This window comes from Clostridium sp. YIM B02555 (genome assembly GCF_022320955.1).
GTDB classification, from domain to species: Bacteria; Bacillota; Clostridia; order Clostridiales; family Clostridiaceae; genus Clostridium; species Clostridium saccharoperbutylacetonicum.
On the sequence record NZ_JAKJJY010000031.1, the window covers coordinates 1 to 57,671 of the forward strand.

Consider the following 57,671-nt stretch of genomic DNA (forward strand, 5'->3'; position numbering starts at 1 on the left):
TAAAAATTGCTGGTTTACTTAAATGTATTTATCTTATTCTGTTCAATTTTCAAAGACCATTTTCTTTCTTACAACTTTCGTTGTAATATCTTGTTTCTTTTTGTCACTCACAAGCGACTCGTTTATCTTATCACTTACTTTCAAGCTTGTCAACAACTTTTTCAAAATCTTTTTTAGCTCTTTATTTGTGAGCTATTTGTTCATTTGCTTTAGTTGTTTACCGCTCTCAGCGACGTGTTTTATCTTAACATATCCACTTAGCCAAATTGCAATTAAATCACTCATAATTTTAATTTAGATTTATAATTCACTAATATTCTTCACTTTTCTTAATTATCCTCATATTGATACACCCCGCAGAGTTAATTGCTTACTATAAGAGTTTACATCCATAATATCAGCTTAAAATCTATTCTATCATCTTTTCTCATTAATCTTCCTTTCCTCGACTCCTTATACCAATTTCTTTAGTTTATAAATCTTTTAATACTCCTATAATTCTAATAAAACAAAAAAAACTACTGAAATATATTTTAGAACTGCTTAATCGCTGTGCAAAATATATATTTCAATAGTTTATTTTTCTATAATTATATTGCTATAAATATATATTATAAAAATAGCCTCTTGCTATTATTAACGTTATATTAACAGTACCACCATATATAAAACATTTATTATAGCCTATATTACAAATCCTTATCCATAATTCATGCAGCTGGTTGTCAAAAAGTAATCCAAAAATCTTAAATCATCTGTTACTTCAGGATGAAAAGAAGTGACTACAATATTTCCTTCTCTTGCAGCTACTATATTATTATCTATCTTACATAATACTTCTACAGTTTCTTTTACATCTACTATATATGGTGCTCTAATAAAAACAAGTTCTATTTTTTCTTCAGATACTGTACTAATTGATTCATAAACTCTAAAACTATCTATTTGAGTTCCAAATGCATTTCTTCTTACTTTAATATTCATTACTTTAAGATATTCTTCTTGCCCTTCTATCTCATCTGCCAATAATATCATTCCTGCACATGTTCCCCAAGTTGGAAGTCCATTTCTTATTTTATTCCTTAATGGTTCCATTAATCCTGTTATTTTCAATAGTTTTCCAATAGTTGTACTTTCTCCTCCTGGCAATATTATTGCATCAATATCATTTAAATCTTTTTCCTTCTTAACTTCAACTCCTATATGTCCTAAATGCTTTATCTGATTTAAATGCTCTAAAACATCCCCCTGCAGAGACAAAACCCCAACCTTCATTTTACCATCCTCTTTCAGCATATTGAGTCTTTACCTCTTCTGCTGAGATTCCACTCATTGCATTTCCTAAATCTGCAGAAACTTCTGCTAATTTTTCAGAATCATTATAATAAGTAGTAGCCAATACAATAGCTCTTGCTCTTTTTTCTGGATTATCAGATTTAAATATTCCTGAACCCACAAATACACCATCACTGCCTAACTGCATCATAAGAGCTGCATCTGCTGGCGTTGCAATTCCTCCGGCTGCGAAGTTAACAACAGGTAATTTACCATTTTCCCAAACGTATTTAATTAACTCATATGGTGCTCCAAAATTTTTAGCTAAAGTCATTAACTCTTCTTTTGATGAACTTTGTATTTTCTTTATTTCCTCAGTCATCGTTCTCATATGCTTAACTGCTTGTACTATATCTCCTGTACCTGCTTCACCTTTAGTTCTTATCATTGATGAACCTTCACCAATTCTTCTTAGTGCTTCGCCAATATTCGTTGCACCACAAACAAACGGAACTTTAAAAGTTTCTTTATTTATATGGTATTTATCATCTGCAGGCGTAAGTACTTCGCTTTCATCTATGAAGTCAATATTCAGAGCTTCTAATATTTGAGCTTCCACAAAATGCCCTATTCTGACTTTAGCCATAACTGGAATAGATACTGCCTCCTGAATCTCCTTAATCATTTTAGGATCTGACATCCTGGCAACTCCACCTTCTTTTCTTATATCTGAAGGAACTCTTTCAAGAGCCATTACTGCACATGCCCCAGCTTTTTCTGCAATTATAGCCTCTTCTTTGTTTGTGACATCCATAATAACGCCACCCTTTAACATTTGAGCAAGATTTTTATTTATTGATTCTCTTTCCATAATACATAAATCCCCCCTTTTTGAATTACCCTTATAATAAAATATGTATGGATACAATGCAAATGTACCCATACATTAAAATGATACCAATCAACTTTTACTCACAAACATTTATATATCTCTTAAATTTTCCTTTACAGACATATGATTTATCAACAATTTTAAATCCTGCATCCATAATATAATTATCCATATCCTCAAAAGTAACTAAGACTAATCTATCACTAATTTTACGTGCACTTCTGATAAGAGCTGTTTGCTCCTCTATTGTCGTTGGTGTAAATAAACCATATGGCAAATCTATAATTGCAACATCGTACCTCTCTTCTATTTCATTCATATCCCCATTAGTTATTACATCTTCATAACCATAGAATTTTAAGTTTTTCTTAGCATTTTCTGCAATACTCATATTGAGTTCACATCCAACAACATTAATCTCCATTGAAAGAGCTTCAAGAATAACTGTCCCTACTCCGCAACATGGATCTATTAACTTTAACTCCAAGTTGTTTCTAACTGCTATATTTACTAGTGCTCTAGCCACTCTCACGCTCAAAGAATTCGAATATGAGTAGGGTTTCTTATCATGAATATGCCACTCATAATCATTTTTCTCATACTTACCAAATATCCACTTTCCATTAATCCTTGTAATCCCAAGAATAATCTTAGGATTGTGAATTTCTGGTTCCCCTGTTATTACAAATCCAATTTGACTCAAGCTTTTAAGTCTTTCCTCATAATCTATATCCCCATATTCTGTTCTTAAGTAACAAACCTTAAAATTATCATATGCTAATTTATCCCCTATGATATTTTTCATTATTTGCTCTAATGAATCCTCTTCATATACAACTGATATCATTTCTTTTATAAAAGGACTCCTTGACGGGCAAATGTAAAAATCTGAAAACAAGTATTTTTCACTTAGAGTTTCTCTGAAAAGACACTTAATCTCCAGCTTGCATAAAGCTTCTTCAAACACAGGATACTTAATGTAGTAGAAGTACTTTTTATAATTATTATCATCTAATTTATCTTTATCCAATTAATTTCACCATCTTCGCTTTAAATATAATTTAAGTATTGATATTAGTTTAATAATACCATAACAGATGCACGAAATAATTCATATTCTATAATCTAAATAAGTGCTTCAACCCTTTTTATTCTTCAACTCTATTTAACATAACATTATTTTTCACTGTTTTGTTATATATGATAACGTTTTTATCTCCGTTTTATTATTTTTTATATAAAATATTAAATATCAATCTTGTAATAATCACTTGCATATGTTATTATATCAACAATATATATGATAACTTTATAATATTTTATCAACATATTTCGAAATTAATTATCATTTTAATATTATTGTTTAAATTAAAGGGGGATAAATATATGAAAAAAAATTTATTATCGGGAATATTAATTTCCGCTATGGCTGTTACTCTTTTAGCTGGTTGTAGTGGAAATACAGCTGGAGGCGGAAGCAATGGAGATACTATAAAAATCGGTGCCATTGGTCCATTATCTGGGGCAGCATCTACTTATGGGGTTTCAGTTAAAGAAGGTGCTCAATTATTAGAAAAAGAAGTTAATGATGCTGGCGGAATTAACGGTAAGAAAATCAAATTTGTTTTTGAAGATGACCAAGCTGATCCAAACTCATCGATGCAAGCTTTCAATAAACTTGTTGATGATGAAAAAGTATGTGCGATTTTAGGACCTGTTACATCAGGTGCAACACTTGCAGTTGCTCCAAATGCAACATCAAAGCAAATTCCTATGATAACTCCAACAGCTACAGAACCAACAATAACTAAAGTTGGTGGAGATTATATGTTTAGAGGTTGTTTTGTAGACTCTTTCCAAGGTGATGTTCTTGCTAAATATGCAACTGAAAAATTAGGAAAGAAAACTGCTGCAGTTTTATATAATTCTGGTTCAGATTACTCAAAAGGAATAGCTGACAGCTTTAAAGCAAAATTTGAAGGTGCTGGTGGACAAGTTGGTGAATTCTTAACTTACAATGATAAAGATACTGACTTTAAAGCTCAATTAACTAAAATTAAAAGCTTAAATCCAGATGTAATAGTATTACCTGATTACTACAATGTTGTTGGTCTTATTGCTAAACAAGCTAGAGATATGGGAATAACTTCTCAATTCCTAGGCGGAGATGGATGGGAATCAGAAGAATTAACTAAAATCGGTGGAAAAGCTGTGGATGGTGCATTATATATCAATCACTACTACTCTGGAGACTCAGATGAAAATGTAAAGAAATTCGTTGAATCATACAAGAAAGAATATAACAAAGAACCAGATGCTTTCGCTGCTCTTTCATATGACACTTCTAAAATATTAGTAAAAGCAATCGAAAAAGCTGGCAAAACAGATGGTGCCGCTATTAAAGATGCTTTAGCTGGAATGGAAATGAACAGTGTTACTGGTAACATCAAATTTGGTAGTGACAGAAGTGCTATAAAGAGTGCTGCAATTATTAAAGTTGATGGAGATAAGAAAGTTTTAGCTGGTAAAGTTAATCCTTAATCATTAAAAAAAGGAGGAATATACAATGGAATTTATACAACAAATCATTAATGGTTTAGCTTTAGGTAGCGTATATGCCCTCCTAGCATTAGGATATACAATGGTATATGGAATCATACAGTTAATAAACTTTGCTCATGGTGAAATTTATATGATAGGAGCCTTTTCAGGCTTCTATTGTGCTTCAACATTAAAATTGCCATTAATCCCAACATTATTAGTTGCTATGGCAGTTTCAGCATTAGCAGGAATAATCATAGAGAAGGTTGCTTATAAACCACTTAGAAATTCTCCAAGAATTGCATTACTTATTACAGCAATTGGTGTTTCTTTATTCTTACAAAATGCTATGAGATTATTAGTTGGATCTAATCCAAAACCATTCCCTGATTTAATTAATGCTGGGAGTATTAATATAGGTGCTATTCAAATTGATATGAAGACAATATTAATGTTTGGAGTTTCTGCACTTCTTGTTGTTTTACTACAATTTATTGTTTACAAAACTAAAGTTGGAAAAGCTATGAGAGCCTCTTCTCAAGATATGGAAGCTGCTTCTCTTATGGGTATAAATGTTGATAACACTATTTCACTTACCTTCGCTATTGGCTCTGCCTTAGCTGGTATAGCTGGAGTTTTAGTTGCAATATCTTACCCTAGCATTACTCCTTATATGGGAGCTATGCCTGGGCTTAAAGCTTTCGTTGCTGCAGTACTTGGTGGAATTGGAAGTATACCAGGAGCCCTTGTTGGTGGACTTGCTATAGGCTTACTTGAAACTTTTTCTAAAGCTTATATCTCAACCAACTTCTCTGATGCAATAGTTTTTGCAATTTTAATTATAATACTTTTAATTAAGCCTTCTGGTCTATTGGGTAAAAAGACCAATGTGAAAGTGTAGGTGTTAATTATGAAGAATTTGTTTAATAAAAAGAATATATGTATTGCTGCCGGAGTTTTAATAACTTATGGAGTATTGTTTGGTTTAATAAGTGCTGGTGCCATTAACTCATATTACAAAGGAATTATTACTTTTGCTTTAATTAATGTTATCTTAGCAGTATCACTAAATTTAATTGTTGGATTTACAGGACAATTATGTTTAGGACATGCTGGTTTTATGTCAATAGGCGCATATGTATCTGCTATGGTTACACAAAAAGCACACATGCCCTTTGTTGTTTCAATTATTATTGGTGCAGTAATTGCATGTATATTAGCAGCATTAGTTGGATATCCTACACTAAAGCTTACAGGTGACTATTTTGCAATAACTACCTTAGCCTTTTGTCAAATTATCCAAATAGTAATTATGAATATTGATACAGTTGGTGGGGCGCGTGGACTTACTGGTATACCAACAAAAACTACTTTTACAGTTGCTTTTGTCTTTATGGTGGCCAGCATAGTTATAATAAAGAATATAATTAATTCATCGCAAGGGAGAGCAATGCTTTCAATTCGTGAAAATGAAATAGCTGCTGAATCTATGGGAATCAACGCATTAAAATATAAAATGATGGCATTTATTATAGCTGCATTTTTTGCTGGACTTGCTGGAGGACTATATGCTCATTATTCAGGTTATATAAAACCAGATCTTTTCGACTTTAACAAATCAATTGATTATTTAACTTTCGTTGTATTTGGTGGTATGGGATCTTTATCTGGTTCAATTATTTCAGCTATAATGTTAACTTTCTTACCAGAACTTTTAAGAAGCATGGGTGATTTCAGAATGGTTATTTATCCATTAGCTTTAATACTTCTTATGATATTCAGACCTGAAGGATTGCTTGGAGATAAGGAAATTTCTCTTAAAATCTTCGGCAAAATAATACCAAGTAAAAAGTCAAAGGACAGAGAGGAGGCATAATTCAATGTTAGAAGTTCAAAATTTATCAATTGTATTCGGTGGATTAAAGGCAGTTTCAGATTTTAATCTTACTATAAATGAAAAAGAAATTGTTGGACTTATTGGACCTAATGGTGCTGGTAAAACTACTGTATTTAACATGTTAACTGGCGTTTATACTCCAACTGAGGGTACTATATCCTATCTTGGGGAAAAGATTCAAGGTCTTAAACCATACAATATCACTCAAAAGAAAATAGCTAGAACCTTTCAAAATATACGTCTATTTTCTCATCTTTCTGTTCTTGATAATGTAAAAGTAAGTTTTAACTATAGAATAAATTATTCTCTATTTGATTCTATCTTTAGAACTCCTAAATTTAGAAAAACTGAAGCTGAAATTATAGATAAGAGCATTGAATTATTAAAAGTCTTTTCTCTTGATGGAAAAAAAGATGAATTAGCTAGCAATCTTCCTTATGGAGAGCAAAGAAAACTTGAAATTGTAAGAGCCTTAGCAGCTGAGCCATCTCTTTTATTATTAGATGAACCTGCTGCTGGTATGAATCCTCAAGAAACAGTAGAGCTTACTGAACTTATAGACTGGATTAAAGAAAAATTTAATATTTCAATTCTTTTAATTGAACATGATATGAAACTAGTTATGGGAATTTGTGATAAAATTGCTGTTCTTGATTACGGAAAGAAAATAGCTGAAGGTACCCCTGAGGAAATTAAAAACAACCCTAAGGTAATTGAAGCTTATCTTGGAGAGGGGGCTTAAAAAATGCTTAAAGTAGAAAATATTAATCTATATTATGGTGTAATTCATGCCCTAAGGGATATTTCCCTTGAAGTAAAACAAGGTGAAATAGTAACATTAATAGGCGCCAATGGTGCTGGCAAGACTTCTACCCTTAGAGCTATATCAGGACTTCAACCTATAAAGTCAGGTAAGGTTACTTTTAAAAATTCAGAATTAAGTAGAACTCCAGCTAATAAAATAGTTTCTTTAGGTCTTTCACATATACCTGAAGGAAGAAGAGTTTTCCCTCAGTTAACGGTTTTAGAAAATCTAGAGTTGGGTGCTTATTTAAGAAAAGATAAAGCTGGAATAAAGCAAGACTTGGAGATGGTCTTTGCTAAATTTCCAAGATTAAAAGAAAGAATAAAACAACAAGCAGGTACACTTTCTGGTGGTGAACAGCAAATGCTTGCAATAGGAAGAGCTCTTATGAATAGACCGGAAATGTTAATCTTAGATGAACCTTCAATGGGACTTGCGCCTCTTGTGGTTAAAGATATCTTTGATACAATTGTTGAAATCAATAAATCAGGGACTACTATACTTTTGGTTGAGCAAAATGCAAATATGGCATTAGCTATTGCAGATAGAGCTTATGTTCTTGAAACAGGAAGAATAGTTAAGTCTGGAGATGCACAAGTACTTCTTAATGATGAAAGTATTAAGAGTGCTTATCTTGGAGAATAAAAAATTTAATTAAATTTTTAATAAAAGGCTGATAAAATTTATCGGTCTTTTATTATTGTGTTTTTGTATAACATTGAAACTTTGATTTAAACTGAATATCTTCTTAACCTATAAGAAACACTATTAGCATATAGATTATTTATTTAGGAGGTCAAATTTATGAATAAAGAAGAAAATAGTTCACTACATGACAAAGCTAAGAAAATGATGATTGATGGTGAGTCTTGGGATTCCATAATGGAAAAAACTCATTTAAGATTAAAAGATTTAAGAAGAATTCAAATTAATGAAATAGATCCTAAATTTTAATAAATTATTTATAAAATTTAAATTTATAGTACCTTAACCCCTTTAGAAATAGCTATTTATGGATTACCTAAAATTTTCTATATATATCTATTTCTTTTTTTATATGCTTTTTGTAGAAAAAAGTGAAAACTTTTGTAATTTTCTGAATATTTTATTGTATAATATAAGTGTACAATATATTTTTATCATAAAAATAAAGGGGATGTTTTCAATGGTACCATATTTTATACTCATTTATAGTGTTATTATTATCTCACTTATGGTAATCGTCTACTTGGTAAAGTACACATTTGCACAAGATAAAGGCACAACTGAAATGCAGGAAATATCAACCTACATTAAAGAAGGTGCAATGGCGTTCATTAAAAGACAGTATAAAACTATATTCATGTTATCAATTCTAGCTTTATTTTTAATAATATTATCTAATTACTTTGGTAATACAAGTAAAGGCTCTAGCACAGCTATATCTATTTCATTTCATACTGGAATAGCATTTATAACAGGTGCATTCTGTTCTGCCTTATCAGGATATATTGGTATGTATATGGCAGTTAATTCAAACATAAGAGCTGCTGCTGGTGCAAAAAAAGGATTAAACAATGCTCTTCAAATAGCTTTAAAAGGAGGCGCAGTTACTGGACTAGCTGTTACAGCACTATCTCTTTTAGGTGTTGCAACTTTATTTCTCTTATATGGAGGAGGTTCAGGTAACGATACTCTTATAAAAGAAGCTCCATCTCTTTTAGTTGGATTTGGTTTTGGTGCATCCTTCGTTGCACTATTTGCACAACTTGGTGGAGGTATATATACAAAAGCTGCTGATGTTGGCGCTGACCTTGTTGGAAAAGTTGAAGCTGGTATTCCTGAGGATGATCCAAGAAATCCTGCAGTTATCGCTGACCTTGTTGGTGATAATGTTGGTGACTGTGCAGGAAGAGGTGCTGACCTTTTTGAATCAACAGCCGCTGAAAATGTCGGTGCTATGGTCCTTGGTGTTGCACTATATCCTATCTTTGGTTGGAAAGGCATACTATTCCCTCTTGTAGCACGTGCTCTTGGTATTTTAGCTTCAATAGTAGGTATTTTTACCGTAAAGGTTAAAGATAATAACGACGATCCAATGAAAGCTTTAAAGAGTGGCTTTGTTGTAACTTCTATAATAAATTTAATTATTCTATATTTTGTAGTTAATAACATGCTAACAGGTGCACTTCCAAATGGTGGCAGCGTTAATTCAATTTATTTATATGGCTGTGCAGTTGCTGGTATACTACTTAGCTATGTATTTGTAATTATAACTGATTACTACACTTCAATAACTCGCAAACCAGTAAAAGAAATAGCTAATGCATCTGAAACTGGAGCTGGTACAAATATAATAACTGGATTATCAGTTGGTATGGAATCAACTGCATTACCTGTTGTATGTATTTCAATTTGTATATTTGCAGCTTATAAGTTAAGTGAATTAGCCTTACCTAATATTGCAAATGCAGGTTTATATGGTACAGCAATAGCAACTATGGGAATGCTATCAACCTGTACTTATATTCTTGCTATGGATACCTTTGGACCTATAACTGACAATGCAGGTGGAATCACTGAAATGTCTGGAGCTCCTGAAGAAATCAGAAATGTTACAGATAGATTAGATGCTTGTGGAAACACTACTAAAGCATTAACAAAAGGTTATGCAGTAGGATCAGCTGCTTTGGCAACCTTCTTACTATTCTCAGCATACCTAGATGAAGTTAAACGAATTTTAGGAAAGCCTTTAGACTCATGGTTTTCAGTTGATATAGGAAAACCAGAAGTATTTATTGGAGGCTTTATAGGAGCCATGATAGTATTTCTATTTAGCTCAACAGCAATTAGTGCTGTTGGAAGAGCTGCTAAATATGTAATCCTTGAAGTTAGGCAACAATTTAAAGAAATTCCAGGCATAATGGAAGGCACAGCAAAACCTGATTATGCTCGGTGCGTAGACATTGTTACTAAAGGAGCCTTAAAGGAAATGATTCTTCCTGGAATAATAGTAATATGTGCTCCAGTTGTTGTTGGAATGCTCTTAGGAAAAGAATCAGCTGCTGGCTTTTTAATGATAACTACAATAACAGGTGTAATTATGGCTCTATTCCTAAACAATGGCGGTGGTGCATGGGACAATGCAAAAAAGCTTATAGAATTGGGCGAACACGGTGGAAAGAATTCTGAAGCCCACAAAGCTAGTGTTGTTGGAGATACAGTTGGAGACCCATTTAAGGATACTGCTGGTCCATCCCTTCATGTATTAATAAAACTTGTAAGTACTTTGACCTTGGTATTTGTAGCATTATTTAGCTAAAATATTTTTAGCCAAATAAAAAAGAGAATTCACCCAAAATGAATTCTCTTTCTTCATAATATATTAACTTACAAAATTCCAGAATCCTTCATATTTTTCAAATCCCTTACTATGGCTGCCTTCCCTATTATTTCTTCATAAATATACGGTGCTTCCTCTTTTATAAAATGCATTTTATCTTCAATATCATCATACATTTTTGTAATATCATTATACCTATCGCACAATAACTTATTTTTCTTCTGTATCAATTTATCAGCTTTTTCTATTCTTGTTATTGGCTGTGGCGTATGAGGTTTATCAAAGATTATTTCTACTGAATTTTCATTTCTGCTTATTTCCTCCTGTGAATATCCTGCATTTAATAATCCTTGTATAAATGAATTGCACATAGTGTTGTCTTTAAAAAAAATCTTAATACTCATTTCTAATTCTGAAGGCTCTGAATATTCTCCAAGCTTAAATCCAGCCAACCACCAATGTTCCTCATCCCTTGAAAATAGAAGTTCACCATTCTTTTTTAAAGTAAAAGACATAGGTAATCGTTCCTCATCATTTGCACAATTATAAAACATATATTTATACGCAGCTGGGATATTTAAAGCAGGTTTAGCAGCCGTATATATTCCAACTTCGCATCCAGTATTTAAATCATATTGCCCTTTCCATAGTTCAATTAGCCATATTTTATTATCATATTCAAAATAAATTGGTTCACAATCTACAATCATACCAAATGGAGCCATTGTTTCATCATATAAACGACTATATCCCATATTTCTCTGCCAAGGGTTCATATTGCAATAAAAAATATCTTGTTCAGCATCATAAGCATAACCTGCAATAGCTATTCCCTTTTCAAAAATATTATCTCCATCTGCATTTTCTAACTTCTCTTTATTTATATTCTTCATTATTCGGATTCCAGTAAGCATTGTTATCAAAGGTTCAAACATAACTACTCACCCCAAATAAATTATTTTTATTTATATAATATTCTTTATTCAATCATTATGTTAAAAAAATATAACAATATTGACAAAACTATAAAACTGTATTATTATAATTTATACCAAATAGGTATAGTTAATGACTAATACATTTTAAAATTTTATATTAAGAAATAACATAAGGCGAAAGCCTTTTAAAATCACTTAAAACTATACCAAATAAGTATAGTTAATATTTTAATTTATAATTTTCAAATTTAAGGAGACGATTAAACTATGTCAATGTGTACATCAGCAGATTGTAAATTATGCGAATTTTTATCATCAAAAGAAGATCTTGAAACATCTTTTAATAGAGTTGAAACTCAAAAGGCTAAATGTAAGTTTGGGAAAAGTGGAGTTTGTTGTAAGCTTTGTTCAAATGGGCCATGTAAAATAACTCCAAAATCACCAAGAGGTGTTTGTGGGGCAGATGCCGATACTATAGTTGCAAGGAACTTTTTAAGAGCGATTGCAGCGGGTTCAGCATGTTATCTTCATGTTGTTGAAACAACAGCAACAAATTTAAAAAATATTGGAGAAGGCAAAGGTAATCTAAAAATAAAAAGTCCAGAAACTTTAGATAATCTTGCAAATATATTTGAGATTGTTGAATCAGATATAAATCAAAAAGCTATTAAGGTAGCAGATGCAGTTCTAAAGGATCTATACAAGCCAAGACATGAAAAAATGGACTTAGTTAAAAAACTAGCTTATACTCCAAGATTTAAAAAGTGGGAAGAACTAAATATCTTACCTGGTGGTGCTAAATCAGAAGTTTTTGATGCTATAGTAAAGACTTCAACTAACTTAAGTAGTGATCCTGTAGACATGTTATTTAATGCATTAAATCTTGGAATATCAACTGGTATTTATGGTCTTGTATTAACTAATCTTTTAAATGACGTTATCCTTGGTGCACCAAAGATTAGACAAGCTAAAGTAGGTTTTAGAGTAATAGATGAAGATTATATAAATATAATGACAACAGGACACCAACACTCAAATATTGCACATCTTCAAGATAGATTAATAGATGAAGATGTTAAAAAACGTGCAATTGAAGCAGGTGCAAAAGGCTTTAGATTAGTAGGTTGTACATGTGTTGGCCAAGACCTGCAATTAAGAGGTGAGCATTACACTGAAGTTTTCTCTGGACATGCAGGAAATAATTATACAAGTGAAGCAGTGCTTGCAACAGGTGGTATAGACTTAATTGTTTCAGAATTTAACTGTACAATTCCTGGACTTGAACCTGTAGCAGAAAAGTTCAAAGTTAAAATGCTTTGTACAGATGATGTTGCTAAAAAGAAAAATGCTGACTATATAAGATTTGATATGGAAAAAGCTGAAGACTTAAGTGAAACAATCATATCTGAAGCATTAGAAAGTTATACAAACAGAAGAAAGACCGTTAAAATAGATATTCCTAAAGATCATGGTCATGATGATGTAGTAACTGGTGTTAGTGAAGGTTCATTAAAAGAATTCTTAGGTGGAAATTGGAATGGACTTATTGATCTAATTGCAAAAGGAAAAATTAAAGGTATAGCTGGAGTTGTAGGATGTTCGAACTTAACTGCAAAAGGACACGATGTATTTACTGTTGAGCTTACTAAAGAATTGATAAAGAGAGATATCTTAGTGCTTTCTGCTGGCTGTTCTTCAGGAGGACTTGAAAATGTTGGACTTATGTCACCTGGTGCTGCTGAACTTGCTGGAGATAATTTAAAAGAAGTATGTAAATCTCTTGGCATACCTCCAGTTCTAAACTTTGGTCCATGTCTTGCTATTGGAAGACTTGAAATGGTAGCAACTGAGCTAGCAGAAACTCTAGGTGTAGATATTCCTCAACTTCCATTAGTATTATCAGCACCTCAATGGCTTGAAGAGCAGGCATTAGCTGATGCTGCCTTTGGATTAACTTTAGGATTACCTCTTCATGTTGCAATATCACCATTTATAGATGGTAGCCCTGTTGTAACTAAAGTTTTAGAAGAAGATCTTGTTAATATAACAGGTGGTAGACTTATAGTTGAAGAAGATGTAGTTAAAGCAGCTGATGAATTAGAAAAAATAATTGAAACTAGACGAACTCAAATGAATATTTAAAAGCTTATGATAATAAATTCATAAGAAAGGAAGATACCTCGAAGATTTACTTTTGAGGTATCTTTTTTACTAACTTTAAGTTGCTTTACTTTATAACTTTCCACACCATAATTTACCATGTTTCAGTCACATATAATTATTTTACATTATAATGAATTGAAAGAATATTATGGTGCAAAATCACTATATTTTGATGTATAATAAATAAGGTATTATTATAATTTTATTTACATAATTTATTACTAAAATTAATAACAAAGGGGGAATTTTAATGGCAATTGTAGAAGTCGTTAAGTATAATGGTGGTCCAGATACTTTTGCTTGGAAATATCCAAGTGAAGAATTAGGAACATGGACTCAACTTATTGTTAACGAATCTCAAGAAGCTATTTTATTTAAGGGAGGACAAGCACTTGACTTATTTCCAAGTGGAAGACATACCCTTGAAACTGCCAACATTCCATTTTTAAATAAAATCGTTAATCTTCCATTTGGAGGCAGATCGCCATTTACTGCAGAAGTTTGGTATATAAATAAAGTCTATTCATTAGATGTTAAATGGGGAACTGCTACACCTATCCAATTGCAAGATCCTAAATATAAAATTTTTGTACCAGTACGCTCTTTTGGACAATTTGGTATTCAAATTGAAGATTCAAGAAAATTTTTAATAAAATTAGTGGGTACCCTTTCTGTATTTGATAAAGACAGTATTATAAAGTATTTTAGAGGATTGTACTTAACAAAAGTAAAGGATGCTATTTCTTCCTATTTAGTTCATAAGCAAATCAGTGTTTTAGAAATTAATGCTTATCTTGATGAGCTTTCTGAACAATTAAAAGAAAAGATGGTACCAATTTTATCTGAATATGGTATCAAACTAGTTAACTTTTATGTTAATGACATTAATATACCTGAAGATGATAATGCTGTTATTAAATTAAAGGATGCACTTGCCAAACGTGCTGAAATGGATATAGTTGGCTATAATTATACTCAAGAACGTTCCTTCGATACAATGGAAGGAGCTGCTACTAACCCAAGTTCTGGACAAGCAGGATTTATGGGAGCTGGCCTTGGATTAGGAATGGGAATGGGACTTGGTAATAGCTTTGCTAATCAAATGGGTATAATAACTCAAAATATGACTACTACTATTACAATAACAAAGACTTGCCCAAATTGTGGCACTGAAATGGAACAAGAAAAGCGTTTTTGCAGTGATTGTGGTTTTGATACACAAAAAAATGACTCTAATAAAAAACGTGAAAACGTTAATTGCAGTAATTGTGGTGCTTCATACTCTATTAATGCTAAATTCTGTCCTGAATGCGGTGATAAATATAACCCTTGCCACAAATGCGGAGCTGATTTAAAAGAAGATGCAACTGTGTGCCCTGAATGTGGCAGTGAGAAACCAAAGCTTTGTAACAACTGTGGATATAAGATAGAAAATGAAAATACTAAATTCTGCCCTGAATGTGGAACTTCATTAATTCAAAAGTGTTCAAGTTGTGGAACAGAAATAAACGGTTCTCCAAAATTTTGTCCTGAATGCGGAAATAAATTTTAATTTATTAAGTTAGAATCTGTTAAGCTGTTATGAAAAAATAGCTTGATTATTCATAGAATTGAAAAGGGGGATAAATATGGGTAGTAAAGCAAGAACTCTTGCAAGTATAGGAATTGGCTTCATTGTTTTTATAGTTACCTTAGTAGTATTTTTCTTGGGATATACAAATCATCCAATGGAAAACATAGATTGGATTGCCTTTATATTTGTATTAATTTCAGAAATCCTCTTATTTGGAGGTACTACTATTATCTTAATGAAAAAATATCCAAGCAATCAAATGTTATTGGTATCTGGAATTATTTCCACTCTATCAATTTACTGGATAGTTACTTGCATACTTTCTATTTTTAACAAAAATATATTTAACGGTAATACTCAAGGTTTTATTACTACTCAAATTATTATTCTTGCAGCTGCTTTAATTATCTCAATAGCATTATATGTAGCTGGGATTAATGTAAATGAAAATGATGATGAACTTGCTTATTCAGGGATAATAATAAAAGATTGTGAAAGTCTTGCATTTTCATTAAAATCTAATTCTAATTTTAGTGCATATTCATCGCTACTAAATAAAATTTATGAAGAAATAAAATATAGTGATAAAACCAAAACAGTTGAAAATGAACAAATCATATATAATAGAATTCAGACACTTAAAGAATTATTATCAACTAATGAAAATAATTCAAAAATTGAAGATGTTTCAAAACTAGTTGATGAAATAGTATTACTTATTAAAGAGCGTAATCAGTCTGTACTAAAATTACATCAAGGAGGTTTCTAAATATGAGCATGCAACAAACTTCACGTCCAAGAATTGTAGCTTACAGAATTGCAGGTATCATAGCAAGTATATTAGGTTATTTGATTGATTTTATATTTGGTATTACACTTATATTTGGTAATCCCCTGGGTGGTGTAGGTACAATAATAGTACTACTTATATTCATTGCTATAGGAACTTGGCTAATTATATATGGTATTAAAACAAAAAGAAAAATTATAAGATTCAAGAAATATGTAAACATAATTTCTTTAGAAAATGAAACTTCTTTAGAAAATATTGCAAATGCATGTTCACAATCAATAGATTTTGTAATTAAAGACCTAGAAGTAATGATTGCTCAAAAGTTTTTTACTAATGCATATATAGATAGAGATACTAATGAAATTGTTCTTGAAAGAAAAAATAACTCTGAAGTTTCAAATAATATAATTGCAAAAACTGAAGTTGTTGAGTCAAAGGTTGTGACTTGTAAGAACTGTGGGGCATCAAATAATATTACCATTGGCACTGTAGCAGAATGTGAATTCTGCGGATCAGTTTTAAATTCATAATGATACGTAAAGGAAGGGATCTTAATGAATTATAATTTTAATAATATTGAAGTTTCAGTGAAAAATCCTAACCCTAAGTGGTGGTTATCATTACCTTTTATTATATTTACTTTTTTAGCTTTTTTCCCAATTGGTATATTTCTAATGTGGAAGAGATATACTACTTATGAAAAAAACTCCTTACAGTCTGGAAAAGCTGTTACTATAATCGGATGTATACTTTTATTTGGTGCATTTGTGACATTTATTGTAAGTATTTCTGATGGATTTAAACAAGGTAAAGTTGCAATATTATTCTACCTTCTATCTGGTATAAGCCTGGTTTTAGTGGGAAAAAAGAGAAAAGAAAATGCAAAAAAATTCAAAAAATGTATTTCAATTATTCTTAATGATGAAATCATGGATATTGATAATATTTCTGCTCTCATTCCAGCATCATATGAAAATACAAAAGAGTACTTGCAAAATATGATTGATAATGGCTTTTTTCAAGATGCTTACATTGATGAAATTAAAAGACAAATAGTATTTCCTAAAAAGAAGGAAGCTAACTCATATAATCAATTTAATAATACCGAGAAGAATATTAGGATGAAGGTAGTAACTTGCAATGGCTGCGGAGCTCAAAACAGTATAGCTGCTGGAACTGTAGGAGAATGTGAATTCTGTGGATCTAAAATAGAAGCATAATGAGAAAAAATAATTGAGAATTTCAGATGAATGTCATGAAATTCTCAATTATTTTTATTTACAGGTAGTCTAATCTCAACTTAGTCTAGTTTTCTGAATATGAAAAATTTGATTTTTCCTGGGAAATAAATTGTATTCTTACTTATCAGCTAACCTACATCTCTCACTTCTCCATTAAAAATGGTTCTATTTTCTATTCACAAAATTTAGCTAAATAGCTTTTATTGAACTGCATATTAACTTGTATCCCCTATTGATAAACCGTATTCCATGTAATTTTTTAAATCATTTAAGAATTAAGTTTTTATAATTATCTTTAGTTATTATTTTATCTGTAACTAAGTACTTATCAGGTATATCTTTCCCATTCAAAAGATTCTCCATAAGTTCTTGTGCTGCAATTTGTCCCACTTCTGTAGCACTTATATATGCAGAAGCTATAAGTGGAGAATTTTCCTTTTGGAATTCATCTTTTGCTACGTAGCTACCTACACCTACAGCTACAGCATTTTTTGCAAGACCTGATTGTTGAAGTGCCTTTATAGCACCAATAGTTCCAGCTTCGTTTGCTGACATAACAAACCAATTTTTAATATTCTTATTATTTGCAATAGTAGAAGCTGCTGAATAGAAGCTTTTTTCTGACTGGCCATTATATTCTGCCTGAAAAATATTTTCCTTTGGAAAATTAGGAATTCTATTTTTAAAGGTGTCTAATTGACCCTCAGTTCTAGGTATACAGCTAGATACCGAATCCATTGACATAAGTAGAAGTCCAGACTCATTAGGATTAGTTAACCTATTATTTTTCTCTAAGTAATCCACCATAAGACTAGTCATATCTCGTCCAATTTGATTAGAATCTATTCCAACAAATGGAGCAATATAATTACTGCTTTCATCAGTTAAAGGGTCATCACAAGCAATAACCGCAATATTTGCTTTTTTACATCTTTCTATGGTTATTTTACTTAGTTTTTGGTCAGGAACACATATTAAAATTCCATCTACTTTTTGAGTAATCAAGTTATCCAAAGCGGATAAATATACGTCTGGATTCATTTTAGCATCTATAGTAATTACTTCTTTAGCACCCATTTTTAAAGCTTGATTTTTAGCTGCTTCGCTTTCTTCCTGGAACCAAGTTTCATCTAAAGTTTTATAAATAACAGCAATAACCAAATCAGATTTTTTAGAATTTTGATTATTACTTACAGTATCACAAGAAAAAGTAAAACTACATAAAATTATAATAACAACTAAAAGTATTCTCTTGTTCATGTAATATAAATTCCTTTCATCACATTTTTAGCAATCATATTCAAAGTGATAAGCACTCTATACATTTTTGAAATATGAGTCTCTAAATTGATTTGGGGTAATGCCTGTAACTTTTTTAAACAATATACTAAATTGTTGAGGACTATTAAATCCAAGTTTATCTGATATTTCATAAAGCTTGTAATTGGTAGATATAATTATTTCTTTGGATTTCTCTATTCTAGCTTTTAAAATATATTTTGTTACATTCTCACCTGTTTCCTCTTTGAATATTCTACAAAGATAAACTTTATGTACATTGATGTTTTCTGCTATATCTGCTAAATTTAATGATTGATTGAACAGATTTCTATTTATGTACTCAATGGAGTCAGATACTTTTTTGCTATACTTATTTTTAAAAGAATTATTACAATTAATATTTATTATTTTTGTAAATATCTCAAGGAACCATCCTCTCATTTCTTCAACAGTTTCCTTTGTTGATAGGATTTCTATAGGTATATATGAAATTGAAAAAATCTCCTCATAAGTTATAGAATATCTATTACAGGTTCGTACTACTAACTCCAAGAGAGAAGAATTTATATAATTTAAATAATTTAATTGCATAAATCCTCTTATATCCTTATCATATAAATGAGTTAATTCAAGCTTTAAGTTTTCTACATTATTTTGTTCAATAGCTATATTAATAGCATTAATTCTTTTAGCTAAAGTATCAGTATCTAAGCTTAAATTCTTAACAAAGGTATTATTTAAAATTATAGTATCATTGCCCAAAAACACTTTCATCTTAGAAAGGTTAAGTACTTCGTCAAAATATTTCTTTATTCTAAATGGTTTTTTAAAAGTTGAACTTACACTTATTGTTAAGCTTATATTATTCAAAATAGAAACCCTTCGTCTTATTTCCTGCGCTAGATAATAACATTCATTTATTATATCAGCTTCACTAGTTGTTGATGTTAATTTTACAATAGCTGTGAATTCTCCATTTTCACTATAAAAACATTCTCCAAGGTTAAGTTCTTCGATAACTTCAGAAACATTTTCTATTATACTATCTAAGGTTTTTGTATAAAAATCTTCATCTTCCATATATTTAAAAAAATTATCTATTTGGATTAAAAATAAAGTAAAAAGTTTTCCTTTTAAATTAAGGTTAAGGTTTTCAATGAGAACATAACTATCATCATCACTTATGTTATTAAATATAAGCTTTCTTAAAGCAATATCTTTATTCTTCTTAAAAAAATCTAAAAATTTGTTTTCATTTTTTGTTTCAATATTTTTAAACTTTATATTTTCAAGGTCTGTTTTGGTTTTAGCCAATATTCCATATAAATCATTGGGAGTTATTAAATCTTTAATTAAATAATCTGTTACTCCCATTTTCATAGCTCTTTGAGCATAAGTAAAATCTTCATAGCAGCTTAATATTAAAAATTTCTGTGCCTTATTTACTTTTTGTATTTCTTCTATTAAATCTAACCCATCCATAACAGGCATTTGTATATCTGTAATAATAAGATCTGGTTTTATATCTGAATAGTTATCAAATGCTTCCTTACCATTTGATGCACTATATACTATTTTAAACTCGGTTTCTTCCCAATTTATAATGTAAGATAAAATTTCTCGTGCAGGTATTTCATCATCTACAATCATTACCTTATACATGCTCTTACCTCCCCTTTTAAACTTATGACACCTAAACTCGTATTTTTAATCAATGTATGGAATATTGAATTCTATACAAGTTCCTATACCAATTTTGCTATATACCTTTAAGGCATATTCACTCCCAAAATATAATATAAGTCTTTCACTTATGTTATCTAGGCTTATCCCATTAAAGCCCTTATGCTCAGTTTTCTTATTACTAATTCCAACACCATCATCAATAATTCTTATGCTTATAAAATCTTTTTGAGGCAATATATCTATTCTTATAGTACCAGCATAGCCTTTAGGCACTATTCCATGATAAAGAGAATTTTCAACAAGTGGTTGAAGAATAAGTTTTGGTACTAAGTAGTCACACAATTCCTCTGGTATATTACATACTAATTTAACAATATCTCCATACCTATACTTTTGTATTTTTAAGTAGTTTTGTGTGCAGGTAAGTTCTTCTTTTAAAGTTATAAGCTTTTTATTTGTTGATATACTTTGCCTTAACAAACTATTAAAGGATTGAATAATTTCTCTTATTTCTCCTTGATTATTTTTTATAGCTAAATAATTTATTGTATTTAAAGTATTATGTATAAAGTGAGGGTTAATTTGGGATTGTAATAAATCCAGCTGAGTTTTCATAGATTCTACCTCAAGCTTTTTATTTTCTTCCTCTTCTTTGTAAATTTGTTCAACTAAATTTTTCATATTGTGAATCATATTATTAAAACTAATTATAAGATATTTAAGTTCATCTTCAGTTTTAGCTTCTAACTTATCTGGCCATTCTCCATTTTCAAATTTATTCATTGCCTTTGTAATATCATATATAGGGTCAGTAATTTTTCTTGAAGTAATATGACTTATAAAAATTACAACTGCAATGCTGAAAATACCAATACAATAAATTAGTACTTTAATAGCATTAAGGTTTTTATTTAAAGAATCTAACGATATTAGTCCAATAACTCTCCATTCTGGATATGCCTCAATAACATTATTAAATTCCATATATTTTTCATTCTTAATCTTTAGAGTATCATTATTAACTTTTTCTAACATTGCTTTATTATAATCAAGATTTCCTATTTTATAGATCAAATTACCGTTTTGATCAACAATAAAAGTGCTATCAAAAACTCCATTGCAATAGTCATCTATGTTTGTAAATAAATTCTTTTTCTTTATGTTAATCATAAGATACCCTAATAATGAGTAATTTTCCTTATCTAAATACCTAGAAAAGTAAGTTATATTTGTCTTTTTTTCATAATCAGGATTTTCATAATTAAACGGAAAAGTGTTAGGAGCTGAGAATTTGCTTGAATAACCACTTTCTATAAAGTTGTCCAATTCCTTATTTCCATAAATTAATTCACTATAAGGATCTTGTGAGTATAGTGGGTCCATTATTTTTTTATCTGTTGTTAATGGTATAACAGAACTTATATAATTACTCCATTTGGAATATTCCGAAAGGCTATTAAAAAATTCAGTATTAGCTTCTGAACCAACAAAATCATTTTTATTAACTTTATACATATAGTCATAAATATTTTTATCGTTTTCAACCATGTAAGCATCGTGTCTTATTGAATCTAAATTTTCATTAAGTATTTTAGAAATTACATTTATTTTCTCTGCAGCAACATTATTATACTGCTTGGTTATCTCCTTAGAGAAAATGTAACTTATAGATGCTGTAACAGCTAAAGTCAATCCAAATATTATAATTGAAAAATATATAGTTATTCTATTGCTTATTTTTGTGATTTTTTTTATCTTCATAATCATCACCTTAGGAAATTATAGCACTAGAAGTATAGTATTTCAAAAAATAAACTATATCATAAAATTTATTTTTAATTAAGTTAATATTTTATAAGAAAAGTTAATAATTTGAATTTTTATAATGGAACGATTTCAATATAATATGATTAACGATTACAGAAAACAATAACATCCTATAGATTACAATAATATGAATGTTTAATATCCATAAAAATATTTAGAACATATTATGGATGAAGTAAACGTTTGTGCTTTAAAAGGAGGAAAAAATATGTTAACTATTATTTCATTTTTATTTTGTATTGTACTGGTAGCAACAGTTACTTATCGTAAGTTAAAAGGACAGAAAAATAATTCAAAGGATTCTTACTTCTTAGGTGGCCGTAGCTTAACTGGTGGTGTTATCGGTGCATCTTTATTACTTACAAATTTAAGTGCCTCTAACTTTGTTGGAATGAGTGCTCAAGCTTACAGTAGTAATATGAGCGTTATGGGTTGGGAAGTTGGTTCTGGTATTACTCTTGTAATTGTAGCTTTATTTTTACTTCCAAGATACTTAAAACAAGGGGTTACTACTGTACCTGACTTTCTTGAAGAACGTTTTGATTCAGGTGTTAAGAAAATAGTTTCGATACTATTTTTATTAGGCTATGTTTCAAATTTACTTCCAATAACTCTTTATTCAGGTGCCATTGCGTTAGCTCAAATATTTAACGTTCAAGAAATGTTTGGTATAAGCTATACAGCTAGTATTTGGATAATGGTTTGGGTTATAGGTATAATCGGATTCATTTATGCTATACTTGGTGGATTAAAAGCAGTTGCTGTATCAGATACTTTAAACGGTATAGGATTAGCTATTGGTGGATTAATGGTTCCTATCTTTGGACTTATTTACTTTGGTCATGGCAGCTTTTCTACTGGATTATCTAGTATGCTAACTAATAATGCTGAAAAGCTTAATGCCATAGGAACATCACATGACCCAATACCTTTTGGAACAATATTCACAGGAATGATTTTAGTTAACCTTTATTATTGGGGAACAGATCAAGCCATTATTCAAAGGGCATTGGCAGCAAAAAACTTAGCAGAAGGACAAAAGGGAATAATTTTCGCAGGCCTTTTAAAAGTATTAACACCATTAGTAGTTATTGTACCTGGAATTATAGCTTTCCATATTTATGGAACAGGTGTTGAAAATCCAGATTTATTATATTCAAGACTAGTAAATGATGTATTACCAAAACCTTTAATTGGTTTCTTCGCAGCAGCCATGTTTGGTTCAGTATTAAGCGTATTTAATGGAGTTTTAAACAGTGCTTCAACTTTATTTGCATTAAATGTGTATAGTCCTGTATTTGGAAAGGGAAAATCTGATAAAGAAATTATATCAAAAGGTAAATTGTTTGGACTTGTTTTAGCTATAATTTCTATGACTATTGCACCATTTATAATGTATGCACCACAAGGATTATTTGAATACCTACAAACAGTTAATGGATTTTTCAATGTTCCTATATTTACAATAGTATTCATTGGTTATGTTACTAAGAAAGTTCCAGCTATAGCTGCTAAAATATCTATAGTATTCTTTGTACTAACTTATGGAACACTTCAATTAGTAATAAAACCAGATCTACATTATCTTTACCAATTAGCTATCTTATTTGTAGTAAGCTGCATAATCATGCTATTCATTGGTCAAATAAAGCCAAGAGCTTCAGAATTTATATTAAAAGATAATAACGTTGTAGATGTAAAACCATGGAAATATTGCTATGAAGCTTGTGGGTTTGTAATATTCTTTATGATATCAATGTATATAGTTTGCTCAAAATTAGGCTTTGCAAACGAAGGCGGAATAAGTATTAAAACCTTGATTCCTATAGCTTTAGTTGCTGTTATAATGTTTGTATTAGTAAAGATTATAAAGACAGGCTCTTTAGGACATAAAAAAAATAATTGTGAAGAGTTAAATTATAATAATGTAAATGAAGGGATATAAAAAAATATATATAATTCCTGAAAAATCTAGAGTCTAAATAAATTCAACTAATAGAATCTTTAAAAAAAATAGTGAATAACATATTAAAGTATGTTTTTCACTATTTTTTATTTATTATCATTTGAAAGATAATCTAAACATAATATCATTTGTATTAAATTGTATTTTATTGATATAGATGGTATAATATTCTTGTAATTTACATTATTACAAATTTTTATTTTAGGGGGATAATAAATTTGAAAAGAATAGCATTAAAATTATTAATTGCTGCAGTTAGCACATTTATATTAACAAGTGGATCAATCTGTGCATCAGCAGCTGAACTAGAAACAAATACAGATAATCAAAATGAACAAGTGGTTCTTATAGGTAATTCTGACCTAACTACTGAAAGCAACACTAAACAAATAACTTCTGAATCAACTGAAAATACAAACTTTGATAAAGATGTGCTTACTGATACTAAAAAGAAGTATAATCTAAAAATCAACGAAAATCTAGAAAAACAGATAGATCTACTCTGTACTGACAGTAATTTATCTAATAAGAAAAATGCAGTATTAGCTAAAAATCAACTAAAAGCTGAAAAATCGACAACTACTGATACAGCAGTAACCATTGACCAATCAACTACTACTGGAGCAGCAGTAACAACTGAATACTCAGGAATAACTGATTTGGGTAATACTAGTTTAGATAAGTCAGCATATGCAAGTCTAAATACTATGACATATGGTCAAATTAAAGCAGAAGGAGAACAACGCTGGTATTTAACCAAAGTTGATAAAGGTCAAAAATTAACAGCCTTTCTTGGATATAAGGCTGAATCTGCTATAGATTTAAATTTATACTTATTTAAATACAATGAAAGTGATGGAAGTATAAGCCAAGTTGCATACTCAGCTCTTAATGGCAAATCTACAACATCAAATGAACAGTTAAGTTACATAAGTGACGGTGGATATTATTTTATGTGTGTTAACTCCGCTGGTGGTTTTGATGTAAACAACAAATATCAATTAATTCTTATTTCTTCAAATAAGTATGATTCATCTGAACCTGATGACAGCATAACTCAAAGAAAAATTTTATCTGGTATTCCAACAACAATAAGTCAAACTATAGATAATGCCTTTGATGTAGATTGGATTCAATTTACAGTACCAGAAAATAAAAATATATTTGGTACATTTCAAAATGCAAGTAGCAATGGAACATATAAAATGACTCTTTATGATAACAACCTTAACTCCCTAGGTACTTTAACTCAAGGTCAAAATTTCAATGGGTTATTTGCAGCTGGAGCATACTTAATAAAAGTAGAAGCAATAAGTGGAGCTGACGCAAATACACCATATAATATTACATTTACACCATATGATAACTTTAATACTAGAAAAACTGTATCTGGATCTGCTACTATAACAGACTCTATAGACAATGCACTAGATGAGAACTGGATAGAATATTCAACAACTGAAAGTACAAAATTAGAATTAAGTTTAACTAATCCAAATTCTAATACTAAATATGCAGTGGATATTTGTAACAAAAATAGTGCTGGGAATTTAGTCATTGCTGCAACCATAAACCAAGGGGATTTAAAAAGCGTATTGCTCTCTAGTGGTACATGCTATCTTAGAGTGCGTTCATTAAACGGATATGATCCTAATACAAAATATACTCTTAGCCTTAAAGTTGATCCAAACTATTTATGCAGTAGTGGTGATTATGTAGTAACAACAAATTCAGATCGTAATGCACTTTATATTAATGGAGCTCCAGTATCTTTAGAGTATATTCCAAGTAGTGCATATTATCCAGGTGGTGATGCGTCGTCTCATGTAACAATGGGAGGCAACTCTAAAATAACTAATTATGGAATAGTAAATTATCAAGGGAAAACATGTGTTTGTATAGAGGTAAGTGATGTATTTATATATACTTGGGTATATGCTAATCATGGCTATAATTATGAACATTTAACAGTTCCTTTAGGACAATTTGTTATAGATCTTCAAACAGGACAATGTATAGATGGTGGAGTTTTAAAATGGGTGTAATTACAATATAAAAAATATGTAGCGCCTGTAAAAAAAGTCTGTAAATTTAATAGAAAAAATAGCTTTCTATAATAAAATTAAATATCATAGAAAGCTATTTTTATGCCATGAGAAAGAGTGTCTGAAGATAATCTCTGTAAATAATACAAAAATTATCTATCATATTTTATTGAATCCACGTTCCATTACTTCCTACTTTATATCCATCAACTGTTGTATCAGCAAGCATGACTCCAAACTCATTACAATAGTACCAAATTCCTTTATCATTAATCCAACCGGTTTGCATTGCTCCTGACGAATTTAGATAGTACCAATTCCCCTTAATATTTTGCCACCCTGTAGTCACGATACCATCCTCTTTTAAGTAATACCAAGTAGATCCATCTTGAAACCAACCTGTAGCTTTGGTTCCATCAGTTTTAACATATGTCCAAGCTCCATTAGCCTCCTTTGACCAACCTGAAACTACAGTTGAAGCTGTTTCACCCGCAGTAGTTTTTGTATTTGTAGTCGCTGTTTTATCTAAAGTTGAAGCCTTTGAAGTTATAATTGAATAAATTCCATCATCTTTATTCCACACAATCACTTCAGATGGCAAACTAACACTAATCTTGTTCATACCTCCATCTACTTTGTATAGTTTTTCAAATGAACTGTCTTTACCATTGAACATCTCAACATATCCATCACTTGACAAATCAAAAAGATCTCCAAATCCTATAACACTTTCATCAAGAGAATCAATCGATGCAGAATCAGAATCACTTACATCTATATAATAATAACCATTTTCTGATTTAAAATTTATAGTTTCTGCATATTGTTTTAATTTAGCACTACTGCAATATGAACTTAACATATATCCTTGTGGTCCACTTGATATTGTTCCATACCCACTTCCATCAACATTTGTATTAGAAGTATCAGAAAGTCCAAGTAAATGTACCGCTGTGCCATCTTCATCAGTAATAAAGTATGTACTTACATCTTTAGCATACTTTATTCCATCTATATCATCTGAAGATTGAGCCTTAGAAATCTTTTGTATTACTGTCACACTCTTATTATCACCAGAGCCATTAATAACAGTTTGTTTATGGTGATTACTTTTTGACCCAAAGTATACTTGATCTGTTATATTTTCATAATCATCACCTGAATTTTTTACTCTTCCCCAAATTGAAAGTTCTGCAGTTCTAGTTATAGACTCCAACTCTTCATCCTTAGGTGTATCATTGCTAATTGTTGCTTTTATTTCATAAGTTTGTCCATCAGTTCCTTTTAATTCATAAGTACTTTCTGTATTTTTTATAGTAATAGCAGCACCAGTTGAATATATACCAATCTTCCCCAAATTATAATCTGCATCAATATAGTTTCCTTTATCATCAGAGTAAACTGCTGAATACTGATCTCCATATAAATCAGCCATATTTAACTTATAATAAAATTTTCTCCACACACCTGTAGGACCAAACATAGTTTTGCAAGTACTATGATCATATTCTGCCTTAACAACCTCATCATAATATGTTTTATCAAATCTTCCATCATTATTAGCTTTAATTGCTTTTCTTACAGCTAATTCTGCATCATCATCGATGTCTCCAAGTATATCTTCATGTGTTATCTCTCCGGTCTTTAAATCTACATAATAATCTCCATCATCCATTTCTAGATACTTTTTATCATTATATGTTACTAGACCATTTATTTTATCACCAGCTTCAGCACCATCTACTTTAGCAAATTTTCCATTTGCATAAAGATAAATAGCTTCATCCTTATCATTCAGTTCTGCATCAAGATAAAATGTACCATCCCCAATTGATATTCCTTGATATACTATAGCTTCATCCGCTGAAATTTTTTTAACATCAACGGCCATGGCTGGAACCATTGATACAATAGAAGCTGCTACTACTAATAAACTTGTAACCTTTGTAATTCTTTTTAACATATTTATTCCCCCTGTAACATTTTACGATCTGTTAAGTTATATATACATTTCTCTTCTCTACTGAAGTTTATATGTTTTATACGTTTACATTAAAAACAACATATTTTCCTGTACAATAGAAAAATAACCAAATACATAATACACTCATAGTTGCTTTAATTTAGGCACATGAAAGAAAATAACAAGTCTGAATTCCATGATTATTTTTCATCAGGCAATTTGCTGTACTTGTTATTTTTTTGAATGTGCCTTAACTAATTATTTTTCAATATATTCTTACTACATATTTTATTATCAGCAATTATTTATGTCTTTCAGCTAAGTCTGCAAGCATCTTATCTTTCATATTATCAATTTTATAAAGTAACATTAATCCAATACTAATAACTAAAGTAATTATTGGTAGTCCTACATAACAAAAAGAAATTGCACTCAATGAACTTGCTGTTTGTTCAACATTAGGTATAAAACCTCCAATAGATAAAATTAATGACATTACTACTGCTGCAATTCCTGCACCACAATTAACTCCCATTGTTCCAAATGTTGTAAGTAATCCTTGTGCACGGACACCAGTCTTCCATTCACCATAATCAACTACATCCGCAAACATTACAAAAACAACACTTTGTCCTCCACCTAATCCTGCTGCTGCAACTGCAATACCTACAAATGTTAATACTAAAGATTGGTTTATAGTAGCTAAGTATAGAATTCCTTGGCCAATTATACTTATTACAAATCCTAATATAGCTATGTTTCTATTTTTCATCCTTTTTGCAAGCATAGGAATAAAAGCTATGGCAACTATCATCGATACAGAATATAATGCATTTGCTGCCGATGCGATATTTACATTTCCAATATTATATTTAAAGAAATAAACAGTTGCTTGCATTTTTACAACTATTCCAATAAATATAACTAGATTCATAATAGTTAATATCCAACATGGGAAATTACGCACTAATGATTTTAAGCTTTCTTTTAAATGTGGTTCCTGTGCCTTTTCTAACACTACTCTTTCTCTTGTATTTTTAAAGGTAGTCATTAATAGAGCAAAAGAAATTATTGCAAATACTACCATAGTCAACATAAATCCTCTTCTAGGATTTCCTTGTCCCAAAATACTTACTAGTGGTAATGTAAGTGCTCCTGCTATTATAACTGCTACTTGCCCTGCAATAGTTCTAAAAGAGTTAGCCTTAAATCTTTCTTCAGAATTAGTTGTTAAACTTGGCAACATTGCTGTTATAGGAGAACCAATAGCTAAAGCTAAAAAATTAAATACAATATAAGTAAAATACATATATGCTATCTTCCCCATATTATTTAACTCTGGTACAGCAACTGTCATTATAGCGATTACAGCATATGGTCCAGCAAACCATAAAAACCAAGGTCTACACTTTCCCCATTTTGTATTAGTTCTATCAATTAATATACCAATAACTGGACCTGAAATACCATCCAAAACACGAACAATTAAGAAGAGTGTTCCAACCGTTGCTACATCTATTCCAATTACATCTGTGTAATAAAACATTAAGAAAGAAGCAATAGCGGTAAAAATAATATTATATCCAGAATCAGATACACCATAACTTAGTTTTTCTTTTAAAGATAGTTTGACATTTGAATCTGACATTTATAAATTCCCCCTTATATAAATTTAGTGAAAATAATTTAATTAAAACGATTTCTTTGTGTATTATATCAACCGGTTACATATTTATATTGTATACTCTTTTTTTTAATATGTCAACCGGTTACACATAGCGTTTTCATTTTTTATATATCAATAAATATCTTGTATTTGTAATGTAAGGCACAATAAAAAACATGACTAAACAAAACTAATTTAAATTTATACCTTCAAATATATCCTGCTACTAGAAAAAAATCATCTCTTTTTGGAACATTTAAAATAGGGTTATAGGCATTTCTCAGCTAACAGAGTGAGTCTACTCTCATTTTGCCAAAGCTCTATTCTATAATCCCCTAAGTAACAGAATCCATTTTATTTTAGTCCGTTACGGCATAAAATTAAGATTCACTTGTTTTATCTATAGATATCCAAATTAATAATTCAACTTATAAATGTAATATATATGTATTATTGAGAAATTATAATCGTAACACTATACTAGAAATCAGATATATTTTTCTGGAAGCAGGCATGTGAAATTGAGCTGATGATGGTTCTTAATGGGGGCTTGTTTCATTTACAGCTTGTCCAAATTTTACATCTGGAACACGCTTAAATTACGACAAGCCGCCATTTAGAACCTTCCAGCAAAAATTTCACTAGTCCTGTGGAAGATAAATGTATCTGATTTCGGTAATTGTTGCATAAGTCTAATTCTCGCTTTGGATATCTTTATATATTTTCATTGCTTGTGCCTAATCATCTACTGGTAGTTTTTTTAATCCAATTTATTTACAAACTGAACTTAAAATAATATTTCTTAACTTTCTAGTAAGTGTAGTAGTTCCCGCATCAGTCTTTTGAATCATGAATAAAAATATTAAATCATCCTTCGGACAATTACAGAAATATGGGCCAAGCCAGCCATCCCATCCATATTCTCCAAGGCTCCCTATATCTCCAGCCATACTGCACTCTGTCATTATACGCATTAGATTTCCATAACTATGTCCACATAGTGTCCCCCAATTATCAAAGCCCTTCTGCTGTACGGCATTTAAAGTTCCTGATGTTAAATATTTAACTGTGTGAGGTCGTAAAATTTGAACACCATCTAAACTTCCATTGTTCATAAGCATCTTAGCAAATCTAGCATAATCATCTATAGTAGAAACTAAACCCGCTCCACCAGATTCAAATTCTGGATTCCTATCCATCTTATGAACTATTCCTAGATGATTTCCAGTGTAAAGTTCTAAATCTCCCTTACTATTGTCAGAATAAGTTTTTACAAGGCGATCTCTTTTTTCATCTAGCAACCAAAATCCAGTATCTTTCATGCCTAGTGGTTCAAATAACTCTTTTTTTAAAAATTCACCAAACCTTTTACCACTAACTATTTCAACAATAGCCCCTAATACATCAGCTGAGGTACCGTAAGTCCAAGAAGTTCCTGGTTGAAAGGCTAAAGCACATCTTCCTAACTTATTCATAGCTTCTATAGTATTCATTGGCTTATCACCTAGCAGCCTACTATCTATCTCCTTAAATAGAGCTTCAGTATCCTTTCCTGCTCTATGTTCTCCACCATAAACTAAGCCAGATGTCATAGAAAGTAAATCTTTAAGTGTTACTTCCCTTTCCACCGGAACCAAGCAATCACCTGCGTCAACCATCTGATCTTTAAATCCTGGAAGATACTTGCTTACCGGCTCATATAAATCGATTTCTCCACGTTCAAGCAGAATCATAACTGCAGTTGCTGTAATAGGTTTAGTCATGGAATATAATCTAAAAATAGAATCTCTTTTTATTTGAGCTCCACTTTTCCTATCTGCTAAACCGTCTTCGTGATATAAAATTTCTTCTCCATCTTTTATTATCATTAAATTTGCGCCAGCTATATAATTATTATCTATGTGATCTTTTAATACCTTTTTTATTTGATTGATTTCTGTATTTCCAAACACTGCTATTTGCTCCTCATCTAACATATTTTTTTAGTTTCCCCTGCTTTTATTTCCACTGGTGTTCCATTAAATTCTATCCAAGTTGAAATTGCAGATGGATTATGCACAAGCTCAAAATCTGTAGAAAACTGCAATCTATTTAGAGAATCAAGATAATTTACTATTTGAATATTTGTTGCATACCAGACGTCATCCCTATTGCCTATATATTCGCAAAACTTCTCTATTCTATGCCAATTATTATCTAAATCAAATTCATAACTATGCCCCCATAAATAAAAAAGCCCTAAACCATGAAATTCTCCTTCAATAAACCTTTCCGCTATCTCCATCAAATGTGGGGAATTATGATGAGCTGTAGGATTCCATTCCAAGTAGTTTGAAGGTAATGTGAAATTCCCATGATCGTTTACTGTTCTTGAATAAACTACTCCAAGAGCTTCTAATACCTTAAATACTGTTTTATTATAAGTGCCGAAAGCATAAGCCATTCCCCTTACAGGATACCCAAACATCTTCTCATGATTTTTTCTATCTTGAAGAATTTCCTCAACCATAAGTTCCTTAGGGATATCTGTTAGTGAAAGGTGTTTTAATCCATGAATAGCAACTTCATGCCCTTTATATAAATCAATCACCTCATTGTCTTTTATTCTTTCTATAACTAAATCCTTTATTACACAAGCCCCTTCTTCTCCTTGCAGTCCTGAATTTAAATTAAAGGTAGCTTTTAGATTATATCTATTAAAGATTTCAACTAACTTCTTATCCTGAATAACACCATCATCATAGCTTAAAGTAAATGCTTTTCTTTTTCCCTCTGGAAAAAGTTTAGTTATTCTAGACATATTCACACCTCCACATTTTATTCGTTAGTCCAAAGTATTGCTTTTTCTATATATTCATTCCAAAAATCCCAATTGTGAATACCTGGTCCTTCTATATAAGTATGCTCTATTCCCTCTGAAACTAAAAAATCATGATAGCTTTGATTTTCTTTAATTAGGAAATCCTCTGTTCCACAAGCCATATATATTTTAGGGATATATTTATTTTCTTTTTTTGATTTAAGAATAAGCGCCTCTGGATCTTTATCACTTCCTAATAATTGATTTAAATCTCCGAAAACCCTATTGTAATATTTATAATCAGCCATCATATCCTTATAATCAACTGGAATTCCTGCAATATTTCGAATTATAAGTGCTGAGGATAATGCAATAATGCAACTAAAATTGTGAGAATATTTTATTCCATTTCTTATTGCTCCATACCCTCCCATGGAATATCCTCCTATGAATGTATCTTCTCTTCTATCTGATAAATGGAACATCTTTCGTGTGAACTCAACTAACTCATTTCCAACAAATTCTCCAAATAACTCTCCTCTATCGGTATCATCCAGATAGAAGCTATTTTCACCTGAAGGCATAAACACTGCAACATTATGCTTTAACGACAACTCCTGAATTTTACTTCCACAAATCCAATCATGATGATTTCCAGAGTAACCATGTAAAAGATAAATAGCCTTCATAGGTCCTTTTGGAGCTTCACTCATTCCTGGTATTTCAATAGTATCTATTGGTAAAAGAGCATTAAAGTTAACAAGTTTTTTTAATGTTTTTGAATAAAAATTTATTTGTAAAAATGCCATTTTTCATCCTCCTCATTATTTTTTTATTGTGCCTTAATATTTAATGCCTGCGACAGTGCATTTATACACTCACTTCTAGCTCGCCTGCTGATATTTGCATTATTAAAAATTGAATCAAAGCCATGAAAACATCCTGGATATAAATGAAATTCAACAGGAACACCAGCCTGAGCTAATCGTGCAACATACTCTAAGGTTTCATCTCTGAAAGGATCCAATTGCCCTATAAATGTATATGCAGGCGGAAGCCCTGTCAAATCCTTAGCTCTGCTCGGAGCAGCATAGCAAGAAATTTGCTCTGAATTATTATTGCCTAAATACATTTTCCATGCAATCTCATTAGCTTCTCTATTCCACGCTTTCGGTAAGTTTTCTTCGTTGATTTCATAACTTGAAGGAGTTACATTTCGATCGTCTAGCATTGGATACAAAGGCATCTGAAATGCAATATTTATTTCACCTCTATCACGAGCCATCAAGGCTAGTGCCGCTGTTAAGCCACCTCCAGCGCTAGCTCCTGCAATTGCAATTCTTGAAGTATCTATTTTTAGTTCCTCTGCATTATCAACAGTCCACTTAAGTCCTGCATAACAATCTTCTATTGCCGCCGGATATGGATGCTCTGGTGCCAACCTATAATCTATTGAAACTACAACACAATTGACTTCCATAACAAAACACTCACATAATCTATCATCTCCGTCAGCATTACCAAGTACATAACCACCACCATGAATCCAAACTACTGCTGGCAATTTTGAATTTTTCCTATTCTTAGGTTCATAAATTTTAACCAATAGCTCTGATTCCTTAATTCTACGAGTGGTTGTGAGTACATTAACAGACTTTTCTATAGATGGTACCACGAAGTTCCTCATCTCTTCTAAATTCTTAGTCAAATCAATTTTTTCGTTACTTTGTAATATTGGCAACAATTCTGGCAAAACTTTTTCTTCGTAAGACATAAATCTCCCTCACTTAAATATTTATTTTAAACTCTTCTTTGCATTACGCACAATCAAAAAATAATTAACCTGCACGCTTGCATCTTTGGTCTATTATTTTTTTCATGTTCCTTATTTAAGTTTACAAATATATAAAAGGTTCTTTTGCATCTATAAACTGTACAGAGGTTCCTTCCAGCATTGGTTCTAGCCATTCAGCCATATATTTCATACCTGCTTCTTCACTACGCTCATGCCCTAATACTAGCATAGCTTTATTCATACCTAATGCAGCAGCATCACGAATATAAGGACATAAAGTCCACTCTGTAATATCACCACATATCATAACATCTAAATTTTGTTCTTTCATTAAAATCATAGGCATTTCTTCTACACCAAGTCCTAAACTTCCTCCGCCAACTAAAAATCCTGCTCTTTTACATCTAGTATCTGGAGAACCAACAATTTGAATAACCTCCATTTCTAATTTTTCCTTAAAAAACTCTGCTAACTCTCTTAATGACATCTCTGGTATTTCATAGCAATGTGGAAATTGCAGTCCCTTTATCAAATAATCTTTCCATCCAATTTCTTTTAGTACTCCCTCATAAATTAAATCAAAAGGTGCAGCATGCATATGATCGTGAAATCTCCAAATTGCAATACCATGTTCATCAAGAATTTTTTTCTTTTCTAAGTATATTGGATCATCTTTTATCCATTCTATTTTATCTCCACCTGTATAATAAGTTGGTTCATGAGTGATAACAAAGTTTGCTCCACAATCAATAGCTTGTCTAATTACGTCTACAGTAGCCATGAAAGTAGTTACGACACCTGTTACTTCCATATCAAAACTACCACTTATAAGTTGATCACACGTTTGTTCAAATTTAACTCCACCAAACTTATTCATAATTCTATCAATAATTTCTTTTACTTTCACTACATATTCCTTCTTTCTTATTATCTACAAATTATAGTTATACACATTATATACCGATTACATTCCTATGTCAAACGGTTGATATACATTCTAATCATTACTTAACTAACAGCATAAAAAACTCTTTAAAAGAGTTGCTTTAAATGTACTAAACTCATTTCCTTTGCAAATTTACTTAGTAAACTTGTATAATTTAGACTTTTAATTCCTCTAGTCAATGCAATACCTAAAAATGCATCGATATTAGAAAATACAACTGTTAAATAGGCATACTTCAATGTTAAACAAATCTGTGATAGTAAGGTTTTGTCCTTTAAGACATTTTCATAATTCGAAATATCAATTTAATATATCGCCTTTATGTTAATCGATTGACATAAATCTTGAAACCGATTATACTAAAAATACGAAAACTTAAAAATAAACTTAATCTTAAAAATAAACTTAATCTTAGAAATTAAGTGTTCATAATCATTCTTGCTCCTAAATTTATTAATAACTATAGTAAGAGAGTCGAATTATGCTATAACCGAAAAAATTAAATATATAATAAGGGGGAAATAAATGTTTCACTTTAACGATACTTTAAATTTTAAAAATAAAGATATTGATGTATTTACAATAGGAGAATTGTTAATAGATATGATCTCTAATGATTATGGTGATGATTTTAATTGTAATAATTATACTAAATATTTTGGAGGATCACCTGCCAATATCACCATGAATATAAAAAAATTAGGTGGAACTTCTGCTATTGCAGCATGTGTAGGCAAAGATAGTTTTGGTAATTTCCTAATTCAACAGCTAGAAACTAATAATATCAATACTAATTATATTAACAGAGTTGAGTCCTCTACTAGTATGGTAGTTGTTACTAAAAGTAAAACAACTCCTATCCCAATATTTTATCGTGGTGCAGATTATAACTTAGAATATAATGCAAAACTTGATTCAGCATTGAAAAATTCTAAAATAGTTCATTTTTCATGCTGGCCTATATCTCAAAAGAATTCTAGAATTACTATTGAAAAAGTAATTGAAGAAGCTAGAAAAAATCATGTCATTATAGGATTTGATCCAAATTATCATAATCTAATTTGGGAACATGGACATAATGGAATAGAATATATAAAAAATCTTATAAGCAAAGTCGATATAATCAAACCTTCTGAAGTTGATGCTGAAAGAATCTTTGGACCTGATACACCTGCAAATCAAGTAAAGAAATTTATAAATTTGGGCGCAAAGCTTGTAATAATGACTCTTGGAAAAGATGGTGCCATAGTAACCAATGGTATAGAAACTATTACCTTTCAAACTCTGGCAACAGAAATAATTGACACTACTGGTGCTGGAGATGCATTTTGGTCAGGGTTTTATACTGGAATGGTTAAAGGTTATACTTTAAATGATGCCTTAAATCTTGGCTTTGGAGTAAGTGCTTTCAAGCTAAAATATGTAGGTGCTATTGTCAATTTACCTACTATTCAAGAAATTAAAAACATTTATAATATATAAACATATAGGAGGATTTTAAAATGGCAATTAAAAATCAAGTACAACTTATTACTTATCCTGATTCTCTTGGTGGAGATTTAAAGACTCTTAATAACATACTTTTAAAATATTTTTCTGATATATTTAAAGGCGGCGTTCATATACTTCCTCCATTCCCTTCTTCAGGAGACAGAGGCTTTGCACCATTAACTTACTTTGAAATTGACCCTAAATTCGGTACTTGGGAAGATATTAGACATATTGGTGAAAATTTTGATGTTCTTTTAGACTTAATGGTAAACCATATTTCCAAAGAATCTAAATTTTTTCAGGACTTCTTAAAACATGGAAAAAAATCAGAATATGCTGATCTTTTCCTCACATTAGATAAAATTTGGAGTGATGGAAAGCCTGTTCAAGAAGATATTTCTAAGATGTTCTTACGAAGAAGACAACCTTATTCAACTTTCACTATAAGCGAAACTGGTGAAGAGGAAACTGTTTGGACTACTTTTGGAAAAGAAGATCCATCTGAGCAAATAGACTTTGATATTAATTCACCAAAAGTTAAGGAATTATTAAAAGATTTTCTTACAAACTTCAGCAAACAAAATGTCAAAATAGTTAGATTAGATGCTGTTGGATATGTAATTAAAAAATTAGGTACCAGCTGCTTTTTTGTTGAACCAGAAATTTATAAGTTTATTGACTGGATTACAGAACTGGCGACTTCTTTAGGACTTGAACTGCTTCCTGAAGTTCATGCCCATTACACAACCCAATTTAAGTTAGCAGAACATGGTAGCTGGATATATGATTTTATACTTCCATATAGAATTCTTGATACATTAATAAATAAATCTAGCTCAGAACTTTACAAATATTTAAAAGTTCGTCCTCATAAACAATTTACAATGTTAGACTGCCATGATGGCATTCCTGTTAAGCCTGACCTAGATGACTTAATAAACACTAAAAACGCTAAGAATTTAGTTGATCTCTGTGTGGAAAGAGGTTCAAACCTAAGTCTCATTTACTCTGATGCACATAAAGCTAAAGATGGCTTTGATGTTCATCAAATAAGATGCTCTTATTATTCAGTTTTGAACTGTGATGATGATGCTTATCTTGCTGCAAGAGCAATTCAATTTTTCACCCCTGGTATCCCTCAAGTATACTATGTAGGCTTGTTAGCAGGAAAAAATGATGAAGAGAATGTAAAACTAACTGGTGAAGGCCGTGAAATAAATAGACACAACTTCACATCCATAGAAATTGAACAAGAAGTCCAAAAAGACGTTGTTCAAAGACTTCTTAAACTCATAAGATTTAGAAATGAATATCCAGCATTTAATGGTGAATTCAATATTGTAAATTCTGAAGATGATGAAGTAATTCTCTCATGGAGAAAAGATAAAAAATTCTGTACATTAAACATATGTCTTCAAACAAACAAATCAGTTATTGAATATGTTGATGATAATGGAGATATATTAATATACAATATTTAATGATACAAGTAGCTGTTTATTTAGAATGGCTACTTATATTATTATTGTACTAAAAATCTCATTGGTGTATTATTTAATTGATACGAAAAATAGAAAATGAACAATGCACAATGCAGTATAGTGGGCTTTATTATTTTTCATATTAAATTATAAAATTCATATTTGTAAAGGGTGTTTTTATGGCAACAATTAAAGATGTCGCTAAAATAGCTGGAGTTACAGTTACTACTGTATCCAGAGTTTTAAATGATAGAGGATATATAAGTGATGCTACAAGAAAAAAGGTTCATGATGCTATGGAAGAGCTTGATTATAAGCCAAATGAATTGGCTAGATCTTTATTTAGAAAAAAATCTAATATTATAGGCCTTATAATTCCAAATGTATCACATCCTTTTTTTGCTGAATTAAGTAATTATATAGAATATTATGCTTATAAAGAAGGATACAAAATTTTATTATGCAATTCTTACCAAGATAGCGTCAAAGAAAAAGGTTATATAGAAATGTTAAAAAGAAATCAAGTTGATGGAATCATAATGGGGAGCCATACTTTAGAAACTTCAGAATATATTAATACAAATTTGCCTATTGTAGCAATTGATAGAAACTTATCCGATAAGATTCCATTTATCACATGTGATAATTACCATGGTGGAGTTTTAGCCACAAACCTGTTAATAAATAAAGGCTGCAAAAAGTTAGCACATATAAGTGGTCCTTTAGAAATAAATACTCCAGTAAATAAACGATATCAAGCATTCATCGATGTTACTAAAGAAAAAAATATTGAAGGTATTGTTATTGAAGCAAAATTAGATACCTTTGAAGGATATAAAAAAATAGTCTTTAAATTGTTTCAAGATCATCCTGATATAGATGGAATATTTGCCAGCAGTGATATAATAGCTGCTTCAATTATTAACGTTGCTCATTATCTTGGTAAAAAAATAACAGAAGACTTAAAAATAGTAGGTTATGATGACATTAGTACCGCTTCATTAATAGTTCCTACTCTTACTACAATAAAGCAGCCCATTGAATATATGGGAAAATTGGCTATCGAAATTTTAATAAAACAAATGGAAAAAGAGCAGGTAAATTTAGAAAATGTTTTACCTATAAATTTAATAGAGAGAATGACTACTTAAATTGAATTCACTGAGTCAAAAAGTTCATCAATAGATATAAAATCACTAGTACTAAAAATACAATTTTTTAATTTATTCCAGATATTTTCTTGTGTATTCAACACTAGAGAATATTTTGGAGTATTTATTAAGAACAATTCTTCGCTATCAAGTGACAGCTCTTTCCTTAGAACAAAATCTGCTACGTTCAAAAGTTATACCCTCAAGGAGTACAAGGTCCTCACATTTAATTTGATTGTAATTTCCCCAAAGAATAAGAAAAATTCTCCACAAAGAAGATAATCTCTGTAAATAATACAAAAATTATCTTCTAATCATTTATTTCCAGTAAGAACTCACCTAATATTAAATTCTTATTTTATTGATTGTGGATAATTAAATATATTAAGTAGATCATACTTTTCATTTATATATTTCAACCTACATGCATTTCCACCATAATATTCTTTTCCATAATTTATTAATGGACTGTACGGAAAATTAACATATACTCCTTCTGTTATCATTTTTATATAATTTAATCTGCTAGCTACCCATTCCTTATTTTCTTCTGCATAAATTGAATTCTCCCATACTGATTGTATACCTATAATATAATTGGAGTCTCTATAATAAAAGGCTGTTTCATGCTTTCCTTTATCCTTTACCGCTCCACCTAATCCATAAAAAGTAACTGCAGCATAAACTGACCCTATAGGTTTTTCTTGAAGAGAAGATGCTAATTTTAATAACTCGTGCTTTGAATATATTCTATTTGCAAATCTACCAGTAGATTTAAATTTTTCACTAGTTGGATATATGGCTTCAATCTTTTTTATAGCATTTAAAAAGGTTGTATATTCAAAGTTAGACTCAGCTCTTGGTACTACCAATAAGGGTTTTAATATTTCTTTTAATTCTTCTATATCTCCATAAAATAATCCTATAATGAATGCTGCTACACCCTCATCTGCAGAATTATAAAAACTAGCTCTCATATTCACTCTTCTATCTAAGGTTAGATATAAATTTTGAAATATATCCATAATACTTGCTTGTTCTAATGGTGTAGTATTTGGATAATATATTGTAAATTCTGTTACCTTATTTAACTTTGGTGGTAATCTAAAAGTTAATGAGATTACTATTCCAAAGTTTCCTCCTCCGCCACCCCTTAATGCCCAAAATAAATCACTATTACAATCTCTATTTGCAATGAGTATCTTACCTCTATAATCTACAAGTTCAAACTCTAATACATTATCAAGACCTAAACCAAATAACCTGCAAGATACTCCCCATCCTCCTCCTAAAGTGTATGCTGCTACCCCAACAGTCGGGCAAGTTCCACCAGGAAAAGGATATCCTCTTGTGCCTACATATTCGTAAAGTTCACTATTTTTTACACCTGATTCTATTTTAACTGTATTAGTTAATTCATTTATAATTATTTTCTTCATTCTACTAACATCAATTACTATAACATTATTCCCAATTGAATATCCCTCATAATTGTGTCCACCAGATCTTATTCTAAATTTAATATTTTTTTTAACGCAAAACCTTAAAGCACTTATAACGTCTTCTCTACTAGTACAATATAATATAGCTATTGGATATTTTTGTATTGCTCTATTCCACACCTGTCTATCTTCTTCATATTCTATATCATTAGGTGTTACAATCTCACCATTAAAACATAAATCCTTAGCTAATTCCATCATTATCATCCTTTGTAATAGAATATTTTGATTTACAATAAATCTATCTACTTCTATTAATATATGATAAATATAACAATTAATTTCACATATTATATCAAAATATGCACCCTGATTAACTTAGTATATTTTCACGCTCCAATAGTTATTGTCTAGTAGTGTTATTATTTCGTCTGCTTCTTGTAGCATTTCATTTGAGCATTTTTGTTTTAGTTCTTCTAGTTATTCCTTTTTGTACGGTTTTTTTATTTTATTTTATTGTGTTGTGATTTTAAATACTCAATAATTTCAGTTTTACTTATAGGTAATGAATGTCCTGGAAAACAAACATCAAACTCTAAGTCCTCTAACATATTTATAAGACTCTCTAATTTAACTGCGTTATACTCACAATTATTATAATAATCCATCCCATAAGCATCTCCTATAAATACTACCCTTTCCTCAGGTATATAAACTATTACTGAGTCCTTAGAATGAGGTGAAACCACATTTTTTAAAATGACTTTTAATCCTCCTAAGTCCATTTCTAAATTATTTTTAAATACTATATCAGCAGGTACAACATTTATATCGTGAAGATTTTCATATTCTTTGCGAATATTAGTATCTGCAAATTCAATATCTTCTCCAGTTAAAAGACGCTTTTTCATTGCTTCATCTGTCCACTTCCACTTAGACATAACCTTTAACTGTTCATTAGTTATTTCACATGCTATTGTTTTTCCTGTAACTGAATGCATCCCATATGTATGATCCCAATGCCAATGAGTAATTGCAACATAATCAGGTAATCTTAAATTCAATTTTTCTATAGAATCATTAAATTTCTCAAGATGATTTTTTGAATTTCCTGCATCCACCATTAAAGCATATTTATCTCCTTTAATATATCCAAGCACTGGTCTATCAGTTTCTCTGTCATTAATAAGATAATAAACCCTTTGTGTAACTTTTCTTAAACCCATTAAATATTTCCACCTTTCTTAATACAAAATTAAAACTCCCCATAGACAAACAATATCATCTAGGGGAGTTACTTTATTTAAAAATCTCTTATCATATTTAAATTAAATTTAATACAGAACATATATTTTAGCTTAACAAAAATAAATATATATAATATATGTGTATCTAAAGTTACTTTATTTTTTATAAAAGAGTTTAATAGAAGATATTGTTCTTAAAATGCGCACCTAATTAAGTTCCATACTAGAACTTTAACGCATCTAAAACTATTTAATTTTAATAGTTTTACTAAGAACAACTAAACTCATCTCTTCAATTCTCCTTTTTTTTAATAATTACTTCAGATAGTATCATACAGCATTTTTACAGTCAATGCTTTTGTTTAGCAGCTTATAACTAATAAAATATTATTAAATATAGTATAAGTTAACTGTTTAAGATAACTTTATATCATTCTAAATCCAAATTTAGTAAAAACTCCTCTTGATTATGATATGGTATTTCTATTTCTAGAAATAGTATTAACTAAGTAATTTCAATGGTTAAAACAACATCTAAATCCTCCTAGTCATACTCTCTGTAACTACTACTTGCATCATACTTAGGTTTGAGTATTCCATTTTCCTCGTAATACCTTAATCTGTCTCTGGATATTCCTGTTATTTGTGCAACTTCTCCAATTGTATACATTAACCACCCTACACATAATCAAACTGTTCCTGTTACCTGCTCCATCACCAATTTCTGATGCAGAAATATTTCCCTCTCCTAAATACTATCAAATATTTTGCCTATTGAACTTATTACATTATTTAACATACTAGTATCATTATTAATACATTGTCGATTATTTATTGAAATGATTAAATCTAACATTGAAGCACTGCCTTTATTTTCTATGGTAACCTTTAAAGTATTATGATATAATTTCCGTGTATAATTCAATAAGTTTTTGTGGGCTACTGGTGTCACTTACCTCTTCTTTAGAAGGGAGGTGATGCAAATGAGTAATGACGTTTTAATGTTGCTATTTCAAGGTGGATTATTTTTACTATCGCTGTTAACATTAATAGTGATTCTTATAGAAAAAATCTCAAAAAAATAGTAGCCCCGAACGCAATTTGGAAAGCTACTAATTTTTTAACTAAAATTCTTAGTGATACCAGTTGCCTAAGCAACTAGAATTATATACTATGGTGAAAAACATACTGCAATATGTTTTTCACTGTTTTTATTTTGCTACTATTTACTTTCACTGTGTATAAGTTCGATTAACTAAATCATAGATTTAGACCCTCACTTATATTATATCAATTTTTAATAAAAAATAAACAATTATTTTTTATTTAATTCATGCTCGTATATTCATCTTTACTGAAATTTACTTATTATCATTTATTTATGATATGCTTCACCCTTCATTATCCTAAACCCTCTATAAATCTGTTCCAATAACATAACTCTAAAAAGTTGATGTGGAAATGTCATCTTTGAGAAACACAATTTATAATTTGCTCTAGCAAGAACACTCTTCGAAATACCAAGACTTCCACCTATTATAAATGCTATGTTTGAATTTCCTGTTACCCCTAAGTTCTCTATATAACTAGAAAATTCTTCTGATGTCAATTGCTTCCCACCTAGATCCATTGCTATTACAAACATATTATCTTTAATTTTGCTTAATATTCCTAGTCCTTCCTTTTCCTTAATTGCCTCTTCTTCTTTTTCTGAAGCATTATCAGGTGTCTTTTCATCTGCAAGTTCTACTATATCTAATTTGCAATATCGTCCCAATCTCTTTGAATATTCATCTATTGCATCTCTTAAATACTTCTCTTTAATTTTACCAACAGTTATTATTGTGATATTCATGGTTTTCTCCTTTTGAGTTTCATAATATATTCTATTATAACTATAAATAAAGACTGTAGACAATTTTTTATTCAGCTACAGTCATTTTTTTAATGAATTATTAAATTTAAACACTCACTATATTTATTATGCGATTTGCCTTTCCTTTTTTAGTTTTCTTTTAATTTGATATAATCTATAAGCTGTTAACATAGCTCCTATCCCACAAATAATAGCTGCAGCTACATACACATACTGCATACCATATACAAAAATGTCATCTCTTCCTTCAACATATCCAGTAACATGATATCCAATCTTACTACTCATACGATAATATAACAGGGTTGTCGATAAAGATATTCCAAAAACCATTCCCAAATTTCTTACCAATGCATTTATACTTCCTGCAATACCTAAATTCTTTTTATCTACTGTAGACATTACTAATGAATTATTAGGTGATTGAAACATTCCATTTCCTAATGTCATTATAGCTATAAATACAATTAGCGCACCTAAATTAGAGTATTGGCTTAATGTTGACATTAAAAATAATCCTAAGCTAGTTCCTATAAGTCCTATAAAGGTTAGAACTTCCGAACCTACTCTATCAGACATATATCCACTCATTGGTGCAACTACTGCCAATATTATTGGCGATACCATCATAAATAATCCTGTAACTGATGGACTTAATTTCATTACATATTGCAAATAGAACGGCAATATAATATTAGAACAACTTATTGCTACAAAAGAAATAAATGCACAAAATATACTAAGTGAAAATAAAGGATTTTTAAAGATTTCTAGCTTTAACAATGGAGCTTTAATTTTTCTTTCAGTGATTATGAATAACACAAATAATATTATGGAACTAATCAAAGAGCTTATAATAAATTTATTTTCATATCCAATTTCTTTTCCAAAAGTTAATGCTCCAAATAATAATACCATAGTAAGTCCAAACATAGCTGAACCTTTTATGTCTAATTTTTCATTAGATCCACCACCACTTTTAGGAAGTGTTCGCATTGCAAGAAAAAGAGCTATAATTCCTATAGGAACATTTATTAAAAATATATACTGCCAACTTAAAACTGATACTATTATTCCACCTATAGGTGGACCTATCATAGACCCCAAAGCTACAAAAGTTCCATTTATCCCTAGCGCTCTTCCTCTCTCATTACTAGGAAAAACGTGAGTAATAATTCCATGACTTGTTGACATAGCACCAGCAGCACCTATTGCCTGCAGACATCTAGAAAAAACTAACATCATTAATGAATTAGATAATCCACAAATAAGAGAACCTATTGTGAAAATTATTACCCCTAACTTAAAAATCGTAGCTTTTCCTTTTATATCAGCTAATCTACCAAATATAAGAATAGTTCCAACTATAACTATTAAATAGCTTGTTACTACCCATTCTATTAATGCCATACTTACTGAAAGCTTCTGTGCCATAACAGGCAATGCAACATTTACTATGCTTCCATCAAGTGTTGCCATAAATGTTAATAATACTGTTGTAAGTAATATTAACCATCTTTTGTTATTTATATTTTCCATATATTTTATCCTTTCGTTTATAAAATCTTCATTTGATTATTTATTTCATTATTATAATTAGTAACTTAATTTAAAATTATAATATAATTTTATCATTTGTACAATTATAAGGTTAATTCAATTACTAAAAATATAATCCACAATTCAAGTATTATTTTTAATTTTATCCACATATAATCCTCACTCTATGGATAACTTCTACATTTAATCCTCTATATAAAATTAAACATATTTCTTAAAAAAGATAACTGTTAATAACCTTTTCTAAGAAATATGCCTAATTATAATTCCCTTTAGCTTAAATTTATTTTAATTTAAAGGAACCTACCATTTCATCTAAATTATCTGAAGAATATTCTAATACTTCAGTAGCTTGCTTTAATTGTCTTATTTCAGATAATATCCTCTTAACCATTGTTAATGATTCTTCACTCTTGCTTGAGCTGTTTTCTGTGGATTGTTCTACTTTATCTGCCATAGTGCTCACATTATTCATAACCTCTCCAACGCTTTCACTTTGAGTAGAAGTTATTTCAGCAATAGACTGCATAGAATTAGCAATTATATTTATATCCTCATTTATTTGATCAAAGGATTTAATTGATTTTTGTACACTTACTGTTGATATACTTACTTTATCATTTATTTCCCCCGCATATTCAAAAGTTGCTTGTGTTTGATTTCTAACTTGATTAATAACATTACTTATTGATTTAGTTGCAGCTTCTGTTTCAAGTGCTAGTTTTGATATTTCTCCTGCAACTACTGCAAATCCCTTTCCACTTTCACCAGCCCTTGCCGCCTCAATGGATGCATTAAGAGCTAAAAGTTGAGTCTGCTTACTAATATTACTTATGACATTTACAACTTCACTTATTTCTTTAGAATATCCTTGCAAAGTACTTATAGAGTTAACAGTTTTGCTTATTGTACTTTCTAAATCTTCCATATTATTTAATACTTCTTTTGATGCATTTTGTGTTGTTACTGCACCCTCATTAGTATCTTCTACTATTCTAGAAACTTCTAATATAAGGCTATCCATTTCCTGAATTGATGCTGTAATCTCTGAAAATTTACTTTTAGTATCTTGAAACACTAAATTTTGCTCCTTAGAATTTTCCAATAAACTCATAACTGTATTTTCAATTATCCCCATTCCTCTTCTAACATTACTTGTTATATTTGAAACTATATTTACTGATTTCTTTGTAGTACTTACTGATTTTTTTACTCTATATAACATGCTCATTTGATTATTTATAAATTTGTTAAACCATCTAGATAATTCTCCGATTTCATCTGATGACATTTTATTAACCCTTTTTGTTAAATTTCCTTCACCTTCTGCTATCTCTTGTAATATATTTATCGTCCTGCTTAAAGGTGATGAAACCATCTTTTTAGAAATCACTAACGTTGATATTGATAAAATAATCCACATTCCTAAAGATGTAAATATACTCATATCTGGTGCAACTTTTGTAGTAACTAAGTTTATTAATATTAATACAGCTGACATAATTGATATGGCCATTGGCATTTTTAAATTTATACTTTGAAAGTTATATATTTCATCTATATCACCTTCACACATCATTCCCCAAACTTCATCGCAATTAGGAGGTGTTATTAGAGTTCCTTTTCCTCCAACCATAATGTGTCTATAATCTGGATAACCAGGCCAACAGTCTAAATTTTCTCCATTTTTAATTGTATTTGCAACACCTTGATGTAGTTGATTAGTTGCTGGATCTGTAAATATAATTTCGAATTCAGTATGCTCTTTAATTTGTACCTTTCCCCATCTTTTCGTTTTCACACCCTCCTTGAGATTATCTCCCAAAGTAAAAGTATTATCTTCAAATCTACTTCTTGAAATAGCTGTTCCTGTTTTAATCCCTCTATTGGATTTGACCATAAATAAATAGTTATCTCCAGAATCTTTATATATATGCGTATCCTCATCTTGAATTACATTGCTCATATCATCATTTAAAGTTCTACAGCATAATATCCTAATTTGTCCATCATGATTTTTACATCTGCTTGAAAACATTAATGTTACATCATCAGCAAACTTTTTATTTTTTATATCTGTATCAAGAGTTCTTTTATCTATATATGGTCCATACATTAATGGCTTATCTTCTAATCCAGCAGCAAAATTAGGCAAATCGCTCATATTTAGTCCTACATGTTCTTTACATGAAGAAACAGAAACTATCCCATTTTCATCTAAAACAAATATTTCACAAAAATCTTCATATTTCTTTACATTCTCTACTAAATAATTGTTTACTATATCATTATTGTCCTCTAATGCTACCAGCGAATTCTTAATGTTTTCTAATTGTGCCCACTTATCGTTAAACCAATTTTCAAGTGCCTTTTTTCTTCCATTAGATATTCCTTCAAAAACTTTTTCTGAATGTTCTCTTAAATTACGATTAAGTAAATACTTAAATTTTAAATTCATATTTATTCCCCCTGAAAAAATATTGCTTATCGCTATATTGCTAAAAAATAAAAGCACAAATAAAGATTTTTCAACCTATATTTGCGCTACCATAGCCTTACTATTATTTTATTGTTGTTCTAATTATACTAAATATTTCATAATTTGTGAATTGTATTTTTTCATAAATAATATAAAAAGAAAAAGTTCTAACAAAATAGAACTTTTTCCAAATGATTTCATATAATTTTTATTTATTCAAATCTATTATTTTTCTTTTCCACAACACTTTTTATATTTCTTTCCACTTCCACATGGACATGCATCATTTCTTCCAACTTTATCTAAATTTCTTACAATTTTAGATTCCTTATATTCTTTTTGTATTTCATTTCTCTTTTCTGCTGAGAAAATTCCATCCCATTGTGGTAATGTATATAAATATTCTGCTTTAGCATCTAACATATTGAAATATAAAGTTTCTAGGTTTATATCTAATACTAATTCTGTATCAGCATCAACAGTTTCAAGATCATATTGATTTTTTAAACTATCATTAATTCCATCCATAAATCCCATAGTGAACTCTACTGTAGAATTATATTCTTTAGCTAATTCATTAATAGTAGTCTTTTTAGCATTATTATGATTAGCTAATAAATCCTTATATATATTTTTTTCTAATTTACTGTATTCATCCCAAAATGCATTTTCACCCTTAGTTTTTACATAGTCTACAACCATGTCAGTCCAATCTTTATATAAACTCATTTTTAAGTCCTCCTTAAAATCTTCTTTATTATATATAATATTTATAAATTATAACCTATATTAATTAAATTTCTATATAACTACTAGGATTATGTCTATTTGCCATAGTTAATATTATGTCTTCCTTTTGCCTAATTCCATTTTCATTTAAAACATTTAAAACTGTTTGATATGCCAAATCAGGCTGATTATTTGTATTACTTAAATGTCCTAAAATAACTTTCTTATTGGTTGAAGTTTTATATAACTGGACTATAGCACTTCCACAATCCTCATTAGATAAATGTCCTATTTCACTAAGTATTCTTCTTTTTAAAGGATATGGATATGGTCCAAATTTAAGCATATTCACATCATGATTACTTTCAAGAAGAATAACTTCTGAATCTTTTATATTTTCATAAATTTCTTTAGTAAATGTTCCAAAATCCGTTGCTACACTTATGCTTTTTTGACCTGAACTCACTGTATATCCCATTGGAGCTGCCGCATCATGTGGTATATTAAATGCTTTTATGCTCATATCACATATCTCAGTAACAGATCTTTTATCTATTACTTTTATGTTGTGTTCTTTTATCTTTCCAATAGAACTTTCCATGGCAGACCAAGTATCTGCATTTGCATATATAGGAATATCATATTTTCTTGATACAACACCTACACCTTTAACATGGTCACTATGTTCATGGGTTATAAAAATCCCATTAATTTCAGTTGGATTTTGGTTGATCTCCTGTAAAGCTGAATCGATCTTTTTACCTGGGAGTCCTGCATCAATTAATATCTTAGCTTTATCTGAAGCAATAAACATACTATTTCCGCTACTACCACTATATAAAGAACAAAATATCACGATAACCTCTCCCCCTCGGAAATTTTATTACTCCTCAACTTCTATTCTTCTAATATCTGCACCTAAAGCTCTAAACTTATTATCAATATGAGGATATCCTCTATCTATGTGCTCTATATTAGTAATTTCAGTTGTACCTTCTGCCACTAAACCAGCTATAACCATAGCTGCACCAGCTCTTAAGTCTGTTGCTTTTACTACAGCTCCTGTTAATTTTTGTGATCCATCTATAATTGCAACTCTGCCTTCAACTTTTATATTGGCACCCATCTTTTTTAACTCATCTATATGCTTGTGTCTATTTTCCCATATAGATTCAGTAATTAAACTTCGTCCTGGTACAGTACTTAGTAATGTTGACATTGGCTGTTGAATATCTGTTGGAAATCCAGGATATGGAGTTGTTTTTATATTTACGCCTTTAAGTGGACCTTTTACTGTAACTCGAAGAGAGTCATCCCCTTCTTCAATTACAGCTCCCATTTCTGTAAGCTTAGCGGTTATTGATTCCAAATGCTTTGGAATTACATTTTTTATATAAACATCTCCACCTGTAGCTACTGCTGCTATCATAAATGTACCTGCTTCAATTTGATCAGGTATTACACTATATGAGCAGCCCTTCATGCTTTCAACACCTTTAATTCTTATTATATCTGTTCCAGCACCCTTGATATCAGCACCCATTGAGTTTAAGAAGTTTGCTACATCAACTACATGAGGTTCCTTAGCTACATTTTCTAATACTGTAACTCCCTCTGCTAGTGTTGCTGCTATCATTACATTTATTGTCGCACCAACTGAAACTACATCAAAAAATATGTTAGCACCTTTTAATTTATCAGCTTTAACAATTGCAGCTCCATGCTCTATAACTACTTCAGCGCCTAAAGCTTCAAATCCTTTTATATGCTGATCAATAGGTCTTACTCCTATTGAACAACCTCCTGGAAGAAGGACTTTAGCCTTTTTAAAGCGTGCCAATAAAGCCCCAATAAAATAATATGAGCCTCTCATTCTTCTTGCATCGTCTGTGCAAGCTTCAAAGTTATTTACATCAGTACTGTCTATTTCTAAAGTATTATTATCTATTTTAACTATATTACAACCTAAACTTCTAAGTATTCTCTCTAAGCAATGTACGTCTTCAATATCTGGTATGTTATCAATTGTGCATTTCCCATTACTTGCTAATATTGCTGCTGGTAATATTGCCACTGCAGCATTCTTAGCTCCGTTGATATCAACACTACCTTTAAGCAAGTTTCCACCGTTTATAACTAATCTTTCCATTGAATTCACCCTATCCATTAAATCTATATATAATCTATTTCTTCATAGTAATTTTTATTATTAAATAAATCCTTGTTTATTAAAAAAGTCTACTCGTACTATTATAACATAAACTGAATTTATTTAAATATATTTTTTAATCTATAAGCACTTTTTTCACCATAATTACTAGTCTAAAATAAATTAATCCTTACATTTTTTGTTATATTATTACTTTTATTTAATATTTTTCTTAATATTACATAATTATTATCCCAATTCACCAACTAATTATTCTTACAATCATATTCTTTTATTTTACTTATTATGCTATAATAAGTAATATTCTAGTAATACACTATTTGAGATTGTGAGGGTTATCATGAAGTATTATATAGTTGCATTATTTGATGAGGATACATATCAAATAATATCTCCTATTCAAAAAAATATGTCAAAAAAATTTAGGGCTAATAGAAATTCACCAGCACCTTTTGTTTTATTATCAGCAATAGAAAATCCAAATTTAGATAAATTATATCCTATCGTTGATAAAATAGTGGCTCCTTATAAGAGTTTTAGAATTGATGCTAGTGATTCAGTATATTTATTTGAACCTACTAAAAGTATAAATTTAAAAGTTGATGATAAAGGTTACATAAAGAGACTTTCTCGTAGTTTATTTGATATGTTAGAACTTAATGGATTTAGTGTTAAATCTTTTGAAGATAACTTTGTTTCACTTGCTAATTTAGTTTACATTCCTAGAGATTACAAAAAACAAAGTCTAAAATTAAATTTTCCGGATATATATGATGAAAATAGTTGTGTAAAACTAAGAATTAAGAGTATAGAAATATGGAAATTACCTACTGTTAAGAAGAACACACCATTAAAATCCTATGTTTTAAAAGATTTTTAAACTATACTCTGTTGTTTATATGCAATAATTTTAAATTAACAATAAGAAATAAAAGACTAGATTAAATATTAAGTTTTATATTTAATCTAGTCTTTTATCATTTTATTAGATTAAATAATTGATAAAATAATCAAAAAAAATAATAATTTATGAATTTTCTAAAAATATTTTTTCTGTATTCGTTTTCCGAACTTTAATTTACTTTAAAGATTTTGTAAAATAGTAGTATTACTAAAAGTACAGGAGGATTTATTATGAATATTCAACCACTATTTAAAGTACAAAAAAAATACAATGATAGTTTGTCAATAAACGAAGATTTAGACGCTCATAAATTGCAAGTACGTAAAAACTTAGAATTTGAAATTGCTCTTGGAGATTTAGCAAATGAAACTAATTGCTTTAATTACCTATTAAACAATTCTAATCCAATAAACATAACTTCTGTATTCCATAAATATATAACTTGTATTTCTCAGGTGTTGACTTTAGGGATTGACCACAAATATACAGATCTAATTGCAGTAACAATGAATCCCAACGATTATTGTCTAAGTGATCAATTTTTAAATTTATATATTGATACAAATGATTTAATTGCATCACCATCAATGGACCATTATTTAACTTTATTTGAGGATTTATTAAGTTTAGGGCTAACATTAGGTTTTTCAGAAGCTCAAATCCAAAATCAATTTTTAAAAAGCTCAGATAAATTAGTAATGCTTTAATTGTTTATTACTTTTACATAATATACTTTTCTTTAATATAATATTTAGTTAACTTACGGGCATAATACTCCTGAGGTGATATTATGTTTGGAATATTATGCGCATTAATTTCTGGAGTTGCTATGAGTGTGCAAGGTGTGTTTAATACAAGGTTGGGAGAAAAAATAGGAGTCTGGGAAACTACATTAATTGTTCAAGTTATTGCTCTTATAGTAAGTATTGTAGTTTTTTTCTTTCTACGAGATGGAGATTTTACTAACTTGAAGGAGGTAAACAAACTCTATTTATTAGGGGGAATCCTAGGAGTTGTAATCACTTTTACAGTAATGAAAAGCGTTAGTTCTATGGGACCTACCTTAGGTATCGGTATTATTTTAGTATCTCAATTACTTGTTGCTGCACTTATTGATGCTCTAGGATTATTTGGAAGTGATAAAATTAAGTTTTCCTTAAATCATTTTTTAGGTATTGCTATTATGATTATTGGTATTGTAATATTTAAATGGAATCATTAAGAAAGGAATGACATGCTTTGAATTTTTTTTCTAACATAAATTTTTTATTCCATTTAACAATTAATAATATAAAAGAATATTTTAGCAAAAACCAGCCAATTAAATCTGATGACATTACTGAGAACTCTGTAAATTGGTTTGGTCATGCAACTACAGTTATTAATTTGGCTAACAAAATAATTATTACAGACCCTGTATTTTCAAGTTTATTAGGTTATTTTAAGAGATTACCAGAAAAGCCTGACTATTTATCTGATTTAAAAGTAGATTATATACTATTATCTCATGGCCACATGGATCACTTAAACTTTCCTTCATTAAAAAAGTTAAATAAGGACGCAACTATAATTGTCCCTAAAGGATATGTTCGCATTATGAAATCATTAGGCTTCAAAAATGTTGTATTGTTACACCCTGGCGACGTATATGATGATGGCTTTGTAAAAATTACTGCTTATGAAGCTAATCATGATGGGAGACGTTTTTATTTTGGCCAAGATAATGAAAGTATTTCTTATTTAATTGAACGTGAAAATAAAAGTGTATTTTTCGCTGGCGATACTGCTCTTACAGATAAATTTAAAAATATTAGCTGTGATATTGCATTAATGCCTGTTGGCTGCTATAAACCTGATAGATTTACATATATGCACTGCACTCCAGAGCAAAGTTATGAAATGTTTAAAATGATGAAATGTCCAATAATGATTCCAATTCATTATAAGACCTTCAAAATTTCTTTGGAAAACTTTAAAGAAACTGAAGAATCATTATTAAACTTAAATGACCAATCTATAAAAATTATAGATATTGGAGAAACTTATAGTTTTTAAATACATCTTTGATTAAAATATCTTTTAACAAATAAGTGGTAGGTAATTATTCCAATTATTGTTCTATTACAATATAATGAGGAGTACTTAACCTGCCATTTATAATTTTCCATGATCAAATATATTTTCACGTAGAGAATAAATTTATTTTAATTATATTAACAATAAATTTATTTTTCATATAATATATTGAAGTAATAATATTTTGGAGAAATATATGTTCTTATTTAAAAAGAAATTAGATCATAATCTACAATCCTATATATCCAAAAATGCTTTTAAAAATTACAGAGTGCTTATTCAATATAAAGATTTTCAATCTTCAATTGTAAAAAAGATCAGTTCATATAGAGGAACTGTTTTTCATATAATAGAATCTTCTAATCTTATAAGTGCAAGACTTAATTCACGAGGTATTGATAGGTTGTCAGAATATCCTGAAGTAAAAAAAATTTACTTAGATGAATACTTATTTTTATGTGGTATGAGCGTTACTACTGCCAACAAAGTTCATTTCTCAGAAAAATTTAATTTATCAGGTGCTGGAATTGGCATAGGACTTGTTGATAGTGGCATATATCCTCATCAGGATTTAACCTCCCCTAGCACTAAGATAGAATTCTTTGAAGATCTAATAAATAATTTCAAGTATCCATATGATGACAATGGCCACGGTACATCAATTGCAGGAATTCTATGCAGTAGTGGTTTATCGTCTAATAATATGTATAAAGGTATCTGCAATAAAAGTAAATTATATTGCTATAAAGCCTTTGATAAGCTTGGAAAAGGATTTGCCTCTGATATATTGTATTCAATTGAAAGTTTATCTAATAAATCTAAAGAAAATAGCATAAAAGTATTATGTCTTCCCTTTGAACTTTTAACTCATAATACATTCATCATTTCTTGTTTTGATTTAACATTTAATTATGCTATCTCTAAAGGCTTGATTCCAATAGTGCCTAGCGGAAGTAATCTGAGTACTAAGACTTCTATAATGGGTATTGCAACTCTTCCAAGCTGCATTACTGTATCAGGATTAAACACAGCTTCGCCAATTATAAAACCTTATGCTTACTCTTCTGAAGGTATTTATGTCAAATTAAATAAACCTAATTTATCTGCTGCTTGTGTTAATATTGTTTCCTTAAACTCTGACAATAATTACGTTCCCGAAAAAAATGGCCTTAAGCTTTATCCTAACAGACTTGATATCGCATATAAAACTTTTACTGGTTCATCAATGGCTGTTGCTTATATTAGTGGTTTATGTGCTTTGCTATGCGAAAAAAATCCAGCTATGAGCTTCAAAGACATGAATTCATTGTTGAAAATTGCATGCGATCCTATTGATGATATCTCTAGTTCAATTCAGGGTGAAGGTTTAATAAATATACACAAACTTATAACTTAATTAATATTTCATACCTTATAGCATATTTTATAATATGCTATAATTATTTACATATAATATTTTTTTATTATAATTATTTAATATAATGTAAATGACAGACCATTTGAAAGGTTGGTGACATAAAAATGAGTACATTTATGTTAAAGAATAAATCTCTAAAATCTACTCCTGTAAGTAATATATTTCTCGAGAAATACATGCCTCAAGCTAGAGGTGAATTTGTAAAAATTTATTTATTAATGTTAAAACATAATATTTCTGGAGAATTAGGAATTAGCTCAACAATATTAGCTTCAGCATTAAATTTATTAGAATCTGATATTATAAATGCTCTTAATTATTGGAATGATCAAGGAGTTTTAAAGCTAACTAAAATAGATACTATGGGAAATTTTGATGTAGAGTTTTTAGACTTAATAGAGGAACCAGTAAATACTAAAAAGGAAGTTGATTTACTTGAAGCCTTAGACAGTACTAGTACAAAGGATATGCTAAAAGACATTGAAACACTTTTAGCAAGACCCTTATCGCCAAATGAAATGTCTATTTACTTAAATTGGCAAAAGGAATTTGGCTTTTCCTCTGAATTAATTTTAATATTAATGGAATACTGTATATCAAAAGGCAAAAGTGATCCTAGATATATTGAAAAGGTAGCCCTGGCTTGGCATGATCAAAAAATAACAAATGTTGAGCAAGCACAAAACTTAATCAAAAAAACTGAAGATAAATGGCTTAACATAAGAAAGATATTAACCTACTTAGGTATAAATAATACTGATATAATGAAGCCACAACAAGATTTAATTGAGAAATGGCTTTTAATCTACAAATTTCCAAATGAAATTATAACTAAAGCCTGTGATATATGTTTTGAAAGATTAAGTAGGGCTGATTTCAAATACATCGATGGAATACTAACTAACTGGAATAAAAATAATATTAGAACGCTAGAAGATATAGCTCTTAAGGATACAAAAAATTCTAAAAATAATAATTATCAAAAAAATTATATCCGCAACAATAATAATGATAAATCAACTCCTAAATTCAATAATTTTGAAGCAAGGGAGTATGATTACGATTCCTTAGAAAAAAAACTTTTAGGATGGGATAATGATGATTAAAGGATATCAAACTGAAATTTTAAAAATATATGATAAAATTAGAGAAGATGAGGCTAAAGCTTTAAAACTTAGAAAGGCAGAAATTTCTGAGAAATTTCCAGAGATTATCGAATTAGATAATCAAATTCAGAAGTTATCTTTAAAAATGGCAGTATCAATACTTAAATCTACTGATGGCGAAAAAGTAATTGATGAATTTAAAGAAAATATAACTGACTTAAGAGTAAAAAAGTGTGAAATGCTGGTTGAACGAGGATATGATCCTGAATACTTAAATTTACGTTACCATTGTAATAAATGTAAAGATACAGGCTTCATAGGACCTGTTAAGTGCAGTTGCTATAAGCAGAAATTAGTTAAATTGTATTATAAAAATTCTGAATTAGAAAATACAGTATCATTCAATAACTTCGATAATTTCGATTTAAACTTATTTTCTAATCATAAACTTGGAGACGAAAAATTTACACCTCGAAAAAATATGGAAAATATTTTGCAATTTGTATTAAGAGAATATCTTCCTGAGTTTTCAAAAATATCAACCAATATGTTATTTTACGGTAACCCAGGCAGTGGTAAAACTTATTTATCTTACTGCATAGCAAAAGCCATATTAGATCTTGGATATTTAGTTGTATACAAAACTTCTGATGAATTAATTAAGAATTTAAGAGAAATAAGATTCAATAACGATTCCTCACTAGAATCCTTGATTTTAGAATGTGACTTATTAATAATAGATGATTTAGGAGCAGAGCATCTTAACGAATTTTCTATAACTGAGTTATTCAATGTAATTAACAAGAGAATTCTTACAAATAAAAAAATGCTTATTTCTACTAATTTAACCTTACCAGGTATAACGAAACAATACAGTGAAAGAATTGCATCTAGATTAATTGGTGAATTTAAACTGTGCAAATTTTATTCTGAAGATATAAGGATAAAAAAGAATTTGGAAAAGAACAAGTAATAAACCCGTACTCTTATGAAAAGCTACTGCATATTACATGCACTAGCTTTTTTCTATTTGATAATTTGTAATATATCCAAACAAAAAAATAAGTCCTAGTTAACACTAGAACTTATTTTACTTTGGCGACTCAGAAGGGGCTCGAACCCTCGAC

At 29.8% G+C, this 57,671-nt stretch carries 49 protein-coding genes and 1 tRNA gene (1 of these 50 running past the window's edge); 25 read left to right on the forward strand and 25 right to left on the reverse strand.

Annotated elements, in window-relative coordinates:
- Nucleotides 1-699: 699 nt before the first annotated feature.
- The 3 genes from pdxT to L3B98_RS26475 form a co-directional block, all read right to left on the reverse strand.
- Nucleotides 700-1,275, reverse strand: coding sequence for a pyridoxal 5'-phosphate synthase glutaminase subunit PdxT (gene pdxT / locus L3B98_RS26465; protein WP_077366677.1), 576 nt, complete (start codon nucleotides 1,273-1,275; stop codon nucleotides 700-702).
- Nucleotide 1,276: 1 nt separating this feature from the next.
- Nucleotides 1,277-2,146: a pyridoxal 5'-phosphate synthase lyase subunit PdxS gene (gene pdxS / locus L3B98_RS26470; RefSeq protein WP_238918911.1), complete on the reverse strand. Its 870-nt coding sequence runs from the start codon at nucleotides 2,144-2,146 to the stop codon at nucleotides 1,277-1,279.
- A 97-nt stretch (nucleotides 2,147-2,243) separates the two neighbouring features.
- Nucleotides 2,244-3,197, reverse strand: coding sequence for an SAM-dependent methyltransferase (locus tag L3B98_RS26475; RefSeq protein ID WP_238918912.1), 954 nt, complete (start codon nucleotides 3,195-3,197; stop codon nucleotides 2,244-2,246).
- 356 nt (nucleotides 3,198-3,553) lie between these two features.
- On the opposite strand from L3B98_RS26475, the gene L3B98_RS26480 reads away from it, so the two are divergent.
- From L3B98_RS26480 to L3B98_RS26510, 7 genes are all read left to right on the forward strand, one after another.
- The gene (locus L3B98_RS26480) at nucleotides 3,554-4,708 is read left to right on the forward strand and encodes an ABC transporter substrate-binding protein (protein ID WP_238918913.1); all 1,155 of its coding nucleotides are present in this window, start codon (nucleotides 3,554-3,556) and stop codon (nucleotides 4,706-4,708) included.
- Between the two features lie 25 nt (nucleotides 4,709-4,733).
- Nucleotides 4,734-5,609, forward strand: a complete 876-nt coding sequence (locus tag L3B98_RS26485; protein ID WP_015395788.1) for a branched-chain amino acid ABC transporter permease — start codon at nucleotides 4,734-4,736, stop codon at nucleotides 5,607-5,609.
- Between the two features lie 9 nt (nucleotides 5,610-5,618).
- Nucleotides 5,619-6,584 (forward strand): branched-chain amino acid ABC transporter permease, encoded by a 966-nt coding sequence (locus L3B98_RS26490; protein ID WP_238918914.1) that lies wholly within the window; start codon nucleotides 5,619-5,621, stop codon nucleotides 6,582-6,584.
- A gap of 4 nt (nucleotides 6,585-6,588) precedes the next feature.
- On the forward strand, nucleotides 6,589-7,347 hold the full coding sequence (locus tag L3B98_RS26495) for an ABC transporter ATP-binding protein (RefSeq protein ID WP_015395790.1): 759 nt from the start codon (nucleotides 6,589-6,591) through the stop codon (nucleotides 7,345-7,347).
- A gap of 3 nt (nucleotides 7,348-7,350) precedes the next feature.
- The gene (locus L3B98_RS26500) at nucleotides 7,351-8,055 is read left to right on the forward strand and encodes an ABC transporter ATP-binding protein (protein WP_238918915.1); all 705 of its coding nucleotides are present in this window, start codon (nucleotides 7,351-7,353) and stop codon (nucleotides 8,053-8,055) included.
- 159 nt (nucleotides 8,056-8,214) lie between these two features.
- Nucleotides 8,215-8,364 (forward strand): hypothetical protein, encoded by a 150-nt coding sequence (locus tag L3B98_RS26505; RefSeq protein WP_015395792.1) that lies wholly within the window; start codon nucleotides 8,215-8,217, stop codon nucleotides 8,362-8,364.
- A gap of 211 nt (nucleotides 8,365-8,575) precedes the next feature.
- The gene (locus tag L3B98_RS26510; protein WP_238918916.1) at nucleotides 8,576-10,711 is read left to right on the forward strand and encodes a sodium-translocating pyrophosphatase; all 2,136 of its coding nucleotides are present in this window, start codon (nucleotides 8,576-8,578) and stop codon (nucleotides 10,709-10,711) included.
- Between the two features lie 68 nt (nucleotides 10,712-10,779).
- Here L3B98_RS26510 and L3B98_RS26515 read toward each other — a convergent pair whose 3' ends face one another.
- Entirely contained in the window at nucleotides 10,780-11,667 is an 888-nt protein-coding gene (locus L3B98_RS26515; protein WP_077366681.1) for a DUF4474 domain-containing protein, read from the reverse strand.
- 270 nt (nucleotides 11,668-11,937) lie between these two features.
- Here L3B98_RS26515 and cooS point away from each other — a divergent pair, with 270 nt between their 5' ends.
- The 5 genes from cooS to L3B98_RS26540 all read left to right on the forward strand — a co-directional run bounded on the left by cooS (nucleotide 11,938) and on the right by L3B98_RS26540 (nucleotide 17,419).
- Nucleotides 11,938-13,812: an anaerobic carbon-monoxide dehydrogenase catalytic subunit gene (gene cooS / locus L3B98_RS26520; protein WP_077366682.1), complete on the forward strand. Its 1,875-nt coding sequence runs from the start codon at nucleotides 11,938-11,940 to the stop codon at nucleotides 13,810-13,812.
- Between the two features lie 271 nt (nucleotides 13,813-14,083).
- On the forward strand, nucleotides 14,084-15,385 hold the full coding sequence (locus L3B98_RS26525; protein ID WP_077366683.1) for an SPFH domain-containing protein: 1,302 nt from the start codon (nucleotides 14,084-14,086) through the stop codon (nucleotides 15,383-15,385).
- 76 nt (nucleotides 15,386-15,461) lie between these two features.
- Nucleotides 15,462-16,175: a hypothetical protein gene (locus L3B98_RS26530; RefSeq protein ID WP_077366684.1), complete on the forward strand. Its 714-nt coding sequence runs from the start codon at nucleotides 15,462-15,464 to the stop codon at nucleotides 16,173-16,175.
- A 2-nt stretch (nucleotides 16,176-16,177) separates the two neighbouring features.
- Complete coding sequence (locus tag L3B98_RS26535) at nucleotides 16,178-16,729, forward strand: hypothetical protein (protein WP_077366685.1); 552 nt, start codon at nucleotides 16,178-16,180, stop codon at nucleotides 16,727-16,729.
- Nucleotides 16,730-16,753: 24 nt separating this feature from the next.
- Nucleotides 16,754-17,419, forward strand: a complete 666-nt coding sequence (locus tag L3B98_RS26540; protein WP_077366686.1) for a hypothetical protein — start codon at nucleotides 16,754-16,756, stop codon at nucleotides 17,417-17,419.
- Nucleotides 17,420-17,704: 285 nt separating this feature from the next.
- Here the strand turns inward: L3B98_RS26540 and L3B98_RS26545 are convergent, their stop codons facing one another.
- Genes L3B98_RS26545 through L3B98_RS26555 form a run of 3 tightly spaced genes read right to left on the reverse strand, consistent with a single transcriptional unit; the run spans nucleotide 17,705 to nucleotide 22,168 of the window.
- Nucleotides 17,705-18,700, reverse strand: a complete 996-nt coding sequence (locus tag L3B98_RS26545; RefSeq protein ID WP_077366687.1) for an arabinose ABC transporter substrate-binding protein — start codon at nucleotides 18,698-18,700, stop codon at nucleotides 17,705-17,707.
- A gap of 57 nt (nucleotides 18,701-18,757) precedes the next feature.
- Entirely contained in the window at nucleotides 18,758-20,383 is a 1,626-nt protein-coding gene (locus L3B98_RS26550) for a response regulator (RefSeq protein ID WP_077366688.1), read from the reverse strand.
- Between the two features lie 45 nt (nucleotides 20,384-20,428).
- Entirely contained in the window at nucleotides 20,429-22,168 is a 1,740-nt protein-coding gene (locus L3B98_RS26555; protein ID WP_015395802.1) for a sensor histidine kinase, read from the reverse strand.
- A 274-nt stretch (nucleotides 22,169-22,442) separates the two neighbouring features.
- Between L3B98_RS26555 and L3B98_RS26560 the strand changes: the two genes are divergently transcribed.
- Both L3B98_RS26560 and L3B98_RS26565 read left to right on the forward strand, forming a co-directional pair.
- A complete protein-coding gene (locus tag L3B98_RS26560) occupies nucleotides 22,443-24,179 on the forward strand; it encodes a solute:sodium symporter family transporter (RefSeq protein WP_238918917.1) in 1,737 nt (578 codons plus the stop codon).
- 239 nt (nucleotides 24,180-24,418) lie between these two features.
- Nucleotides 24,419-26,245 carry a hypothetical protein gene (locus tag L3B98_RS26565; RefSeq protein ID WP_238918918.1) on the forward strand — a complete coding sequence of 609 codons (1,827 nt, stop codon included), beginning with the start codon at nucleotides 24,419-24,421 and terminating at the stop codon, nucleotides 26,243-26,245.
- Between the two features lie 166 nt (nucleotides 26,246-26,411).
- Here L3B98_RS26565 and L3B98_RS26570 read toward each other — a convergent pair whose 3' ends face one another.
- The 7 genes from L3B98_RS26570 to L3B98_RS26600 all read right to left on the reverse strand — a co-directional run bounded on the left by L3B98_RS26570 (nucleotide 26,412) and on the right by L3B98_RS26600 (nucleotide 35,376).
- Nucleotides 26,412-28,208, reverse strand: a complete 1,797-nt coding sequence (locus tag L3B98_RS26570) for an N-acetylmuramoyl-L-alanine amidase family protein (protein WP_238918919.1) — start codon at nucleotides 28,206-28,208, stop codon at nucleotides 26,412-26,414.
- 301 nt (nucleotides 28,209-28,509) lie between these two features.
- Nucleotides 28,510-29,856: an MFS transporter gene (locus L3B98_RS26575; RefSeq protein WP_015395806.1), complete on the reverse strand. Its 1,347-nt coding sequence runs from the start codon at nucleotides 29,854-29,856 to the stop codon at nucleotides 28,510-28,512.
- A 788-nt stretch (nucleotides 29,857-30,644) separates the two neighbouring features.
- Entirely contained in the window at nucleotides 30,645-31,850 is a 1,206-nt protein-coding gene (locus L3B98_RS26580; RefSeq protein ID WP_238918920.1) for a serine hydrolase domain-containing protein, read from the reverse strand.
- Nucleotides 31,844-32,674: a polysaccharide deacetylase family protein gene (locus tag L3B98_RS26585; protein ID WP_238918921.1), complete on the reverse strand. Its 831-nt coding sequence runs from the start codon at nucleotides 32,672-32,674 to the stop codon at nucleotides 31,844-31,846. Before L3B98_RS26585 ends, L3B98_RS26580 begins: the two co-directional genes overlap by 7 nt.
- A 17-nt stretch (nucleotides 32,675-32,691) precedes the next feature.
- Nucleotides 32,692-33,483 (reverse strand): alpha/beta hydrolase-fold protein, encoded by a 792-nt coding sequence (locus L3B98_RS26590; RefSeq protein WP_238918922.1) that lies wholly within the window; start codon nucleotides 33,481-33,483, stop codon nucleotides 32,692-32,694.
- A 23-nt stretch (nucleotides 33,484-33,506) separates the two neighbouring features.
- Nucleotides 33,507-34,448, reverse strand: coding sequence for an alpha/beta hydrolase (locus tag L3B98_RS26595; RefSeq protein WP_238918923.1), 942 nt, complete (start codon nucleotides 34,446-34,448; stop codon nucleotides 33,507-33,509).
- Between the two features lie 121 nt (nucleotides 34,449-34,569).
- Nucleotides 34,570-35,376 carry a Nif3-like dinuclear metal center hexameric protein gene (locus L3B98_RS26600; RefSeq protein WP_077366696.1) on the reverse strand — a complete coding sequence of 269 codons (807 nt, stop codon included), beginning with the start codon at nucleotides 35,374-35,376 and terminating at the stop codon, nucleotides 34,570-34,572.
- Between the two features lie 564 nt (nucleotides 35,377-35,940).
- On the opposite strand from L3B98_RS26600, the gene L3B98_RS26605 reads away from it, so the two are divergent.
- From L3B98_RS26605 to L3B98_RS26615, 3 genes are all read left to right on the forward strand, one after another.
- Entirely contained in the window at nucleotides 35,941-36,897 is a 957-nt protein-coding gene (locus L3B98_RS26605; RefSeq protein WP_077366697.1) for a carbohydrate kinase family protein, read from the forward strand.
- A 20-nt stretch (nucleotides 36,898-36,917) separates the two neighbouring features.
- Nucleotides 36,918-38,387: a sucrose phosphorylase gene (gene gtfA / locus L3B98_RS26610; protein WP_238918924.1), complete on the forward strand. Its 1,470-nt coding sequence runs from the start codon at nucleotides 36,918-36,920 to the stop codon at nucleotides 38,385-38,387.
- 179 nt (nucleotides 38,388-38,566) lie between these two features.
- Entirely contained in the window at nucleotides 38,567-39,538 is a 972-nt protein-coding gene (locus L3B98_RS26615; protein WP_238918925.1) for a LacI family DNA-binding transcriptional regulator, read from the forward strand.
- Here the strand turns inward: L3B98_RS26615 and L3B98_RS26620 are convergent.
- The 4 genes from L3B98_RS26620 to L3B98_RS26635 form a co-directional block, all read right to left on the reverse strand.
- Nucleotides 39,535-39,729 (reverse strand): transposase, encoded by a 195-nt coding sequence (locus L3B98_RS26620; protein ID WP_017810894.1) that lies wholly within the window; start codon nucleotides 39,727-39,729, stop codon nucleotides 39,535-39,537. The two genes, L3B98_RS26615 and L3B98_RS26620, sit on opposite strands and share 4 nt — an antisense overlap.
- 162 nt (nucleotides 39,730-39,891) lie before the next feature.
- Nucleotides 39,892-41,238: an FAD-dependent oxidoreductase gene (locus tag L3B98_RS26625; protein ID WP_238918926.1), complete on the reverse strand. Its 1,347-nt coding sequence runs from the start codon at nucleotides 41,236-41,238 to the stop codon at nucleotides 39,892-39,894.
- Between the two features lie 245 nt (nucleotides 41,239-41,483).
- Nucleotides 41,484-42,206 (reverse strand): MBL fold metallo-hydrolase, encoded by a 723-nt coding sequence (locus tag L3B98_RS26630; protein WP_238918927.1) that lies wholly within the window; start codon nucleotides 42,204-42,206, stop codon nucleotides 41,484-41,486.
- Nucleotides 42,207-42,771: 565 nt separating this feature from the next.
- On the reverse strand, nucleotides 42,772-42,897 hold the full coding sequence (locus tag L3B98_RS26635) for a MerR family DNA-binding transcriptional regulator (RefSeq protein WP_238918928.1): 126 nt from the start codon (nucleotides 42,895-42,897) through the stop codon (nucleotides 42,772-42,774).
- Between the two features lie 313 nt (nucleotides 42,898-43,210).
- Between L3B98_RS26635 and L3B98_RS26640 the strand changes: the two genes are divergently transcribed.
- On the forward strand, nucleotides 43,211-43,312 hold the full coding sequence (locus tag L3B98_RS26640; protein WP_238918929.1) for a putative holin-like toxin: 102 nt from the start codon (nucleotides 43,211-43,213) through the stop codon (nucleotides 43,310-43,312).
- A 290-nt stretch (nucleotides 43,313-43,602) separates the two neighbouring features.
- On the opposite strand, the gene rlmH is transcribed toward L3B98_RS26640, so the two are convergent.
- The 6 genes from rlmH to L3B98_RS26670 all read right to left on the reverse strand — a co-directional run bounded on the left by rlmH (nucleotide 43,603) and on the right by L3B98_RS26670 (nucleotide 51,020).
- The gene (gene rlmH, locus L3B98_RS26645; RefSeq protein ID WP_238918930.1) at nucleotides 43,603-44,082 is read right to left on the reverse strand and encodes a 23S rRNA (pseudouridine(1915)-N(3))-methyltransferase RlmH; all 480 of its coding nucleotides are present in this window, start codon (nucleotides 44,080-44,082) and stop codon (nucleotides 43,603-43,605) included.
- A gap of 126 nt (nucleotides 44,083-44,208) precedes the next feature.
- Nucleotides 44,209-45,642: an MFS transporter gene (locus L3B98_RS26650; protein WP_077366719.1), complete on the reverse strand. Its 1,434-nt coding sequence runs from the start codon at nucleotides 45,640-45,642 to the stop codon at nucleotides 44,209-44,211.
- A gap of 304 nt (nucleotides 45,643-45,946) precedes the next feature.
- Nucleotides 45,947-48,121 carry a HAMP domain-containing methyl-accepting chemotaxis protein gene (locus L3B98_RS26655; RefSeq protein ID WP_238918931.1) on the reverse strand — a complete coding sequence of 725 codons (2,175 nt, stop codon included), beginning with the start codon at nucleotides 48,119-48,121 and terminating at the stop codon, nucleotides 45,947-45,949.
- Nucleotides 48,122-48,367: 246 nt separating this feature from the next.
- On the reverse strand, nucleotides 48,368-48,871 hold the full coding sequence (locus L3B98_RS26660) for an SEC-C metal-binding domain-containing protein (protein WP_015395824.1): 504 nt from the start codon (nucleotides 48,869-48,871) through the stop codon (nucleotides 48,368-48,370).
- 64 nt (nucleotides 48,872-48,935) lie between these two features.
- Nucleotides 48,936-49,727 carry an MBL fold metallo-hydrolase gene (locus L3B98_RS26665; protein WP_238918932.1) on the reverse strand — a complete coding sequence of 264 codons (792 nt, stop codon included), beginning with the start codon at nucleotides 49,725-49,727 and terminating at the stop codon, nucleotides 48,936-48,938.
- Between the two features lie 27 nt (nucleotides 49,728-49,754).
- Complete coding sequence (locus L3B98_RS26670) at nucleotides 49,755-51,020, reverse strand: UDP-N-acetylglucosamine 1-carboxyvinyltransferase (RefSeq protein ID WP_015395826.1); 1,266 nt, start codon at nucleotides 51,018-51,020, stop codon at nucleotides 49,755-49,757.
- Between the two features lie 361 nt (nucleotides 51,021-51,381).
- Here L3B98_RS26670 and L3B98_RS26675 point away from each other — a divergent pair, with 361 nt between their 5' ends.
- The 7 genes from L3B98_RS26675 to L3B98_RS26705 all read left to right on the forward strand — a co-directional run bounded on the left by L3B98_RS26675 (nucleotide 51,382) and on the right by L3B98_RS26705 (nucleotide 57,517).
- Nucleotides 51,382-51,921, forward strand: coding sequence for a hypothetical protein (locus tag L3B98_RS26675; RefSeq protein ID WP_238918933.1), 540 nt, complete (start codon nucleotides 51,382-51,384; stop codon nucleotides 51,919-51,921).
- A 254-nt stretch (nucleotides 51,922-52,175) separates the two neighbouring features.
- Nucleotides 52,176-52,652, forward strand: coding sequence for a dUTP diphosphatase (locus tag L3B98_RS26680; protein ID WP_015395828.1), 477 nt, complete (start codon nucleotides 52,176-52,178; stop codon nucleotides 52,650-52,652).
- A gap of 83 nt (nucleotides 52,653-52,735) precedes the next feature.
- Nucleotides 52,736-53,167, forward strand: a complete 432-nt coding sequence (locus tag L3B98_RS26685; protein WP_015395829.1) for a DMT family transporter — start codon at nucleotides 52,736-52,738, stop codon at nucleotides 53,165-53,167.
- Nucleotides 53,168-53,184: 17 nt separating this feature from the next.
- Nucleotides 53,185-54,000 carry an MBL fold metallo-hydrolase gene (locus L3B98_RS26690; RefSeq protein WP_238918934.1) on the forward strand — a complete coding sequence of 272 codons (816 nt, stop codon included), beginning with the start codon at nucleotides 53,185-53,187 and terminating at the stop codon, nucleotides 53,998-54,000.
- A gap of 217 nt (nucleotides 54,001-54,217) precedes the next feature.
- Nucleotides 54,218-55,417, forward strand: a complete 1,200-nt coding sequence (locus L3B98_RS26695; RefSeq protein ID WP_238918935.1) for a S8 family serine peptidase — start codon at nucleotides 54,218-54,220, stop codon at nucleotides 55,415-55,417.
- Nucleotides 55,418-55,554: 137 nt separating this feature from the next.
- On the forward strand, nucleotides 55,555-56,544 hold the full coding sequence (locus tag L3B98_RS26700; RefSeq protein ID WP_015395832.1) for a DnaD domain protein: 990 nt from the start codon (nucleotides 55,555-55,557) through the stop codon (nucleotides 56,542-56,544).
- Nucleotides 56,537-57,517 carry an ATP-binding protein gene (locus L3B98_RS26705; protein ID WP_238918936.1) on the forward strand — a complete coding sequence of 327 codons (981 nt, stop codon included), beginning with the start codon at nucleotides 56,537-56,539 and terminating at the stop codon, nucleotides 57,515-57,517. The genes L3B98_RS26700 and L3B98_RS26705 overlap by 8 nt, the downstream gene beginning before the upstream one ends.
- 123 nt (nucleotides 57,518-57,640) lie before the next feature.
- On the opposite strand, the gene L3B98_RS26710 is transcribed toward L3B98_RS26705, so the two are convergent.
- A tRNA-Asp gene (locus L3B98_RS26710) sits at nucleotides 57,641-57,671 on the reverse strand (it continues 46 nt past the right edge of the window).

What these genes read in the sequence shown, in the direction of transcription:
- pdxT (WP_077366677.1), bottom strand. Translation starts at nt 1,275, where the DNA reads ATGAAGGTTGGGGTTTTGTCTCTGCAGGGGGATGTTTTAGAGCATTTA.
- pdxS (WP_238918911.1), bottom strand. Translation starts at nt 2,146, where the DNA reads ATGGAAAGAGAATCAATAAATAAAAATCTTGCTCAAATGTTAAAGGGT.
- L3B98_RS26480 (WP_238918913.1), top strand. Translation starts at nt 3,554, where the DNA reads ATGAAAAAAAATTTATTATCGGGAATATTAATTTCCGCTATGGCTGTT.
- L3B98_RS26485 (WP_015395788.1), top strand. Translation starts at nt 4,734, where the DNA reads ATGGAATTTATACAACAAATCATTAATGGTTTAGCTTTAGGTAGCGTA.
- L3B98_RS26490 (WP_238918914.1), top strand. Translation starts at nt 5,619, where the DNA reads ATGAAGAATTTGTTTAATAAAAAGAATATATGTATTGCTGCCGGAGTT.
- L3B98_RS26495 (WP_015395790.1), top strand. Translation starts at nt 6,589, where the DNA reads ATGTTAGAAGTTCAAAATTTATCAATTGTATTCGGTGGATTAAAGGCA.
- L3B98_RS26500 (WP_238918915.1), top strand. Translation starts at nt 7,351, where the DNA reads ATGCTTAAAGTAGAAAATATTAATCTATATTATGGTGTAATTCATGCC.
- L3B98_RS26505 (WP_015395792.1), top strand. Translation starts at nt 8,215, where the DNA reads ATGAATAAAGAAGAAAATAGTTCACTACATGACAAAGCTAAGAAAATG.
- L3B98_RS26510 (WP_238918916.1), top strand. Translation starts at nt 8,576, where the DNA reads ATGGTACCATATTTTATACTCATTTATAGTGTTATTATTATCTCACTT.
- L3B98_RS26515 (WP_077366681.1), bottom strand. Translation starts at nt 11,667, where the DNA reads ATGTTTGAACCTTTGATAACAATGCTTACTGGAATCCGAATAATGAAG.
- cooS (WP_077366682.1), top strand. Translation starts at nt 11,938, where the DNA reads ATGTCAATGTGTACATCAGCAGATTGTAAATTATGCGAATTTTTATCA.
- L3B98_RS26525 (WP_077366683.1), top strand. Translation starts at nt 14,084, where the DNA reads ATGGCAATTGTAGAAGTCGTTAAGTATAATGGTGGTCCAGATACTTTT.
- L3B98_RS26530 (WP_077366684.1), top strand. Translation starts at nt 15,462, where the DNA reads ATGGGTAGTAAAGCAAGAACTCTTGCAAGTATAGGAATTGGCTTCATT.
- L3B98_RS26535 (WP_077366685.1), top strand. Translation starts at nt 16,178, where the DNA reads ATGAGCATGCAACAAACTTCACGTCCAAGAATTGTAGCTTACAGAATT.
- L3B98_RS26540 (WP_077366686.1), top strand. Translation starts at nt 16,754, where the DNA reads ATGAATTATAATTTTAATAATATTGAAGTTTCAGTGAAAAATCCTAAC.
- L3B98_RS26545 (WP_077366687.1), bottom strand. Translation starts at nt 18,700, where the DNA reads ATGAACAAGAGAATACTTTTAGTTGTTATTATAATTTTATGTAGTTTT.
- L3B98_RS26550 (WP_077366688.1), bottom strand. Translation starts at nt 20,383, where the DNA reads ATGTATAAGGTAATGATTGTAGATGATGAAATACCTGCACGAGAAATT.
- L3B98_RS26555 (WP_015395802.1), bottom strand. Translation starts at nt 22,168, where the DNA reads ATGAAGATAAAAAAAATCACAAAAATAAGCAATAGAATAACTATATAT.
- L3B98_RS26560 (WP_238918917.1), top strand. Translation starts at nt 22,443, where the DNA reads ATGTTAACTATTATTTCATTTTTATTTTGTATTGTACTGGTAGCAACA.
- L3B98_RS26570 (WP_238918919.1), bottom strand. Translation starts at nt 28,208, where the DNA reads ATGTTAAAAAGAATTACAAAGGTTACAAGTTTATTAGTAGTAGCAGCT.
- L3B98_RS26575 (WP_015395806.1), bottom strand. Translation starts at nt 29,856, where the DNA reads ATGTCAGATTCAAATGTCAAACTATCTTTAAAAGAAAAACTAAGTTAT.
- L3B98_RS26580 (WP_238918920.1), bottom strand. Translation starts at nt 31,850, where the DNA reads ATGTTAGATGAGGAGCAAATAGCAGTGTTTGGAAATACAGAAATCAAT.
- L3B98_RS26585 (WP_238918921.1), bottom strand. Translation starts at nt 32,674, where the DNA reads ATGTCTAGAATAACTAAACTTTTTCCAGAGGGAAAAAGAAAAGCATTT.
- L3B98_RS26590 (WP_238918922.1), bottom strand. Translation starts at nt 33,483, where the DNA reads ATGGCATTTTTACAAATAAATTTTTATTCAAAAACATTAAAAAAACTT.
- L3B98_RS26595 (WP_238918923.1), bottom strand. Translation starts at nt 34,448, where the DNA reads ATGTCTTACGAAGAAAAAGTTTTGCCAGAATTGTTGCCAATATTACAA.
- L3B98_RS26605 (WP_077366697.1), top strand. Translation starts at nt 35,941, where the DNA reads ATGTTTCACTTTAACGATACTTTAAATTTTAAAAATAAAGATATTGAT.
- gtfA (WP_238918924.1), top strand. Translation starts at nt 36,918, where the DNA reads ATGGCAATTAAAAATCAAGTACAACTTATTACTTATCCTGATTCTCTT.
- L3B98_RS26615 (WP_238918925.1), top strand. Translation starts at nt 38,567, where the DNA reads ATGGCAACAATTAAAGATGTCGCTAAAATAGCTGGAGTTACAGTTACT.
- L3B98_RS26625 (WP_238918926.1), bottom strand. Translation starts at nt 41,238, where the DNA reads ATGGAATTAGCTAAGGATTTATGTTTTAATGGTGAGATTGTAACACCT.
- L3B98_RS26630 (WP_238918927.1), bottom strand. Translation starts at nt 42,206, where the DNA reads ATGGGTTTAAGAAAAGTTACACAAAGGGTTTATTATCTTATTAATGAC.
- L3B98_RS26635 (WP_238918928.1), bottom strand. Translation starts at nt 42,897, where the DNA reads ATGTATACAATTGGAGAAGTTGCACAAATAACAGGAATATCCAGAGAC.
- L3B98_RS26640 (WP_238918929.1), top strand. Translation starts at nt 43,211, where the DNA reads ATGAGTAATGACGTTTTAATGTTGCTATTTCAAGGTGGATTATTTTTA.
- rlmH (WP_238918930.1), bottom strand. Translation starts at nt 44,082, where the DNA reads ATGAATATCACAATAATAACTGTTGGTAAAATTAAAGAGAAGTATTTA.
- L3B98_RS26650 (WP_077366719.1), bottom strand. Translation starts at nt 45,642, where the DNA reads ATGGAAAATATAAATAACAAAAGATGGTTAATATTACTTACAACAGTA.
- L3B98_RS26655 (WP_238918931.1), bottom strand. Translation starts at nt 48,121, where the DNA reads ATGAATTTAAAATTTAAGTATTTACTTAATCGTAATTTAAGAGAACAT.
- L3B98_RS26660 (WP_015395824.1), bottom strand. Translation starts at nt 48,871, where the DNA reads ATGAGTTTATATAAAGATTGGACTGACATGGTTGTAGACTATGTAAAA.
- L3B98_RS26670 (WP_015395826.1), bottom strand. Translation starts at nt 51,020, where the DNA reads ATGGAAAGATTAGTTATAAACGGTGGAAACTTGCTTAAAGGTAGTGTT.
- L3B98_RS26675 (WP_238918933.1), top strand. Translation starts at nt 51,382, where the DNA reads ATGAAGTATTATATAGTTGCATTATTTGATGAGGATACATATCAAATA.
- L3B98_RS26680 (WP_015395828.1), top strand. Translation starts at nt 52,176, where the DNA reads ATGAATATTCAACCACTATTTAAAGTACAAAAAAAATACAATGATAGT.
- L3B98_RS26685 (WP_015395829.1), top strand. Translation starts at nt 52,736, where the DNA reads ATGTTTGGAATATTATGCGCATTAATTTCTGGAGTTGCTATGAGTGTG.
- L3B98_RS26695 (WP_238918935.1), top strand. Translation starts at nt 54,218, where the DNA reads ATGTTCTTATTTAAAAAGAAATTAGATCATAATCTACAATCCTATATA.
- L3B98_RS26700 (WP_015395832.1), top strand. Translation starts at nt 55,555, where the DNA reads ATGTTAAAGAATAAATCTCTAAAATCTACTCCTGTAAGTAATATATTT.
- L3B98_RS26705 (WP_238918936.1), top strand. Translation starts at nt 56,537, where the DNA reads ATGATTAAAGGATATCAAACTGAAATTTTAAAAATATATGATAAAATT.